Below are 57,671 nucleotides of genomic sequence, written 5' to 3'. Positions count from 1 at the left end.
AACGACCCCCGCAATGGCGCCCCATTCATCCACAACGCCGACAATATGTCCACGCTGTTTCAAAAAACGGAGCAGCAACTTATCCAGAGTCAAGGAATCAGGAATCAGCTGAAGGGGACGCATCAACTGACGCAACTTAATATCTCGATGACCGTCAGCCAACTTGTTGTAGGCATCGCGCCTCAAAATCGTTCCAATCCAATTGTCCTTATTCTTTTCGTAAAGGGGAATTCGGGAGAACGGCCAGTTTCCGCGTTCGTCCAGGGATTCACCCAAAGTCTTATTGGCATCCAGCGAGAACACCACCTGGCGCGGTGTCATCACCTTACGCACGGGAACCGATTTCAGCGCAAGAATATTCTTGATCACCAGGGACTGCTGACGGTCAATCACGTCTTCACGCAGGCCAAGGCTAACAAGGCTGTTTATATCCTCGATGCTCACATCCTTCTTTTCCTCGGATTCTCGAGTCCAATGTTTCGTCAAAGTCAGACAGAGCCAGATTAGTCCAGTCCAGGAAAGAATCTTCGTAATGTAGTAGAACGGAACTGCAACTAGGGGGGCTACAATTTTGGCCTGTTTCACGCCGAGAGTCTTAGGCGTAATTTCACCAAAAAGAAGAATCAGGATGGTCAGCACAATAGGTAAGGCCACCTGACCTGCAGGAGGCAAATTCCTTACAGCCAAGGCCGTCGCCAAGGAAGCACCAACAGTATTGGCAACCGTATTCACCACAAGAACCGACGCAATATAACGGTCAATATTATCCTTTACATGGGACATATAGCGGGCCGTAAACTTCTTCTGTTTTTGCAGAAGTTCTATGGTAGCAGGAGGAACGCTATAAAAAGACGCTTCCGTCACAGAACAGAACGCAGACGCCCCAAGACACAGAAGAACTGTTATGACAATACCTAACATTATTCCATCTCCCACAAATTGGGTTCAATGGCCCACAACTGAGTCTGATTCATTTCAGTAATGAAATTCACAAAAGCCTTAGAACTAGGCATCGGCAAAGTATAAGCCTTGTCAGAATCAAGAATCATCAAATCCACATCCGTAGACTTACTTACTCCAGCAAGATCCTTTGCCGCAGCGATGGCATCATCGATACCGCCCAGCTTATGAACAAGCCCCGCAGCAACAGCCTTCAAGCCCAACATAACACGTCCGCCACCATAACTGGAATCTACCGTAGCCTGGGGAATACCAGTCGCCCTCGAAACCACGCCAGTAAAGCGGTCATAGAAATCATCCATGTATTCCTGGAGAGCCGACCTTTCCACATCGGTCCACGGACGGACAAAAGTCTCGGCATCCGCATAATCGTGAGTTTTCACCGATTCTGCACGAAGTCCCAACTTACTCATGAGTCCCGAGGCGTCAACCTTGCCGCCATAAATACCGATGCTACCCACGATGGCCATGGGTTCTGCCACAATAAGGTCTGCACCACAGGCAATATAATAACCGCCAGAAGCACCCATATGACCAATGCTAGCCACCACAGGAATTCCCCTTTCGCTTACATGGCGAAGTGCCGCCCAAATCTTATCAGAGGCAATAGCGCTTCCGCCAGGAGACGAAATGCGGACAATCAACGCTTCTGCACCAGATCCAGGCAACTTGCGAAGAGATTCCGAAACAGATCGTTCCATGCGATTATCAATGGACCCATCAATATTCAGAACAGCAAACTTTGTGCGGGGAGTCCAACTTTCATTGAAAATCTTCTTGTCTGTAGGACGCCATGTGCGGTATCCAGCCCATGGAGCGTCAACCCCAAAGAAGCTCTTGATTGCATAGGCGGGAACCTGGTCAATATACAGCATGGTATCCACAAGCCCAGCCTTCTGTGCAGCCTTCGCCGTAACCATAGGCTTTGTAGCAAGCGTATCTAGATAGGCCACTGCAGAATCGATCGACATGGTCTTGGCGATTTTACGATTAGCAATAATCAACTCAAGAGTTTTCCACAAATCCCTATACAGGGAATCCATATTGGAACGGGCCTCCACAGACATGGAATCGGCAATATAAGGTTCTACGGCAGACTTGAATTTACCATGACGCAGGAATTCAACTTTTACACCAAGCTTGTCAAACAGACCTTTATAGAATAAGATATTTCCGCCCAGGCCACGCCAATTCAGATGAGCCGAAGGCTCCACCACAATACGATCTGCATTGGAAGCTGCCAAAAGGACAGATGGACGAATATCATCAAGATAGGCAACCACCTTGCCCCCGCGAGCACGATGCTTCATCACACAACGGTTGATTTCATCGGACACTCCGATGTTTCCCTTATAGCCCGAAAAGTCAAGAATGACAAGACCACTAGAAGGATCGCGGAACATATGTTCAAAAAGATTGCGGACCTTCCAGATACTAATGGAACTCTTGCGGAAAAATGCAAATTCATCCTCCCGTTCAGACACTTCCATATCCAGGGGTACACGAATAATTTGGGCACTCAAACTTGAACGAGGATTGCGGGCAGAATGAAATCCCCAGGTGCCGCCCTTGGGCAACAAATCGTCATACACATGCAAGGCGAAATTGTTGTAACCCCCGATAGGCATCGAAAAACTCAGTCGATACCCGTCATCCCCATAAATGGGTAGCTTAAGTCCCCAGCGGAAACCATAAGATTCCAGTTCTAACAAGAGACGATGATTCTCGAAATTTTCAACGTCATAGCTAAGGCTGAAAAAATACCCCAGACGAAGGGTCGCTCCAAGATTATGAATTCTCTTCTGGGATTCCGGACCGATAAAAAGCAGATTATCACAGGAATAGCCAAGAGAGAGACTGCGGAAAGGGCGAATCAGGACACCAGGCGCATAACTCCACTCCGTCCCACGGAATTCAGAACTGCGGAAGGCCGTAATGCGTGTTCCCAAAAACAGGTAGCGGTTCAACCAGTCAGAACCGTGAGTTAGACTCCAACGTGATTCATCAAGCCCATCGGGCCCCTGCACATAATCAAAACCAGCAGCCCAATGATCCAAATTACCGCCGGCACGAATATTGGTAATTCCATTGTCAAAATCGTAGGAAACCAAGCCGCCCTTGGAATCAAAAGCAGGCACCCCCGCAGGGTTCCCCCAGATTCCATGTTCATTTTCCAGGGATACAAAACCCGACTCGCCAGGAATATAGGCGAAGGCCATCGAAACAAAAAAAACAATAAACACCGCAATCAATCGGGTGCTTTTCAAATAGTCAAATCCATTCTTCATAAACGCCATCACTATATAACATAAAAAATTCACGAATATGTTTTTTTCTAAATTTGCCGTGGAAAGCATAAATACAATTCCCTAACAAGGGGAGTCTAGGTATAATGGCAGACAATTTAAAGAAAAAAACCGCGCACGGAGTCATTTGGAGTGCCATAGAGAGATTTTCTACGCAGGGTGTTCAGTTCTTATTCGGCATCATCCTTGCTCGAATGCTTACGCCTGCAGACTATGGTGTAATCGCCATGCTAACCGTCTTTCTGGCCATCAGCCAGACATTCATTGACAGCGGCTTTTCAAATGCAATTATCCGAAAAATTGACCGTACAGAAAAGGATATGGCCACCATGTTCTTCTTCAATATCGGTATGTCTCTGTTTTGCTATGCAGTCATATTCCTGTTGGCACCATTCATCGCGCAATTCTACGCTATGCCAGAACTCACTCTCGTTTTACGAGTTCTTGCTTTAAAGATTATCGTACAATCCTTTAACGCGGTCCAGACAACAACACTTGTCATAAGAATTGACTTCAAGAAACAGGCTAAAATTTCGCTTGTGTGCGCAGTCATTTCCGGCGCCGTAGGCATCTTCTTTGCATACAATGGTTATGGAGTCTGGGCACTAGTCATCCAGGCGCTCTTCAGCACCGTACTCATGTCTACCCTATATTGGCTTGTCGTACGTTGGCGTCCCACCTGTTTTTTCTCCAGAGAATCCTTTAAGTATCTGTTCTCCTATGGTTCAAAGCTGCTCATTTCCGGAATCATTGACACCGTCTACAACAACATTTATCCGCTTATAATCGGAAAGTACTACACCCCCGCCCAGCTGGGAGGATACTCCAAGGCCGAACATTTTGCCCAATTCCCTTCGCTCAACATCACCCGCATTCTGCAGCGAGTATCATTCCCGGTCCTCAGCAAAATGCAGAACGAACCTGAGCGTATGCGCAACGGTTATTTGAAATTTTTAAACATGTCCACCTTTATCGTATTCCCGTTAATGATGGGCCTGTTCGCACTGGCAAAACCATGTACATTACTTTTCCTGACAGATCGTTGGGAAGGTATGATCATCCTGCTTCAAATTCTTTGCCTTGCCATGATGTGGTACCCTGTACATGCAATCAACCTAAATATGCTCCAGGTTCTCGGCAGATCCGACCTTTTCCTAAAGTTGGAAATCATCAAGAAAACGGTTGGATTTACCATCCTCATCATCACCCTTCAAATGGGTGTTTTGGAAATGTGCATCGGCCAGGTCATCTCCACATGGATAAATCTTTTCATAAACACATTCTATTCCGGTAGGTTTTTGAAAGCCGGTTTTTTCACTCAGATGAAGTTCCTGTTCCCCGCATTCCTGAATGTATCCATTATGGCAGCACTAGTCATAGGGATAAACAGCCTGCTACCTGAGAAACAGTATGCTTTGCAGATTGCAACAGGAATAGCAGTAGGTTGCATTTACTATTTTATCACCAGTTATCTCTTTAATAAGAAGACCATTGACGAACTACTAAGCATGATCAAGAGGAAATAAAATGGACAACAAGCTGATTACAGTTACCTCCCCGCTCCTCCCGTCTCTGGACGAGTTCATTCCCATGCTTCAAGACATCTGGGACCGCAAATGGTTAACAAACAATGGTCACTATCATGAAGAACTGGAAAAAGCCCTGGCAGATTACCTCGGCGTAAAATACATCAGCCTGTTCACCAACGGCACACTGCCCCTGATTACCGCTCTGCAGGCGATGAAAATTACTGGAGAAGTGATTACCACACCCTATAGTTTTGTGGCAACCACCCACTCAATCTGGTGGAACGGACTGAAACCGGTATTTGTAGATGTTGATGAAGAAACTGGCAACATCGACCCCGAAAAAATTGAAGCAGCCATTACCCCGCACACCACGGCCATTATGCCCGTCCATGTGTACGGAACCCCCTGCAACATGAAGCGCATCCAGGAAATCGCAGACATCTATGGTCTGAAGATTATCTATGATGCCGCCCACGCCTTTGGCGTCAAAAAAGATGGTGAATCCGTATTGAAGGCAGGCGACATGAGCACCCTCAGTTTCCATGCCACCAAGGTTTACAACACCATCGAAGGTGGTGCCTTAGTTTGCCATGACGAAGCCACCAAAAGGCGCATTGACTTCCTGAAGAACTTCGGTTTCAACGGCGAAACCACGGTCGTCGCACCGGGCATTAACAGCAAGATGGATGAGATTCGTTCGGCATACGGCTTGCTGAACTTGAAGCAGGTGGACCGCGCCATCGAAAAACGTCAGGCCGTAGCAAACAGATATCGCGAAGCATTCAAGAACATCCCGGGAATCCGATTCCTCCAGGATATTGAAGGTGTTCGACACAACTATGCCTACTTCCCCATCTTCATTAGCGAAGAATACGGCATCAGTAGAGACGACCTGTACGCCAAACTGCAAGAACACAACATCTTCGGACGTCGTTACTTCTACCCGTTGATCAGCACATTCAGCGCATACAAAGGCCTGGATTCAGCAAATCCAGCAAACTTGCCCATAGCACACAAGCTGGCAAACCAGGTGCTCTGTCTGCCCATGTTCGCCGGCCTTGACGAAGAAAGCGTTAGCCGAGTCATCGACGTAGTCGTTCACAAGCGCTAGTAAAGCGGTAATTCCATGACGCAAAAAAAATTGATGCTGCTCGGCGGCCTTCGGTATCTCATCCCCGTTATCGAGGAAGCCCACAAGATGGGCATTTACGTCATTACCGCAGACTACCTGCCAAACAATATTGCACACAAGTATTCCGACGAATACTGCAATGTAAGCATCATTGACAAGGATGCCGTTTTGAAGGCTGCTCAAGAACTAAAGATAGACGGCATCCTATCTCATGCTGTTGACCCTGGGGTGACAACGGCAGCGTATGTTGCCGAACGGATGGGACTTCCCTTCCAGTGTTCCTATGAAGCCGCTTGCATTCTACAAGACAAGTCTAAATTCCGAAAGTTCCTTTCCGACACCGGATTTAACACCCCCAACGCCAAAGGATACAACAATGCAGAAGACGCACTCCGCGACGTCGATTTTTTCAACTGGCCTGTTATTGTAAAGCCAGTGGACTCTGCAGGCAGCAAGGGGGTCACGAAGGTTGAAAGGAAAGAAGACCTAGCGTCCGCCATCGCCACAGCACTATCCGCCTCAATCAGCAAGAACTTCGTCATTGAAGACTTCCTAGATAAGGTGGGCGCACAATCCAGTGCAGACGTATTTACCGTAGACGGAAAGCTGGTTTACCCTGCTTACTCGGACCAGTTGTTTGACGCTAACGCAGCAAACCCATATACACCGGCAATTGAAATTTGGCCCGCCTCCATGGAACAAAAATTCCAGGACGACCTCACCTGCCAACTTCAAAGGCTATTTACCCTGCTGAAGGTCAAGTCCGGCATCTACAACGTAGAAAGCAGAGTCTGTTCCAACGGCAAAGCCTACATTATGGAAGTCAGTCCCCGTGGTGGCGGCAATCGCATCGCAGAACTTCAGGACATGGCCACAGGTCAATCACTTATCCGCGCAGAAATTTGCAAAGCCCTAGGCATGCCCGTAGAAAACATCAGCACTCCCCAATACGATGGAGTCTGGTGCAACTACATTTTGCATTCATCCCAAAAAGGAACTTTGGTATCCGTTGAAATCGATGAAGATTTCAAGTCAAAATACGTCCGCGATATAGGTTTAATTGTAAAGCCGGGTGATCACATAGAGCCCTTTACAGGAGCGAATACTTCTCTGGGCACTCTGTTCCTTCAGTTTGAAAACCGAGACCAATTGTTGAATGCATTGAACAATGAAGCCCAATGGCTAAAAATCTCATTGGAATAACAGTATGAAAAAACGGATTATCTTTTTTGACGCAAACCTGTCAACTTTGCCTGCTATCAGATACGCAAAGTCCCGTGGACTTCATGTAGTTACATGCGATAACAAAGCCGAAAACCCGGGACACAAGGAAGCAGACGAATCACTGCTGATTAGCACATTCGACATTGATCTTATTGATGCATACATCGAAAAGAACCCTGTTGATGCAGTAGTTTATTTCGCCTCTTCAGCAGGATCATTTGCAGGTTGTCATCTCATCGAAAAATACAATCTTCCTGGCATTTCCTGCACAGTCAAGGACACTCTTTCCTACAAGAATAATTTTAGGAAGTTCCTCCAAAACAACGGTTTTACATCTTTCCCGAAATTCACTCTTTTCAACGGGAATGTAATTCCTGAAGAAGCGAAGGCCTTCCCCTACCCCGTTATTGTAAAGCCCACGGATTGCGGCGGGAACAACGGAATCACCAAAGTTTGCAGCGAAGCTGAATTACAGCCGGCCGTAGATTACGCACACAGCGTTTCCAAAAGCGGAAACATTATTATTGAAGAATTCATTGAGACTGATCTTCAGATAAACGGCGACTGCGTCATTGAAAACGGCGAAGTAAAAATATCATTTCTCGGCAAACATTTGTACGCTCCCAACAGCGATATTCTTCCTTACTCCACTATCTTTGGAGAAAACGTCATTCCCCAAAATATTCGAAACGATATTGAGGAAGAAATCAAAAAGCTGGCGTCTGCCATCGGCATCACTTCGGGCGTACTGAATACAGAATTTCGAATTTCAAAGTCAGGGAAAATCAACTTCATTGAAGTAAACTCAAGACACAGCGGAAACTTCATTTATCAACTGATGAACAAGGCTTACGGAGTTAGTCTTGAAGAAATTGGAGTCAAGTTGGCACTAGGGGAACCGTTAAACATTGACGGATGCAAGCCCACTGGATTCTTCGCCTACGCATTGATCTACTCTAACGAAGGCGGAACATTCAACGGCATTGAAATTTCAGATTCATTAAGTCCGTACACGCTCAAGCAATTGATATTCAAGAAAAACGGAGACCCCGTCAACCGCTTTACAAAACTGACAGATCGAGTCGGCATCATGCTTTTGCAATTTCCCACTTACGAAGAAATGCGCAAAATCATCGACAACTTCCAGAGTTACTACAAGATCAACCTTTTGAAATAGCGAACACCTATGTATTCTAGACTTAACGAAATTGCCAGTGAAGTTGGTTCTCCATTTTATATAGTCCATCCAGAACTATTCCGTGAGAATCTCAGGAATTTTTCAAAAGCTTTTAAGGAACTTTACCCCAAGTTCATCTTGTCTTATTCCTTTAAAACCAACTACACTCCGTTTCTGTTGGAAATCGTTAAAGAAGAAGGCCTCTACGCAGAGGTTGTATCTGAAATAGAATACAATCTAGCAGAATTGATAGGTTTTCGTGGAGAACACATTGTTCTTAACGGGCCCATTAAGGACGAGCCTCTACTGCAGCATGTTGCAAACAACGGAAGCATCGTCAATTTGGATTCCAGCTATGAAGTCGCCAACATCCTTAAGTTGAAGCAACAGTTCCCCGAAAAGGATTTTAGCGTCGGTCTTCGAATCAACATGGAGTTGAACACTCGTAATGGAGCCTCGGCAATTCAGGGTGGACTTACCGAAAGCCGTTTTGGATTCACCGAAGAAGTTCTTCAGGAAATCGTTCCCGAACTAAAAGCCGCCAACATAAAAATAAACGCCGTACATGGCCATGTATCAACAACAAATCATTCTGTGGACAATTACAAGATTATCGCAGAAAGATTAGTTCAAATTTGCGAAAAATTCCAATTGAACGATGTTCAGTATGTAGATCTTGGAGGAAGTTTCTTTGGCGCTGCCCCCAAAGAAGTTGATGTATCAAAACGGCCTACTTATCATGATTATGCTCAAGCCGTTTGCGACATTTTCCTGAACAACGCCTGGTTCGACCAGCACAAGCCATACATCGTCATAGAGCCGGGTGCAGCCGTTGTAACCAACGTTTTTGAACTGGCCACTAAAGTCTACCAGCACAAAAATGTAAATGGGAAACACTTCGTTTCTGTGGACGCCAGCATTTATCAAGTCCGTCCTAGCGGAAAAACAAATTATCCTTACGTCGAGTATAGCGAAAACGAACCTCAGGAACAAATCGTTGCAGACGTCGTTGGATCAACCTGCATGGAAGTAGACAAAGTGGCCGAACAAATCAAATTGACCCACTACCAGAAAGGTGATTTCCTTGTTTTTAAGGCTTCCGGAGCTTATCGAATCAATTTGACCCCCTTCTTCATCAATCCTCGATGCGCTATGGTATCCTTGACTAAAGACGGCTACAAAGTCATCCGCAAGCGCCAAGACGCCAAGCACCTATTGGACATGCTAAGGTAATTTGCATTTCATAGAAACATTTAAATTTCTTGAAAACCGCAGACGTTAAAAAACATTTGAAAAAAAACTATGCGGATCGTGGGAATCGCAAAAGCAGAAAAAGGAATATAATAACAATGTGTAACAAGCCATTAGTATCCATTCTTTGCACAACGTATAACCACGAAAAATATATCGCCCAGACCATCGAAGGATTCCTCCTTCAGAAGGTTAATTTCCCTATCGAAATCATCATCCATGATGACGCCTCCACAGACGGCACCGCAAAAATCGTACGGGAATACGCAGAAAAATACCCTGACTTAATCAAGCCTATTCTTCAGACCGAAAATCAATATTCCAAAAAAGTCAGCGTCTGGAACACCTTCGTCTATCCCAAAGCTCAAGGAAAATATTACGCGGAGTGCGAAGGCGATGATTATTGGATAGACCCGAATAAATTGCAAAGACAAGTTGATTTTCTAGAAAGTCATCCTGATTACATCTTTTCTCACACGGCTTTCAAATATTACGATCAGACCAACGACAAATTTCTAGAAGATAAATCAATTCAACAGAATTTGGATATTCAGAAAAATAAGCAAAGCGATTTAAGCCTCTATATCCTAGACGCCAATCAGTACCGAGTCCAAACGGTCACCACCGTCTACAGAAGTTCTCTCTGGTCCAAGATTAACGACGACTTCGCAATAAGCAAATATTTCCTCATGGGAGATACACAGCTATTCTTCTTCGCATCGACTCTTGGTAAAATCCACTACGATCCCACAGTCACATCAGTCTATCGTCTGACGCCCAACTCCGCTTGCCACAGAGGCGAAAAGAACAAGGCTCAATACCGATTCAATCTATCCTGCGAAGAAATGCGCGTGTACCTTTCCAAGTACATCAAAGACGAAGCCATCATCCAGAAATTCAAAAAGGATTTTGGAAAGGCCCTTATTCGCTATGCTGTATTCGATCCGACATTTCGCTCTAAAATCAACGAGGGCGTCATTTCGGCAAAGCAGAAGATAGCCTTATTCTGCGCAAGACACAGCAGAATCGCCAGAAGAATCATAAAGAAGAAATGGAGACTCTAGGGAGTATTTTCATTAATCCATCTTCGTCTTCCGACGACCCACTTCCTTAAATTATTTACGGCTTCTCCATAGTTCCGAACACTATTGGAAATCCACTTGCCATGTTCATGAAGGATATCCCAGCGCTTAAAGTTGTTTTGCGCAGGTAATTCTAGGGCTTCCCCAAGAGAATCAATAATTCCCTCAGCTCCTTCAAAAATTGGGCTTAACTTTTTCCAATACCGGTCAACTGTATCTGCAAAAGCCTTATTTGAAAATAATCTTGCATTCCAATAAGCATCTCTAGTTCGCCAATTTTCGCTTAACGCAAGAGCCTCGTTATAAATTCGCATTCCCCCAAAAGCTACATCAAAATCCCAGACAGGTCCCATTTTTATCGGGCAACCATCCGACCAGGTAAAATAGACGCTGGTAAAATAATTCGCATCTGGATTTTTCGCAAATTCCTGGACCCAAAAATGTTTTGAAAAAGCGTCAATGTCAATCCATTCAGAGATTTCCTCTATAGACGCCCCTTCAACCGTCAGCAAGAATCTTTCAAACGATTCAACATGATTTAACAATTTTTCCAAAGAACTGTCCGAAGCATTTTTAGGGTAATGAATTCGGAATGGCTTATTCGTATCTAACACATTGGCAAATACAACTTGTTCTCCTTCGTTATATTTGGCATCAAACTCCACCAGATAGGAATCCACATCTTCAGGGAGATTTACCTTATTTTTTCGGACTTCGATACTCTCTGTCAACAGGTAAACGCCCAGATATTCGCTATTTAAATAAAATTCAAAAAATTCACTTCGCGGAGAAAATTCCATTCCAATGTCAGATGCCAACCTATAAGCCAAATGATTTTTCATCAAACTTTTATCTGCATAGTTGGCGACAAGAACCCACTCCTTATTTCGAGGCATCCCCAGCATTGATTTTTTTTCTTCAAAAACGATTTTATAGCCCCGTTTCGGCATATCATTCCAGCTGGAGTTCCCACGTCCCTTGATGCGCATCTTTAACGATTCTCCCTGTGCAGAATCTTCCCCATACACACGCATGCTAGCCCATGTATAAACGCCCTTCTCAATATCACGCTCGCAAGAATCCGTCTCTATGACAATACGCTGAAGCCCAACAAAGGGATACTCAGAATTTTCAAATGGAAATTCATCTTCAAGAGCTATACTTTCTACGCAGGAAGCCAACGAAGATTCCGATGCGCCTTGACCAAAGGAATCATCATCCTGTGACGTTTCCGTACAGGACAATAGCATAAACGCTAGAAAAAAAAGGCAGACCGTTCTTAAAAGCAAACAATACCTCAAATAGATTTATGTTTCTACCCCGAACAAGCCAAAACAATAAAACTTATAATTATCTATATTAGTAATAAATACAAAAAAAAATTATGACTTTCAAACAAAAATACCAGCTATTCAAGACAGAAGTCATCCGACCGTGGATACTTTCATTTCCGAGCCGCAGAATTCGTACACGCTACCTAAAAAAGATTCTGGGAAAGATGGGCGAAGGCGTCTCCTTTCTGCGCCATGTCAAGCTGTTATACCCTAAGGGCATTTCCGTCGGGGATCGAGTCATCATCAATCAAGATGTACTTTTGGACGGCCGTGGAACGCTAGAAATTGAAAACGACACAGACATTGCAACAAATGTAATGATCTGGACCATGGACCACGACCCCAATAGTGAAACTCACGAATCCAGGGCAGGCAAGGTTCATATCGGTCACCATGTATGGATCGCTTCAAGGGCAACCATACTTCCCGGAGTAACAATCGGGAACGGAGCAGTCGTTGCATCAAATGCCGTCGTCACCAAAGATGTTCCCGCCAATGCAATCGTCGCAGGCGTACCCGCCAAAGTAATCGGCGAACGAAAGAATTCGCTCCAGTACAAGCACGACTTCCACCCCCTTTTCCGCTAGCCCATGAAGATTTATTTTGGCATTGACGAAAACGATTGTTTCAATCCGTATGTTTCGATTCTTATAAAGCGTCTAAAAGAAATAGACGACACCCTGGAAGTTGTTTCGGGAATTCAAACCTTCTGGAATGAAGAAACATTATCCTGCAACATCATACACATCCACTGGCCAGATATTCTTCTAAAGAACACAAATAGGACCCCAGAGGATCTGAAGTTACGTCTGCAAGCTATCAAGGAAAAGGGCGGCAAGATTGTAGCAACATGTCACAACATCAAGCCACACTTTGCAAAGTTTCCCTGGCAAACAGAAGCCTACACAGTGGTCTACGAATTATGCGACATGATCTTGCACATGGGGAACTACAGTCAAAACCTGTTCAAGGAATTGTATCCTCGCAGCAGACACGAAATTCTCCCCCATCATATCTATGATGACAGATACAAGGATCCCGTCACAAAAGAAGAGGCCGCAAAAAAACTTGGACTAAGCACCAAGTACACTTACATTCTATGCCTTGGAGCCTTTAGAGACCAGCAGGAACGAGATTTACTACTCGGGCTAACCGACTTCCTAAAGAAGAATTCCATCAAGATTCTTGCCCCATCATTCTTCATCGAGCGAAAGACAAAGGGCATCCGAATTTACCTGCGCCACGCAAAGACAAAGCTAAAATGTCTATTGCTGAATTTACTGCACAACATCAAGACAAGTGCAAAAATCATTCCCGAAGAGGAGATTCCCTTATTCGGAGCGATGGCAGACCTGATGCTATTGCAGCGCGTTGTCATTCTAAATTCAGGGAACGCCTCTATGGGATTCTATCTCGGCAAAGTTGTCGTAGGCCCCGATACAGGAAATGTAGGTCCGTTCCTGAAGGAATCCGGGAACCCCGTATTTGAAGTAGGCAGCAAGGAATCTCTGATATCCAGCATAAAGGAAGGCTTGGCGCAGGCTGCCGCCGGGTACGGCCAGAAGAACAAGACTTACGCACAACGGCATCTATCCAGCAAGACCATTTCTAGACAGCTTCTTGATTTTTACAAGAGCCTCCTGTAACTAATTCATTTTTCAAAAACAAGGTCTTTCTTCAAGAGGTCTTTTAGAAATCCTCCGTCTTCGCGGAAAATAAAGACGCAGGGAACATCAAAGAAGAACGCCTGCTGATTAAACTTGAATGAAGCAGCTCGGAACATTGTTCCACACACAATGTGGTTTGCGGCATCATAAATAATCTGACCCACAGGATCATTTTGAAGAACTAGAATACGTTCTTTATGTCCGGAAGTCAAATGACCTGTTTTTGTCCCAACCTCCATGAGATAGGCATATTTTGCCTTTTGAGGAAGAATTCCATGATCTATCCATAGCGAGAAAATTTTTCCATGTTCAACAAATTTCGTTGTACCGATTTCACTCCAGTTTCCTTCACGATTTTCAACCTTTACCTTGAAGGTCTGACCGTCTAGACTGCGATAACCAATTCCATTATGCAGAACCATTAACGATTCAAGAGAGTCGCCAACGGCAGGAACAGACTCAAGCGAAAAATCCGTCGACAACAAGCGCTGATCCAGTGTTGTTCGGATCGGAGAATCAATTCTGCTAGAAATATCAGCCCCCAGGGCAACGACAGTGCCATTGATGAACACCCAGGTTTTCCTGGCATAGATTCCCGAACGATCAACAATCATTGTTGCGACGCCAATGTTTTCTTCACTCAAGCCACCAACAAATCGAGACTCATTAGTCACACGTTTTTCCTTCTGTTCGGACTTGTCGTAACAAGTAATCCCAGGAAGCATAGACCAATCCCATAGAGGGTAAATATCCTTAAAATCATCCGGGTGACGGTATACAGATAGGACTCCCGCCCCTAACCAAAACCCCTTCCGATTTTCACGATTGATGCTTTCGCTACCTACCGTTTTCCTTGAAGACATCTTGAGAGAGATGTAATAATCATCGGAACGGCAAACCATCAATTCTCCTCGCTCAAAGTAATGGCAACCCGAAAGAAAATTTTCTCCTTTTATTTCCTTTTTCCACAAGGAATAATCTTCCGCACGGGAGGAATCTACACTTTCCAAATTCCTGATAATATAAACGTATCCCCCTGCATTCTTGTTATCGTCCTTACGAGAAATTTCACGGCCTAGAACCATGGGATCCACCATCCCTTTCCACATCATCCAGCGATTTCCATGCAAGGCAAGAGCGCTCATTGCATCAAGTGTTTCCTGATTAAAGGCATATACCGTCCCACGACAAAAGGACGCCCACTTCGCTCCAATAGACAAAGCCATTTTCCCGTACCCGCCATTATACAACAGATTGCCATGCATAAAAAAGGAATGGTCCTTCTGGTGCCCTTCCCTACTTGTAACAAGCATGGTGGACTCAATATTTTTCAGGCCATCATAAATCAGAGAATCTCTTCGCTCCAGAATTCCACGGATAACGACCAGTTCAGAAATCCATGTTCTGTTAACACCATTCCGACTCGGCAATTCAGGGAAACATCGAATAATTTTGGTCCTCAATGAATCAGGCAATTCATCCCACAGCAACAGTGCAATGGGAGCCAGTTCCCTCGGCACACCGACTTCATTCATCCACCAATTATCGTTTACAAAATACTCTTCGCGATTAAACCAAAAAAGCAGAGACCTTATTGCGGACTCCTTTATTTTTAGGCACTCACTATTGGCAGTCGGTCCAGCACAGGCATATGCATAGCTTTCCGCCAACGTTCTCGTCTTTTTCAAATGTTCAATGGGAGTATGCCCCTTCTCATGATATTTGGGGCCAGACCATGTTCCGTCAGAATGTAGGTCCTCAACAATTTTCAGGGATTCTTCCGGAGGAACATTCGAGGAATAGTCCTCTCTCAAACGATCTAAAAGGGAATCCAGGTCACTAGCCATGGCCGTAGATACCGCTAGTAAAATAGCGAAAATCAGTCCACAACCATTCATACGATCCCCTATCGGGAATTTCTAAACTGACGAACTAAACTGGAGAAGCTGTGGGAACGCAACAGGGAAATCAAACCACTGAAAGATTTCTTCCAGTTCGCCTGCTTTTTCTTGGCTCGATATTCCTGCATAAAACTTTCAAAGGCGGTCTTGAAAGATACTTCGTCCCATTCCTTATCCAAATACTTATCGTACATGCAATAAAGGAAACTGTCATATATCTGACAGCCTTTCATTCCGCTTAAACCGAAATCATTCTGCTTCAGCATGGTGTAATACTTGAAGGCCACATCTACAGAGAACGTGGAAATTTCATTTACCACATTTTTCACCACAAAATTCTTCCAGGATTTTTCAACAGCCTTCAGCTCATCAGCCCTCATGGTCTTCTGTAAAAGACCAAAGGTGTTCAAGGTGCAGGGATAGGCTATATCCGGAGAAATGGACGTAATGGAAGTCCCTGTATTGATGCGATAATGAATAAACATCTTATCGCATACGACCATCCGTTTGGCACGAACATTCGCCATGGTCGAAAAGAAGCAGTCGTTCATGCGAGCCTGTTCCTGAAACCGCAAGCCTTCCGCTTTAATGAAAGAAGCCTTATACAGTTTATCCCAGGCAGCGGTTCTGCAAAACTGGAACAAATCCTCGGCAATATCCTTGCCAGAAAAAACCGTTCCCTTGGGCACAAGACGTTCCTTCAGGGAAAACGACTTTGTGGATTGAACACCTGTTTTCTGGTCAAATGTGGCAGCCTTGCAGAACACAATGTCAGCATCATCTTTTTTTGCCGCAGTCACCATCGTTTCCAGCATATTCAATTCAAACCAGTCATCTGCATCCAAAAATGAAAGGTATTCACCTGTAGTCACCGCAAGTCCTGTGTTACGGGCATGACCTGCATTAGACGCCTCCTGTGAAACAACCTTTATGCGAGAATCGCGGGAAGCGTAATCTTCGAGAATGGCAAGAGATCCATCTGTGCTACCATCATTAACGCAAATTATCTCTAAGTCTTTCAAGGTCTGATTGACAACAGTATCCAAGCACTCCTTTAGATACTTTTCACCATTATGAACAGGGATAACAACGGAAACAATTGCGTTCATATCACACCTTCTTAAAAAGGCTCTTTATCTTTTTGCAGATTTTCTTTCTAAAGATGTAGGACTTCAAAATCATACGTACAACAAAAATTTGAACGGAACTCACACCAGCATAATTCTTATAATAATAAGATTCCGATTCAAATCGGAGCATCAGCCTCTTAGAAAAATCATAATTTTTATTTATGATTTCAGAGTGATTATGAAGAAGGTGTACCGCCGGCACATAGTGGGTTACATACCCCCTGTCATGAAGTTTCCTTGAAAGAATTAATTCCTCGGCAAATAGAAATGTATTGGGATCAAAACAGCCAACTTCTTCAAAGATTCTACGGGGAATCAGGAAAAAAGCGCCCATGACTCGGAAAACCGGATTTTGAACAAAATTTTCTTGCAAGTCACCCGAAGTCAACTTTTTAGGCAAAAAGCGAGCCAAGGGATAGCAAAGATTGTCCAACCCCCAACGTAAAAAGAAATTCTTTTCAAAATAAGGGTTCTGCGGACGTCCATCCTTACCGACAATGGACGGGCCGACGATAGCCACATTCGGCTTTTCGGTCTCGGTAATCAGGGTGTCAACCGAAAGAGTATCATCAAGGACAAGCAAGTCATTATTTGTAAAAATCAGATAATCGCTTCCCAGGAACTCGCCTGCAATTTTCGCGCCGGCATTATTTCCCTTTCCATATCCCGCATTGCTAGTATTCTTCCACAAAAGCAGACGGTAGCCATCCACATTCTTTTCTTCCAGAACAGATCCATCATATTCTGTTATCGAAATAGTGGAATAGGCGCTAGACAGTTTCACGAAATTGCCATCGTCAACGCTATTATCAACGACAACAAAAGAAATTTCCGCAGGAGACTTCTTACACTTTTTTATATAGTGAGCAATGCAATTGAGCGTCGCCTCACCAGACTTGTAATCTACAAAGATAAAAGTCAGCATGAAGTTTCTCCGTAAAGTTCAAGCCATTCCTTCTTATGGGATTCCCAGGAATTTCTGGCCATGTACTGCACAGCAAGCGATTCCTTTTCGCCAATCTTACCGCTAACAAAATCAGAATACGCCTCGGCCATCTTTTCAGCAAGAATTTCCACATGTTCGCTTTCGGATTCGTAGTGATAGCCATACAGACAATCAGACTGTTTCAAAATATCCTTGACACATGCAATATCAGGGCAGATCAAAGTTTTCCCAAGAGAGAAAGCCAGCGGAATCGTTCCTGAATTCAGAGAAGAACGATAGCTGTAGGGCACAGTCATAACGCACGCCGACTTTACATAGGCAGACAATTCATCATCCGGAATAAAACCAGGATTAAAGACAATGCGTTTACAGTTTCCAATCAAATTACGTATATCGGCTTCATAGGAAGCAGGTTCCACCTTTCCGCAAATCAAAAGAACAGGCAATTCCACATTCTCGTTTTCACCGAATGCTTTCATAAAAGCCTTCACCAGCACCTCTATATTCTTGTAAGGCTGGATAGCCCCCGAGAACAGCATAATCGGAGAACGTTCATCAATCCCAAACTTCTTGCGAACATCAAGATCGCTTTCAGGGTAAGACCCGTAATAATCTCCATGAGGAACAAGCTTAACCTTCCCTGCATATTTTTCAAGATGGGCAATAGTCAGAGTGTCTTCGCACATCACATGAATAACACTTGAAAAACGGGCCAGCAGCTTAAAGAGAATCTTGTTGTAAAAAGGAGTCTTTACATGAGAAACGATATTGTGAATCGTCCAGACAATACGTTTATTCTTCTGTTTCAGAGCAAGTAAAAAATAGAGTCTCTTTAAAAAGGAGAAAAAAGTCTTACTCTGATCAAACCAGTTGATGTGATAAACATCCGATTCAAACAAATTCCCAGAGCCTTCTTTCTTCATTTCTTTGTAGCTCACACATTGAAAATTGCCCGAAGACTCCAGCAACTTCGCCAGATTAAACAGGAAATGATTTGTTCTTTTTTGACATGACGGATAGAAACAAACTTTTTTCATATCGTACCTCAAAAAAGATGAAGAACTTTCGTGGGAATATATTCAACAAAGAAACGGATAACACCGTAATAGAAAGCCTTAGCCTTCATTCCTGCACGCTGGTGACGTCGGAATGCGTCTTTTACCAAAGTTGCATGATAGGCCCAATTTTCCTTGAAGCTCAGTTCATCGTAGAGGGACTGATGCTTATTCCGGATGTATGAAGTATTTTCTGACCAGTTCAGCACGTTATTAGAAACGCGAGCCTTGACATTCACCTCATCTAGACAAACCACAAGGGCTTCCGGCACAAAATGAAATTCAGCCACCTGTGCCAAACGGATGCACAGTTCATACTCCTGCCAAAAAGTCAAACGTTCATCAAAATTTCCAACTTTTTCAAGCAAATTTCTAGGGAAGAAAAGGCATGAAGTGGAAGTCACGTAAGTGGTACGGATTAGGCGAGACAAGTTCCCAGAAAATTTCTGTGGAGGAATGACGGTATGAAGAGTTTCACCTTCACTTGAAACTTTTTTGAAAGTTCTTCCACAAAAAATGACGGAGCCCGGATGTTGATCGTGGAGAGCTAACTGTTTTTCAAGCTTATTAGGAAGCCACTCATCATCATCATCAAGAAATGCAATAAACTTACCTGTGGCCCGAGCAATACCCTGATTACGGGCATAATTTCCACCTCGTGAATCCTTGGCATCAATGCGAACGTAAACAATGCGAGGATCTACGGCATAAATTTTCTGGGTATCATCAGTAGAGGCGTCATCCACAACGATACATTCCAAATCCCCCGTAGTCTGCGACAGGGCGCTCTGAATTGCCTTTTCTAAAAGTTGACAACGATTTTTTGTCGTAATGACAACAGAAAACTTATTCACTTACAGCCTCCTCTTCAGTAATCTTCTGAGATTCACCGCTTAAACTTTCTTCCCGCATTTCGTCATCTTCTTCAACACGGCATGCGCCCATACAATACCCCATCAGCATGTAGGCAAATACGTTATTGCCGCCAATCTCACCAGACATACAGGCAGACACAAAAAAGACTACCGTAACCAGCATACCTCCCTGTCCATAGTCAAAACGTCGTCGTCTAAAGAAATAGAAGAACGCGAACAGGAACAGCAGAAAATAGGATGAGATTCCACAAAGGCCGTAGTCAATGAGTTGGAAGAAAATCACCGATTCCAGGCCACCAATTTCCTTATCGGTAACGCGGTCATTATAGGCGTCGCGCTCCATCACCGTCTTACTTGTATAACGAACCCCATTTCCATAAATGGGACTGTTCATGAAATGAACATAAGAAAACAGAAGTTGTTCCTGTCTCATCGATATGGAACTACCTTGTCCCTCGACAGAAAATTCTTCAACAAATTTATGTGCAAAATTTGCCACTGCAAACGCAAGCACAACAACGGCAAGGAACTTAATCTTAACATTGACCTTACCTAAGAAGAACAGCAGCAAACCAAGTAAAGAACAAGCAAGAGCCGTTCTTGATCCGGAAAGGCACACTAACAGGAACAGGGCACCCCATACAAACCACACCTTGTTGCGAGGCCACGGAATTCTTTTCATGCAACAGGTAAACATCATCAAGGCACAGCTCATCATACAGCCAAACGCAGAGGGATGAATCGTCGTCACGAATATTCTGTTTCGATAGCTTCTTGAAGCAGAAACGGCACTGTTCAAATCATAAAAGCCATCATAATTCGGGAACGCCTTACAAATCAGGGGGAAGATATAATTCGTACGCAGCACAAACTCGATTACACCCAGCACACATATGACAGCTACAGGATAGAACCACTTTTCCTCAATCTTTATTTCCTTAAAATACAAGCCACCCATATAGGCAACAATAAGGTAGGCATAGCTCTCCATGAAATAGCGGAATGCATTATAAAGGCCCTTCGAACCGTCCCCATTCAATACAGCAGTTCCTGCTAGAGACATCATCAACAAAAACAGAGGGATACGCAAGGGATGTTTGATGACACCATCAACCAGAGCAGAGCTATTCCTTAAAACAGCCAAGCCAAAGAAACCGTAGAGGAAAGCCTGTTGGGGAGAAATCTGAGGGCTTTGGGTAAAGCTGACGCATTGCGGAAAAAGGATAACGCTTGCAAGAATCCAAGGATAACTCTGATTCTTATTCCCAAGAATCATCATTGCAAACAAAGCAAAGAACGCCAGCAGAACCGCAACACTAATCATATTTTAACTCAACAAATCCTGGTAGCCTCTTTCCAAGCAACCCTTCACAACATCACCTGTAAAATGAGTGCTGGCACGTTCCCAACCCGCCTTTCCCATCTTCAGTCGCAAGGCCTTATCATTAACGATAGTCTCCAAAGCCTTCGTCAGGGCAAGAATGTCTCCGGGTTCACAAAGAATTCCGCAAACTCCATCTTCAACCACTTCTGCAGTTCCACCAACGAAGGTCGAAATCACAGGCAAACCAAAGCCGAGTGCTTCAACCAAACTCATACTAAAGCGTTCTGCATAGGAAGGAAGCACAAGCAAATCATACTTGGGCAACTGTCTGATATAATCCCCATGTTTCATCCAGGGCGACACGCTGATCAGACTTGATTTCGAGGACTTTTCAACACATTCACGAACCTTGTCCACTTCACCATCGCCAAAAAGGAACAACTCCACAGGCACAGAAAAAGAAGACTTATCAAAGGCTTCAATCAAATCATACACGCCCTTACGATTTCCGAATCTTCCTGAAAAAATCACCTTCACAGGATTTTCATGCAAAGAAAGATCCTCCGGAGCACCGGCAATACTTTCGCCAGGATTCGGGATTACCACGAAATTTTCGGAAGAAGGAGACACCGATCTAACAATATCCTTCATTTCCGAAGAGAGAATGAAAATCTTTTCGGAATGAACGAAATAATCCTTCAACATTAGCTTTACAATTGAAGGCGCTCCATTGCAGAATTTATCAAACAGGCTTCCGTGAATGTGACAAACGTACTTTCGACCGCGAAGACGGAGGCAGCGGCTAATCAAATACTTGCGAAAGAAACTTCCATAACTAGAAGTGTGAATCTGAAAGAAATCAAACTGGCTCGGCGGGCAAATAAGAAGACGCAAGCAAAGCAAAAAAAGAACCGGAAGAGACTTCACAAAGGAGCCATTGTAGCTAGCAATAAAATTGCCCTCAGGCAATTTAAAAAGCTTCTTATAACTCACAAGAACAGAACTGATTCCACCCTGAACATAAAGAGCCGGCCCAATATGACAAATTTTTTCAATCATGAAAGCACCTTAATCTTCGTTTCAAAACTTGAATTTCCAGAACACTTCTTTTGTGCGTACAGCACCTTGCAAGGGACCTTTTCCCCAAAGTGTTCAGAATACCACCCCATCACAGGAGATTCTTCGCCAGACACAATACGATATTCCAGCGACGGATCCGTAGTGATTTGCACCTGACGAGCCCCGGCAACAGAGATTACAAAGACGCCCTTGGAAGTTTCAACCACCTGCGCACAAGGACTTAAATGGAAGGGTATTTCCGCATCATGAGATCCGTCAGACTTTAAAGAGTCCGTGATTATAAATTCTTCCTGGTCCCGCAAGAATTCGACCTTTCGAGAATGACAGACGCCAAGCTTATCATAACCACTGTGGGTTGCAACAACAGAATCATTTTCAACCTGCAAGGCTCTGCACTTAAAATGATTCAACCACATGGTAGGTCCGGCCTGAGTGGCCTGATCCATAAAATCAACGCGGACTGTATTATGGGCAACAGTTCCCATAAAGTATTTACGCCAAACCTTGTGAGTATGATAAGTAAACGTACCCGAATCCACAACAACAGGGAAACCGTCCACATGCAAGATAATGCTCAATGCATCGGCATGACCATGTGCAGCGATACTCAAGAAGCCCAAAGGAGCCGCATCAAAATGGAGAAATGTTTCCCTTCCTCCAGCCATCTTTCTAAAAATGTAATGACCGCTTTCTGTCAGGAACACATTCTTGTCAGGATTATCGCCGTCGGCGTTCAAAGCGTCAAAAGCAGCCTTTCCCTGATTGTCAAAAATCAATTGGTTCTTATCATCCCAACTCAAGTCGGAACGTTTTAGGGAAGCATCAGCAAAATAGGTTGCAAAAGATGTCAGCAGCGATCTAAAGTTATTGAAATGACCACCAGCATCAGGACGCAACAGGAATCCATCATCCCCATCTCCATACATGGGATAATTGTAGTTCACATCCAGCATGGCATTCAAGTAACGAGCCATCTGATGAAGGCGGTCCTTATACGACGACGACAACGGACACCCCGCCTCATCTCCCATCACGGAGGCAAGCAAAAAGAAGTCATCAATAAATTGGATGTACTCGGCAGCCTCTTCTCGATTTACGCCATCGGACACATTCTGCAAGAGAATTTCTCTTTCAAGTCCTGCCTTGGCATAAGCACGATATTTTTCACGTTTTAGAAAATCCCAGCAACATGACGCAATAAAGAGGCCAGCATATTCTGCAACAAGGTGATTATTCGCAGACGAATACAGCGACGGATGCTTCCTTGAAAATTCAATATGCTGGTTCACGAGGGGAAGCCATACTTCACGGACAAATCGTCCGAAGTTTTCGTCAGACTTACAAAGATTTTCAGCATCCAACAACTTCCAGCAATACGCCCAGTTAATTAGACGGATGTTTACCTCGATATTGCTGTACCAGTTTACCCCCCGCAAATAGGGATTCGAATCCATCCACGATGAAACATGATAGACAAATAGATCTAGTAAATCACGATTTCCCGATTCCTTAAAAAGTTTTGCAATACGCGTCAGGAACAGCATGCGGTTAACTTCCCACACATGCTTGGCGCTGCCAAATTCATCGGAACGAATATTAATCTTATGGGCAAACGTTTCAGGGAACGATCTTCCCGACGAAAGATCACGATGCCAGTCTATCGGCTTATAAATATCAACAGCCGATTCAAAGATAGGATACATCAAGTGAGCATTTTCATCAGCAACCAAACGGGGCGGAACTTTCCCCTCTAAATTGCATTCTGCAACGTTTCGTTTAAACAGACGTTTATCAAGAACATGCGTGCGGAATCGCTGACCTACACGATAAAAAACCTCTTCGGGAGAAAAGGTCTTAATGCGTTGAATATACCATACTAATGACATTCTCTTTCAAAGATAGAAAAATAGAACAAGTCGACTAAAAATGGAATAAATAAAAAAACTTGAAAAAAGCCAATTTCCTTATTACATTATACAGATGATGATTGAATTAAAAAACACACTTTCCACAATATCGACAATGCTATTGACGGCATTTATTCTTTCATCGATATCCAACTGTGCAATATTTGCCTCAGACGAGGAAGACTCCTCCGAGGAACAGCGTTTACAGGATCGGGCTCACATTTCCATATCAGAAATTCAAATTCAAAATTTAGATTTTAAAGACGATGCAGGTCAATTACCTAGTTGGATCGAACTATACAACTCAAAAGATTCAACCGTCAGCCTCAAAAACGTCTACTTGACAGATAACATAGCGGAACCCGACAAATGGAAATTTTCCAGCGAGGAAATTCCAGCCAAATCATACAAAATCGTCTTCTGCGATCAAAAAGATTCAAATTTTCATACAAACTGGAATCTAGGCAAAAAGGGCGGCAGTATATATCTGCTAAATTCCAAATTTGACGTATTGGATTCAGTCACCTACCCTCAGTTGACAAACGGAATCAGTTACGGGAAAAACAATGACGGGATCTGGGGATACTTCTCAAAAGCCACCCCAGAAAACGCAAACGTAGATTCAAACTGGTATTCGGAAATAGCCAAAACCATAAATCTAAATACAAAATCCGGATTCTACAAAGATCCTTTTATCCTGCAGGCACCGACGCCATCCGACAAGGAAACCATCCGCTGCACACAGGACGGATCTGTACCCAGCAAAAATTCCCCCATTTTCAGTAAGAGTCTCCTCATCGAAAAAAACACCATCTTGCGTTGCGCCGGTTTTAAAAACGGAGCACTTACCATAAACACGACAACCAGATCCTACTTTGTCGGCGAAAAAATAAAGATGCCAGTAATCTCCGTTAGCGTAGACCCCATCTTTTTCAAGGAATCCTACTATTACGACAATCACTCATGTTCTGACCCCAACGCGGATGCCGGATATCTCAATGAAACGGAATACCCCGTCCACGTCGAATATTTCGCAAAAGGAAGTTCATCCAAGAAAGTCAGTTTTGAAATTGATGCAGGAATTTCCATTGCAGGAGGCTGCACCCGATACTACCCAAAGAAATCCGTCAACATCAAAATGAGAAAAGTCTATCAAGACGGCAAACTCACCTACACGCTTTTCGACACTCGCCCCAACAACAATAAATTCAAATCTTTCCGTCTTAGAAATCTCGGCAATCGATTCTACAAGGATTATGTAGGAGACGCCGCATTCACAAGCCTTCTGGAAGGGACAACCATAGATTACCAGCGTTCACACCCCGTAGTAGTTTTCTATAACGGCGAATACTACGGAATCCACAACATACGCGAAATATTAAACGCTGATTATATAGAGACCAACTACGGAATCAACTCAAAAACCGTAACCGTCGTAGAACATCACCGCGAAAATTTCAGCGGAAAATCAATTAAAAAATACGTTGATTTCATCAGGTACATCGCCAATTCCGATTTTTCAAGGCAAGACGAATACGACACCCTGCAAACAAAATTGGACATAATAAACTTTACGAACTACATGGCTTTTGAAATTTACAGCCTCAACGACGATTGGCCAACAAATAACGTTCGTGCCTGGAAATCAGATTCCACACGTTGGAAATACATGGCATTCGACATAGATCATGGTTTTAACCTTGATTCCTATGAATGGCAAAAAAGCAACCAGAACATATTCGACTGGATCCGAGACCGTTCAACCCCATGGTCATTTGCCAAGGTTTACACTCAACTCATTCAAAATGATGACTTCAAGAGAGCCTTCATCAATCATTCCGCCATTCTGTTTAGTCACTATCTAACCGCCGAAAAAGTTTCCAATGCTGTTAAGACGATTCTAGCCCAAATTGACTCCGACGAAATGGACCGTGACATGGAACGATTCCCTCGCTCCGTTTCTAAAGACGGCGAGGACATCATAAAATGGGCCGTAGAACGCGACAAATCCGTCATAGAAGATTACAGAAAAGAATTCAACCTAGGCAAGACCACACCTATTTCTTTCGAAGCCAAGGGAGCTGGCTACATAACCATCGACGGAATGCGGCTTCCAGAAAATCATTCAAAAACATTTAGTGGAACATTCTTTAGAGGAAACAAACTCCTAATAGAGGCCATCCCCGAAAGCGGGCACAACTTTACCCAATGGGACGACGGCGTTACAGAAAATCCGCGCCTAGTTTCCCCAGAAAAGAAGTCTTCCTATACAGCAAACTTTAAATAAAAAAAGCCCTCAAAGTGAGGGCTAATTTTACTGTTAAACCTTCAGCAGCTTCTTATAGGCCCCGATCAGCTTCGGGCGTTCATATTCCCAGCTTAACTCGCTTTCGACACGCTTGCGGCCAAAGCGGCCCATTTCTGCAGCCTTTTCGGGATTTTCAAGCAACCAGAGAATCTTTTCTGCAAAATCTTCCGTGCTAGTATTCTCTGCATAAAGAGAAGCTTCCTGAGCGCTGAACTTACCTTCCTTCAAGGTGAACTGCACAATCGGCTTTCCAAACGCCATGTACTCCATAATTTTATTCATGGTAGACTTGTCGTTCATTTCAGAGGGCAGGTCCGGATTCACACACACATCCGCAGTATTCAACACATCGGCCAGATGCTCGTCCGACACGCGACCCGGGAATTCCACATAATCAGAAAGACCCATGGACTGATTCATCTGACGGAGTTCTTCAAGAGAAGGACCGCCGCCCATAATGCAGAAACGGATATCCTTGCGACCTTTCTTATTTACGATATAGTCGACAGACTGGAGCAGCAGATCAATACCTTCCTGCTTTCCCATAACGCCAATATAACCAACGAGATGCTTAAACCCCTGCTTCACTTCAGGCTTGGCCGGGCCCACTTTCAGCTTCTGGATATTGGGACCGCTACGGACAACCGTCACATCTTCTTCCCGCTTTTTACCACGACGGATGGCAATTTCCTTGTAGGATTCATTAGTGACGATAGCGTGTTTAGCAAAATGGTACGTCAAACGTTCTACCAGGAGCATAGCCTGGTAACCCAAGCCCTTCTTACCGAACTTGGCAATCCACAGTTCCGGATTGATGTCATGATGATCAAAGAGGAACTTGCAGCGGGTCAATGCATAAAACGGGAATGCCGCAATGAAAATCAAGTCAGGAGGATTGCAGGCATGGATTACATCCTGCACGCCCTGCTTCCGGAACACCTTCAAGAGCAGTCTAAATTCATGAAAGAGAGCACAGAAATATTCCTTGAAATAATCCAAGGTTCTGTTTGCTTCAGGAAGCGGATGACGATAAATCTTGATACCGTCGAGTTCTTCGTACGCCAAGGGATACTTCTTTGTCTGGGGACAAATCACAGTAACTTCGGCACCAGCATCATGAAGCGACGTTGCTTCCTGCCAGACGCGCCTATCAAAAGGAACCGGCAAGTTTTCAACAACGATACAGACTTTCTTTCCGCACAACTCAGACATAAAATACTACCAGCAGAAGCCCTCATAATTGGGCAAGCATTCTACAGAAGAATCCTTCACACGATCCAGATCGAAGAAACGTACGTTCGTGTACTTACGGATCATCGCAGGAATATCGGGATTACGCACGGTCACAATCACCAGGGAACTGCACTTCACCACATCCTCGGTGCAGCCCTTCAAAAGGGGCAGCAAATGAGGAATTCGAGAATTCAAATCCTTAAGGTTCGTTTCTTTTTCCAGAGCCAGGTTCAGGAATCTGTCAAAGATACGGACATTGTAACCGGACTTCATCAGAGCCTCGACCATACGAGTCGAAGCAGAATTTCTCAAATCGTCAGTGCCGGCCTTAAAGGTCAATCCAATAACGCCCACATCCTTGCATCCAGAATTCTTGACCAGTTCAACAACTCTATCGATGTGAGCATCGTTACTCTTTTCAATGGAGTCAAGGACAGGTACACTGACATCATTATTTTCAGCAAGGAACTTCAAACCCTTAAGATCCTTAGGCAAGCAAGAGCCACCATAGGCAAAACCGGGCTTGAAATAGTACGGAGAGATATTCAGCTGAGTATCCTTGCAGAACAAGTTCATCACCTGATGGCTATCGATTCCCAGAGACTTACAAATTGCGCCAACCTCGTTACCGAATGTCACCTTGAGGGCATGGTAAGAGTTATTGACAAACTTGATAATCTCAGCAACCTTTTCGGGAACTTCGGCAATTTCACTGCCAAGAGGTTCATACAAGGTACGCAAGGTCTTAACCGCAATCTCGTTCTGAGATCCAATAACGGTAATGGGAGGATTCAGGAAGTCCTTTACTGCAGTCCCTTCACGCAGAAATTCCGGATTGGAAACAACAGCAAAATCCATATTGACCTGCTTGCCGGAAATTTCAGCGATACGTTCTGAAATCATAGCGTTAGTTCCAGGAGGAACCGTACTACGGATAATGACAATATGGAACGAGTCCTTCTTCTTGAGTGCAGAGCCAATACTTTCTGCAGCGGTTATCAAATAAGAAACATCCAGATGTCCATCAGGTGCATTGGGAGTTCCAACGCACAGGAAAGACAAATCCGTATTCAAGACAGCCTCTTCGACAGACTCGGTTGCAGAAATCAACCCAGCCTTGAAGCCTTCTTCCATCAATTCATCAATGTCTCTTTCGACAATGGTCGGAAGACCCTTGGAAACACGGGAAACCTTGTTTGCATCAACATCGCAGCCCACCATCTTGTTGCCCAGTTTCGCCAAGCATGCAATGCCGACGCAACCCACATACCCAAGCCCAAAGACACTAATTGCTGCCATAAAAAATAATCCTTTTTACTCCGCCTTACCCTTACCGATACTCGTCACTTCGAAACCAATCTTGCGAAGAGCATCTGCATCCAAAATATTACGGCCATCAAACACGAAGGCAGGCTTAGCCATGGAACTGTAAATACGGTTCCAATCCAGTTCAGCAAAGCACTTCCATTCAGTGCAGACCACCACCGCATGTGCGCCCTCGGCGGCCTTATACGGATCTTCGTTAAATTCAACCTGATCCAGTACATCCTTCAGGTCACGCTTTGCATCGGGAATAGCCTTCGGATCAGTTACAACCGGCAGTGCATGTTCAGAAAGGAGGTCGCGAACAACCAGGTTTGCGGGACTTTCACGAGTATCACCCGTATTTGCCTTAAAGGCGAAACCGAAGACAGCAATCTTCTTTCCGGCGATGGTGTTGAACATGGTTTCCAGCATACGGTCCACCACGCGATGGGTCTGCCATTCGTTAATCTTTACCACGCTTTCCCAATAGGCAGCCACTTCAGGCAGTCCATAGTAACCGCAAAGGTAAACCAGGTTCAAGATGTCTTTCTTGAAGCAGGAGCCACCGAAACCGATAGAAGCCTTCAGGAACTTAGGACCGATACGCTTGTCCTTGCCCATGACAAAGGCAACTTCATCCACGTCGGCACCGGTACGTTCGCACAGGGCGCTAATGGAGTTGATGGAGCTAATACGCTGAGCCAGGAAGGCGTTTGCAGTAAGTTTTGTCAGTTCAGAGCTCCACAGGTTCGTGGTCAGGATGCGATCACGGGGAACCCAGTGGGCATAGACATCGACCAGCTTCTGGCAAGCGGCCAAGCCGGATTCAGTCTGGTGACTACCGATAAGAACACGGTCCGGTTCAAACAGATCCTGGATGGCGGTACCTTCAGCCAAGAATTCCGGATTAGACAGAACTTCGAAGTGGAGTCCCTTATCATTGGAATTCAGGATGCGTTCCATTGCGGCGGCAGTACGAACCGGCAAAGTGGACTTTTCCACGATAATTTTGCCTTCATCGGCAATTTCAAGAATATTTCGAGCGGTTTTTTCCCAGTACTGGAGGTCAGAAGCCTTTCCGGCGCCATGACCGAACGTCTTGGTCGGAGTATTCACAGACACAAAGATGATGTCCGCTTCCTTAATTGCAGCCGGAATATCGGTACTAAAGAAAAGATTACGGCCACGGGCACGCTTAACGACGTCATCCAGTCCCGGTTCAAAAATCGGGAGGTTTTCGCTATTCCAGGCATCAATGCGGGCCTGGTTAATATCAACGACAGTAACTTTTACATCAGGACACTTGTCGGCAATAACGGTCATGGTGGGACCACCGACGTAGCCCGCACCAATGCAAAGAATCTTTGTAGTAAAACTCATAATACCCTAAATTTAGAAAAAAAACGTTTTGGACACCCAAAGTGCTACCTAAAAGTGGCTGTTAGGGAGGTTATTTCCTCGGGGAGAATTGTTCGGGTAGCGTCCATGACACCATCAGCCCAGCCAGCCCACACACCACCTGACACCGGAGCAGCGGTAAGAGTCACGGGAGTGCCGGCAAAGAACTTGACAGTCATAGAGTTACGATCCAAGGACAACCCATGGACAAGGATGGTTCCATGCCCCTCCACAGATAGGGAAACCTCCGCCACCTCGCCCAGACCGAAGAATTCCTGCAGTTCCGTCACGATTACGGCCTGACGGGTTTTGGCAAAACTCTTAATCTTATCAAATTGACTACTCATGTAAGAGGATTTATGGTTCCAACGATCCTGATCCCTGGAAATTTCCGACTCAATTTCACCCATCATGGACTCGATTCGAGCAAGAATCCTACTGGACTCAAAATTCATGGAAAGGAGAGTTGTCATACGATTTATGAACGCAATTTTAAACGTCTGATTTTTAAGGAGCGTCCTTAAAAGGAACGTAGATTCCGGTCCGTTGGGCCAAGATTTGCCCTCCTCCGTAGTAGTAAAGTCAAAAATATTGCTTTGATCCGTGGAACTGCCACCAAAACCAAAGTCAGTATCGTAAATGAACCATTTCCATTTTGTTGCGGGATTTTCACAGCGCCACTTCTTAAGATTGTTGGCAGGCCAGTCCCTATTATTTGCAAAAATTTCCGTCTGCATGTAATTCATCAAGTTGTCTACATCAATCTGTTCCGAAACATAGGCATAATTTTCATCCAAAGACAAATCATGATCTTCCATCCAGGACATCAAATCGGTGTAGCCAATAGCGGACCCAGCCGATGCGGCATTATCCGCCTTCAGCAAGTCAATTTCATCGGGGTCGTATCCATAATGGGTTTCGAAATAATATTCCGTAGAGCGTTCACGGATGTTGTGAATACCGTAGTACTCGCCATTGTAATAGACGATTGCGCCACGCCCTCTCTGATAGTCAACGCCAAGCCCTTCTGAAATAGAACTGGCCAAACGATCTCGAATATAGTCGTTGTTAAAATTGCTACCATTATTCCTTAACAGGAAAACTTTAAACTTAGTTAAATCCGGGAAATCAGGGAACAAGGGATAGTTCAATCTTTTGTCGCCATACTTTTCTCGGAATGTAATTGCCACGGATTTTTTTTCATTCTGACGACTGTAGTTTCCGAAAATTTTCAGCCCGGCGTTCTTGGCAAAAGCAGGAGCGCCCTGCCCCACTTCAAGTAGTTCAACAAAAACAGGAACTTCCTTGTCTTCCCAATAGTTGGCACCGTAGTGAGGTTCCGCATGTTCGGCATTGGGACCTTCCATGTAGATTCCCGTATCAGGGTCAAACAGGGAATTGGGATCGCTAGTTATAAAGACCGTCGGAACACCGGGCGTCGTTTCAAAAAGGTAAGTTCGGTTCAAGACTTCTCCAGGGAGGGCGCCCGGAATAAAGCTGGCGCAGCGAACTACAGCGGAGTTGTCCACCTTCAACGCCAAAACCAGTTGGCTATTCTCCGTAGGAACGGCTCCACCAAATTCACAGCGCACCATACTTTCCTTCGGGAACGACACTACAAACTCATCCTGGTAAAAACCTGACGGAGGCAAATCAGTCAAAGTATCCAAAGCAGGCGACCTTTCCGAAACCACATCGGAAACTGTCACACCATAAGGCGTCGCATCGGCAAAGCCCCAGCGGCCATCACCCAAAGACCAGGTCTTTTCAACAGGCAGTTTGGGGTACGCCACAGAGTCCATAATTTCCAACGCATTTTTCATCAAGTATAGCGAACCACCTTCGTTCTTGATTTTGAAGGACGTATGAGGTTCATGCCCTCTGTTTCGCGCGATGTAAGAGAAGGCCTTCACGGTCACTTCCTGCTTTTCCTGACTTTCCGGGCTCATCCTAGTTCCATAAATGATGGACAAGTCAGGGTACGTCTTCCCCGTAGGAAGCAAGGCGCGATACACCGTAGAAGAATCCCCCGTTCCCGTAAAGACCAATTCGTAACCTTTCCAGTCATCAAGTCCCGTTTGACCCAAACGGAAGGACACCTTTCGATCCCTGGTGATAAAGGCATGAAGCAAAATCTCATTGGTAGCCGAAATGTCCAGCACATCATTTTCGCCGCTACTCCTCGTCCCCACAAAGGACGAAATGGAAGACCAGCCCAGTTTCTCATTTTCGCCTAGACGCATCCGGGCGCCAAACATCCGTCCATTATTTTCCGTAAAGCACAATTTTTTCTGTCCGTCTAACGGTTCAGAATAGCTTTCTCCCGGGGGATCATTCTGGGCATCTGTCCAACTCCAGCAACCCGTTCCAATCAAGCTGATTGAATCATGAGGAGCAACAAAATCAGGCAAATTTTTCCCGGATAGATAAACCAGCATGAAGGAATCCGGCTGTAGAACCACATCTCCAAAAATCCATTTTTCAGGCTTGTCCAGTGAATTGGTCAAAGCCATTCCCTTTAGATTCACCGGTTCGCTGGAAGAATTATACAGTTCAACCCAACCGGCATCACCACCCTCATGATCATCATAGACCGTATTGATGGGATCCACTTCTGTAAAAATAATCGGGCCGCCCACATAGGAAAACTTCGGGGGTTCCGTAACCGTAGAATCTTCCGATGACGAGCTCATTTCAGATTCAACAACCTGAACACTTTTGGTTTCACCACTCTCGCTGGAACACGCTACAAACACCAAGGTCAGCATTAACACCCAGAATTCAATTACCAAAGAATTTAGGCAAATTTTTTTATAGTCTAACATAAGCATACCCGATTCAAATATATACAGAAATGCCCGCCTAAGGGCGGGACTTGCAATCTATATCACACAAGGGCAAACAGATCTTTCACGAATCATTAGGCCTTTTCGCCTTTCTTTAAACGAGGGCGACGAACCACGAACAGGGCCGCTCCCGTAAGAACAAGCGCAACAGAAATCATCTTTCCAAGAGGGAATGCCTCGCTAAAGACCAAGGCTCCCGCAATCGTAGGAACAGCAGCACCGACAGCAGCGCTGAACGGGATAATAAACAGGGCTCTGCCCCGAGAAAAAGAAACTTGGGAATACAAGAAGGCAATGCCGTAAGTGACAATATAACCCAAAGTTCTAAAGTCTAGAAGAAGGGCTCCCACGGAAGAAAGAGTCACATTGTCAAGGTCAAAATCCATGGCGAGGCTCTTATAGAATGCAGCCGAAATTCCAAAACCCACACCCATAATCAGGGAATCCACCATTTCGCGATCCTTAACCCAAAGGTGAGCAACAAGGGTAGCACCGCAAACGACCCCGGCATAAGCCCACAACATAGAAACATCCTGTACGCTGGTCGCTTCGCCAAGGGATTCTACAGAATAAAGAAGGCCTACCACCACAAAGCAGATCGCTACAACAATACGGCGAGTCAGAACTTCTTTCAGAATAACAAAACCCATCAATGCCGTCAAAACCGGATTCAGCACCATCATAGGCTGCACCTGACTCAAGTCATAGCGTGCCATGGCTATGTAATAACCAATAGTCGCAAGGCCGGAACAGCTGATGCCCAACCACCAAAAGCCATTACTCAGGACGCCTTTCAGAAACTGCCAAGGATTAGACACACCACCAGTACGTTTGCCCACGGTGGAAACACCCGATTTTTCAAGGATATTTCCGCAGGCAAAAAGAAACGCGGGGCCAATGGTCAAAAGAAGAAAAAGCATGGGGAGTTAATAGTGAAGAGTGATGAGTGATGAGATTCCTTGAGTGTCATTCCGAGCGAAACGAAGTGGAGTCGAGGAATCTAGCGGTTTAGATATCAATTACGAATTATGAGTTAATAAGCTAGGAGCCTTCGGCGCGATTATTTACCTCAAAGGAGCCCCAGGCTCCGCCCTCATACCTCGTACCTGTCGCCTCGCGTCTTACAGTTCGTCGTAAATTTCCTGATAGATCCAGTAATTGCCCATGACGCGCTTTACGTAGTCGCGGGTTTCCCAATAGCTCACATCTTCAGCACGGACATCCCAAGGGAGGCCCTGGCCTGCAGCCTGCCAACGTTTGGTGGGCTTGGGACCTGCATTGTAATTGCCCAGGACATACATATAGTCATCGTTATACTCAGCCTTCAGATCCACAAGGTAACGGATGCCCAGACGGATGTTCATATAGGCATTGTACAACTGCTTCGGATCGAAGTTCTCGATATTTTCCAACTTTGCCAGGGTCTTTCCTGTAGCGGGCATAATCTGCAGCAAGCCGCAGGCGCCAACAGGAGAAGCAATTTCAAAGTTGAAAATGGATTCCTGACGCATAACGCTATACACGAAGAAGGGGTCGATGCGATCACCGGAATGGAACTTCACCTGATCGCGATAAGGAATGGGGAACAGGTAATGCAGGACGGCAATGGGCGGAGCCATAAGACGGCGACGGTCCATATTGTTCTGGAACTGACGAGCCAGACGGTAACCGGCAGCAGTTTCGCCCACTTCATAGAACAGCTGACCATATTCATAAAGGAAGTCCAGACGCTTAGCATTCTTCTTGCGAGCTTCATCGTAAAGAGCGAATGCCTGATCCGTAAAGCCATAATGGAACAAGGTCTTTATGCGGTTATAACGTTCCGGGCTATAAGTAGCGTCAGGCTTGCCCAGCTTTTGAGAGTCACGAATCCAGGCCAAAGTCTGTTCGGGCGACATGGGAATACCATGGGCATAGGGAACGTCCTTCGCATCCATCAGCTTGTATTCCACCAGCTTCATGCGACTACGATGAGCGTAGTAGGCCAGCGGGAAATCGCGGATACAATCTAGGTAGGCTTCGCGGGCCAGGGAATCCTTGCCCAATTTCATGTAGGCATCCCCCAGGAACATGCGGGCGCCACTTCCACTCCAGAGGAACTGATCCTTGGTCGCATCGGTGAAAGCATCGATAGCTTCCTGCCACTTTTCCTGCTTGAAGTAGACAAAGCCAATGCGGAACTTGGCCCACTGACGCTTAACATTATTTTTGAAACGCTTGTGAGAAAGCTCGCGGTAGCAAACTACGGCGCTATCATACTTCTGATTCTGCTCGTATTCAAAGCCACGAACCCACAAATTGTTGGCGTTTTCCTTGCTGTACTTGCTTACGTCGGCCAGCAGGGAATCGAACATCTTAATTTCGCGGGCATACTTGCTAGAGTTGTTGCGAAGCAGACGCAGGGTAGACTGAATCCACAGAGGACGCATTTCCACAGAATCCAGCAAGAATCGGAACTGCTTAATGGACTCATCTTCCCGCTTCAAGCCGCGAAGAGCGACAGCGCGTTTTTCCCAAAGGTTAATTCGAGTATCCATGTCCAGGCTGCTCACAGGCAACTTGCTCTGGATAGAATCTTCAGGAAGAGCCACCGCAGATTCCGGAGACTTAGCAAGCAAGGCCGCATCAAGAATCTGAATGGAATCCAGCAAGGTCAGGCAGCTAGCAGCCTCATCCTTGGCGCAGGCCATCTTGGCATAGGCCACCTTCTCCGACAAGCTTTCCGGAGCGCCCTGAACCTTACGCAGGCGACGAATGGCCGAGAAAGCAGAATCCTTATAAGAAGTAGAACTTGTCAACAACTGCATGTAGACGCGTTTCGCATTCTTCAGCTGCTTGAACTGTTCCAGATACTTGGCATAACGATACTTAAGGGCAGAAGCATCGTCAGACTTAGGATACTTATCAATAAAGGCCTTGATGGAATCTGCATGGGCACGATCACTCAAAGTAGAATCGGCCATGGCGGCCTCGATACGGAGGCGGCTTGCCTGACGGTCCCAGGAGGCATCCTTTTCCATGGCCTTGTTCTTCTGGAGGGTTTCGCGCATCTGCTTGAAGTCACCCTGCTGGAACTTAGCCTTGGCCATACGGAGAACGACGGCACCATCCAAGGCCGTATCACGGCCCATCAATTTGCTGTAAGCGTCAAAAGCACTATCCCACTGTTCCTTATAGAAGAACTGGGCCGCATTGGCAAAGTCACGAACATCCCTAGGCTGGGATTCGTCCAGGCTCAAGGCGCGGGCACGATCATATCGAACCACCATGTCCTGGAATCGATTTGGGGGAATCTGTTCAAGTTCTGCATACGGATTTACAGGTTCCACAGGCATAGAAGCCACAAGGCTGTCAGTTGCCTGAAAGGGCTGCGGAACGGCATTATCTATAATAGGTTTATTCTGAACAGAATCCGTCTGGACGGAGTCAACCTGAGCATATGCGCCCACTGCACACATGCTTATTATTGCAACAAAAACACCAAATTTCACTTTTCTCTTACTTCTTGCTGTTATCGGCCTGGCCCACCACACTAAGCACGCCCAGGTCTCTAATAGCCTGCGCATACTTCTTGTGAAGATAGGCGTTTACGCTTTCGGCATCGTCCATCTGAAGCACGGTCAGAGCCGTTTCCCTGACATCTTCAAAGTTGATGGATCGAATAATCTTCTTCGTAGACATGACGTTCCATGGAGTCATGGAAAGTTCATCAATTCCAAGGCCAACCAGCAGCAAGACGCTCATGGGGTCAGCACTCATTTCACCGCAAACCGCCACAGGAAAACCTTCACGATGGGCGGCCTTGACAGTTTCATAAATCATGCTAAGCACCGCCGGATGGTGCGGCTGGAACATGTCTGTAATAAGTTCGTTGGTACGGTCCACAGCGAGGGTGAACTGAATCAAGTCGTTTGTACCAATGCTGAAGAAATCCACTTCCTTGGCAAGCTTGTCAACAATCATGACAGCGGCAGGCACTTCAATCATCACGCCCACCTTCACCTTGGCACACTTCTTACCTTCGGCTTCAAGTTCATCACGGCAGCGTTTGATGCATGCCTTTGCACGGCGAAGTTCCGTCATGCCAGAAATCATGGGCAGTAAAAGTCTCAGGTTGCCCTTGGTATTTGCCAGGAGCAAGGCCTTCAGCTGGGTACAGAAAATATCTTCGCGATCGAGGCACACACGAATGGAGCGCCAGCCCATAAAGGGGTTAGACTCACTCACTGCATTAATGCCACTAACCAGTTTATCACCACCAGCATCCAGAGTACGGATCGTCACTGGGCACGGAGACATTGTCTCGAGAATATAGCGATAGGCATCGCGTTGTTCATCCTGCGTGGGAGCATCCTTGCGCAGGAACAAAAATTCAGAACGATAAAGGCCAATACCCGTCGCACCGAAATCCGTTACTTTATCTGCTTCACCCGGAATTTCGATATTGGCGTGGAGGGTAATATACTTACCATCACGGGTCATAGGTTCCAGCTGTCGCATGGTAAACAGTTCGCGACGCTGGCGTTCAAAGACTTCCTGCCTTTCGCGGAAATCCTTAATGTCTTCTTCGTTGGGGTTTACGACAACCTTGCCGCTAGAGCCATCAACAATGACGACGTCCCCAGCCTTGATAATGGCGGCTGCGTTACGCAAACCAGAGACTAGGGGAATCTGGAGAGAGCGTGCAAGAATGGCCACATGGCTAGTACGGCCACCGGTATCCATGGCGAGACCGCTCACCTGCCCCGGCTTAATGGACATCAACAGGCTAGGCAGAAGTTCATGGCCAACCAGGACAACGCCTTCTTCATGAGCCACATCCTCCAGCACAGGTCCGGAGTCTTCCATGGCGGCCATCAGACGATTATACAAATCCCTAAGGTCAGCCGCCTTGTCTCTCATGGCCGCAGAATCAATAGATTCAAAGCGGTCAATGTAAGCCCCAAGAACCACATGCACAGCCCAGCGTGCATTCTTACGGTCCTTGCGAATCTTATCGATAATACCATTTACCAACCCGGGGTCCTGAAGAATCATCAGGTGGGTTGCAAAAATCAGGCTATCCTTCATGCCTGCGCGGCTTTCGGATATTTCCTTGATCTGGGCGATTTCCTTGGCAGTCTTGCTAACAGCCTTCAAGAAAAGCTGTTCTTCGTCTGCCAGTCGACTTTCAGGAAGAGTTTCCTCTACTACAGAAATTTCTCGGTTCGAAACCGGGAAAACCCGGCCCATAGCGAAGCCGGGAGAAGCGGGAACGCCGGTCAGTACAGTGCGTCGCAACGAACCGTGAACCGGATTCAAGCCATCATTCTTAGCAGGGTTCTTCGTTGAAGTGGTCATTGAACAAACCTTCCAGCAAGGAAGCTACATTCTCTTCATCTTCACCATCGATTTCGAACTTTACTTCGGAACCAGCGGGAATAGCAAGCATCATCACGTTCAGGATGCTCTTGGCGTTTGCCTTGGCCCCTTCAAAAACGATGGAGATGTCGCTCTTAGCCTGGCCGGTAATATCAACAATCATACCGGCGGGACGCGCGTGAATACCCAACTTGTTTGTGACCACTAATGTCTTAACTATCATTTTTTCCTCAGAAAATATCCACGTTGACGTCCAGACCGTCCTGCAGAATAATACGGAACAGGCTATCAGCCGAATGAACCGTCTTCACGATGTCGTCATGCAGGGCTCTGTCGTTCAACAAAATACCGGCGGTGTTGTCCTTGGATTCCAATTTAGTCTGGACTCTTCCAACCAAATCATCTAGGTGCTTGGTCACACCTTCCAGTTCGCCAATCAAATTATTTGCGTTACCCATCACCTTATCGGTACTTGCAAACATATTGTCAATGGGAGACTTTACACCATCAATAAGGCCATTCACCTTTTCCGTCACCTGGTTCAAGCCTTCCAGACTCTTCTTCAGCTGGGGATCGGTGGTATTCAGCATAAGCATCAGACGGTCTTCCAGCTTTTCAGCCTTAACAAGCAGGGTCTTGAAACGATCCTGGAATTCCGGATTGACGATAGTCTGGTTCAGAGCCTTCTTTACAGATTCCAGAAGGACCTTGGTACTATCGCAAACTTCACCGGCAAGGCCGATGGCTTCTGCAATACCGGCGTCGAACTGACCCGAAATGGTATCACCCGGGACGAAGTAGCTTGTGGAATCGCCGAGAATCATACCGATCTGACGTTCACCCATGATACCGATATTCTGCACTCTGATTTCGGAATCCTTGGGAATCTTCACGTCGGTACGAAGTCGGATCGTCACCACCACGCGGTGTCCAGAAAGTTCGATATTCTCGACCTTACCTAGACGAACACCGTTCACCTTCACAGGGTCATCCAGCACAAGGGTACTGACCTGGGTAAAACGCAGGTAGTAAGTGTTGAATGTTTCGCGAGGATCCTTTTCGTTCAGGAAAAATACGCCAAATACAAGAATAATGAGCGCCAGTATTACAACCAGGCCCACAGAAAAATACAGTGCAGAATACTTTTTCATTTGGCTTTTAATCTAGTTATTATTCTTCGATACGTTTGATAGGACTATTATTTTCAATGCCATTTACATGGCGATCCAGCCAATCATACAGCAAAGCGTCGCGTTCTGCCTTGGGGAGCAGGAACTTTTCGCGGCCTTCCTTCTGCATGTATACATCCAGATAGGTCATCAGCACGCCACCAGCCACAGAAACATTCATGGATTCGGTAATGCCATACTGAGGCAGCTTGAATTCATAGTCGGCATGGGCCAGGGTGTCCGGGTGGTTACCATGGAACTCGCTGCCCAGGTAAAAAGCGGTAGGCTGGCTCAAGTCCAGATCCAGAACGGAGTTGGTAGTATTGGTGCTGGCCACGGCAATCTTATAGCCCTTGGCACGAAGCTTTTCCATGCAGAGCATGCGCTTCTTGTAAAGGTAAAGGCTCATCCACTTGTAGGAACCCTTCAAGATGGACTTGTTCACGCTATAGGCGTTATCTTCTTCGATCACGTGCACATCCTGCAGGCCAAAGACTTCAGCCGTACGGATCACTGCAGAAATGTTATGGGGATCGAACAGATCTTCCAGCACCATGCAGAAATGCCTTGTACGACGGTCAACGACAGAAGTCAACAGTTCCTTTCGACGGTCCGTCACACGGGCCAGCAGGGATTCCAAGCTTTCCTTTTCGATCAAATCACTCATTTTTTTCCTCTAAAACTTGATTGTCCTTCACTATAATTGGAACTGCGTCCAAATCCTGTTTACGCTGCGCGACGCGTTCCTTCTGAACCTTTTCGAAGTCGCCTAGTTTCCAGGGCGCCCCATTCACCACGCTTTCAAAATCCAGAACATACTGAATATTATCCACTGACTTCAGGGATGCATTTTTCAGCATGGGCTCCTTGTCCCCAGAGAAATACTTGCCGGCAGCCTTCTTCACATCTCCCACAATATGGTCGATCTTTTCATTTACCACTTTCTTGAACACACCCATCTGCATAATGGAATTCAAGACGGAGTTGGCCGGGAACACAATAGCCGTTAATTTGTACTTAAGTTTCGTCCTCGAAACGGGATCCATGTCCAAATAGGCAATTGCAGTACCATGCAGGGACCATTTCAAGACCTTGGCATGTCCGTATCCGAAGAACAAGTTGCGCAAGCCCAGCTTAGTACCGGCACTATCCTGCAAGGCCCAGTAGAATTCTCCAGAAAGGCTGCGGCCATTGCTGCCATTAAAGAACCGACGATTCCGATGAGTATACTCGAGGGTGTAGTTTTCATCCAGGTAAGCGTTAATCAGCTGTGCTGTAAAAGGCATATTGTCAAAGAGGTAGCTGATCACATCTTCATTTAGCGGAAGGGTCCCCTCGTTCACGTAAATCGCACGATACTTGCGTCCTAGGCGAGCGAAAACCTCATACACCATAGGCTGCTTGGGATCAGGGTTGAAACCACGACTTACAATTTCCTTGTAGGGAGCGCAGAATTCATCGTTGTACTTCACCTTAGGCCATGGTTTCAAGTCTTCTTCGAAACAACCTTCAAAATCCACATTCAGGCAGGCCTTGAGCCCCGAGCAAAGAGAACGAAGGTCATCTTCATTCCCGAGTTTTTTCTTCAGGAATTCATGTTTACCGATTTTCTTCAGGGAATCTGCCGAGATCGCGGTAACAAAAGAAGCCGCAGAATTCGTCGTTCCAGAATCCTGGGCAAACGCCGGCAACGCAAGTCCAAGGACAAGCAGCACAAAACCAGCAATTTTAAAGAAACCGGCTATCACTAGTTACGAAATTCCAGGCTATCCAGGGGGACAACGGTAAAAGGTTTAATCGATTCAAGTTTTGCCACAGGAGCCACAATGGAAACAGTCATCTTGGACCTGTCAAAGTACTTTGCCACCATGGCCTTTACCTGTTCCGGAGTCACAGCGTTGATTTCCTTGACATAATCCAGATAATGGTCAAAGGACTTTCCAAGCAGTTCGCCCTTGGCAAAAATGATTGCCGTAGAAGAAGGGCTGTCAAACAGGCTGGGCAGGCTTTCGATCAGGGACTTCTTGGCCTGGGCTAATTCTTCTTCGGTAGGACCTTCCTTGGCCAGCTTTTCCACTTCTTCAAAAATCAATTTCATGGCAAAGTCCACCGATTCCACCTTGGTCTGCAAGGCGATGGTGGTCATGGCCGTATCGCGATAATCATTACCGACGGAACTATAGACACTGTAGGCAAGACCTTCATCACTGCGGACTCGATTCATAAGACGGCTAGTAAAGCTTCCGCCGCCCAAGATGAAACTGGCCACTGCAGCCGGATAGTAATCCGCATGGGGACGCTTTACAAAAGGCTGGTTCATGGAAATATTGGCCTGGGTAATATCCTTGTCCACCACGTAAATTCCAGGCTTGTTCAGGAAGGTCAGCGGTTCAGGCTTCGGGCGAGCTACCTTGGCAGAATCCACCTTCCAGTTCGCAAAGAATTCCTTTAGGGCAACAATTGCAGAATCCTTATCCACATCGCCAGACAAGGCGAAAATGATTTTCTTCGAAGAGTAGACACCTTCTGCCAGACGCTTCACATCGGCAGGAGTGACAGCCTTGTATTCCTCGGCGTTGGCATCCCAAAGTCTTGCGTTGGGGGCATAATTAACCTTGCTCTTCAAGGCAGACAGAACCTTAGCCGGGGTATCGTATCGACGGTCGTAGGCCGTCACATAGTTAGCCTTTATAATTTCAAGCTGTTCCCCATCAAAGGCGGGAGCCGTAAGAACCTGACGGGCCATATTCATCATGCCCGGAAAATCCTTGGACAGGCAGTTGATATCGAACATGGAGCTGAAAGTTCCAACAGAGGAACTGAGACCAGCACTAATGAATTCCAGGGAATCATCCAGGGCATGGGGAGTTATTCCACCACCGCCACCACGGCGAAGCATGGAACCCACCATGGAACTGGCCGCCTCATCCTTCAAGGAGCTAGGCACATCCGATTCATCGAAGTAGACCGTAAAGTCAACCAAAGGCAGACTTCTATCGCTAACGATATAGCCCACGATTCCCGAGGCGATTTCTACGCGGTAATCCTTGGGATGGGGAGCCACATACTGGAACTCGGGGAACTGAACATCCTTATAGCTCCCGGGAAGTTTTTCTTTTGCAGAAACTTCAACCGTTTCTACCGTTTCAGCCTTTGCAACGTCGGTCGCAACAGCGGATTCCACAGGAACCGTTTCGTCAGCCTTTTGAGTTGCCGGAGCAGAAGCGCAGGCACCAAGGGCAATCGCCAGGGAAGACACGCAAACACCGGCGGCACCATAAAAAAATCTGGAATGTCTATTAGCCATTTGCCCCTCAAGATAGCAAAAGAAACGACCGCCCATTTTTCAGGATTCAGTATTTTATAACTTTGGGCCATGTCAGGAAAAATCCGTTTCGCACCAAGCCCCACCGGCTACCTCCACGAAGGCCATTTGCTTTCGGCACTTTACGTCTGGGCCGCCGCCAAGAAATGGGACCTGCACATCCACCTGCGAATTGAAGATCACGACCAGGGAAGAGCCCGCCAAGCCTACATCGACGGTATCCGCGAAGACCTGGAATGGCTCGGTTTTGAGCACCACAGCGAAAGCATCCAGAGCGAACGTCATCACATCTACCAGGCAGTCCTGGAAGAACTTTCCCAGAAGGACCTAGTGTACCCCTGCACCTGCAGCCGTAAGCAGCTGGAGGCCGAAAATCCCAGAAGCGAAACTGGAGAAATTATCTACCAGGGGAAATGCCGAATTTTAGATGAGAGACGAGAGGCGTTTGGCCACCTTCAGGTGGGAGACAAGGAACCGGAAAATAATGGGATGGGGCTTGCGCCCCATAGCCTCAGGGTTAGAATTTCTAACAAAATAATAAACTGGAAAGACTATCGTCTCGGAGACTTCAGCGAGAATCCGTCAGAACAATGCGGAGACTTTCCCATCCGGGATCGCGACGGTTTCTGGACTTACCAATTCGCCGTCTGCGTCGATGATTTGCATCAAGGAATAACCCATATCGTTCGAGGCGAAGACATCCGCAATTCCACGGCACGTCAGATTTACCTCTCAGAATTAATCGCCAACGTCTGTGCCGATTCCACCCGCATACAGATGCCCGCCTACAAGCGCCCCTTCTACCTGCACCATGCCCTAATCGTGGATCCCAACGGCAAGAAGCTTTCCAAACGTGAGCTAGCTCACAGTATTCGGCAAGATAAGGAAGATGGCATAACCCCCGAAGCCCTCATTGGCCGAGTACTTTACAAGGCAGGCTTCCAAAATACCCCCACCCCACAGCCCCTAAATGCGGCAGTTGAACAAATAATCCATACTTTATAAAGTTTACGTAATTTTTACGCGGGGGAAAAAATTTATATTCATAGTATGGCTCAAGTGTCTCCTTCTGCAATCATATCGAAAATTCGTCAAGAAGCAGCTCTTTTTGATTCAAAAGATCGTTTACTGAACTTTTCTACCAAGGGTGACTTCCAATCTCCTCTTATTATGGAGGCTGGCGACCTTTTCTTCGAAAAGTGGAAAAATTCCAATGGCCCGCTGCCGCTGGATTCCTTCTTCCCTGTGAGCGACAAATTTAGCGCACAGCAGAAAGCTGAAACCATTGAATCCGTCTGCACCGTCCTTAAAGAAAAAGACGAAGATTTCGGCAGATCGGACCTGTACCTTCTTCTGGGCTTCCTGAAGTGGGACGGAAACGCACTTGCACCAAGCCTTTTAATCCCCCTCGATGTCGACACGACAAAGAAGACTCTCTACATTTCCAACAGGACTCCTATTGAGAACGTAGTCCTTAGGGAACGCCTCAAGGATTCCGTCCCCCTGCCCAAGGCAGGCGATGCAATCATCAATGGGCAGTTCAGCCTCTTGCTGTACTTCTCCATGTTCGAAAAGTCCATCGCATCCATGAAGAGCTGGAAGTTCACTCGTCATGGTCTTTGCCTGGGATTTTTCAACACCGGTCGACTCCTCCTGAAAAACCGTTTTGAACAGGGATGGAACGACAAGAAAATTGACACAGCCCCGGTACTTTCATCCCTTCTTCGAGAAGACGGCTTTAAGGTAAAGGAATCCATCTTCGAGGAAAAAGATTTCAATCAGGTATTCAATCCCTGTGAACATCACTTCCTCTATACCATCGATTCCCATACTAGCAAGGCTGCCATAGACGCCCTGGATCCAGAAGTAGAAGCCTACGCAATCCAGGCGCTGCCGGGCACCGCAAAGATGAAGGTTGCCGCCAACATCGTAGCCGATTCTGTCGCCCAGGGGAAGAACGTCCTTGTGGTCAGCCGCAGAGCAACCACAGCCAGGGAATTTCTGAACACATGGAAACCGCCTTTCCGCACGTTCGCCAACGTTGACCGCAATGCTGTCGCCCAGGAACTCCATAAGGCCCGCAAGGATTTTTCAGACTACTATGACGCAGTCAACAAGCCCCTGCAGCCATCCGGCATCATGCTTTCGGGCCTTCTCAAGGAATTCATCAAGGCCAGAGCCCCCAAGCAGAAATTCCCGGAGACCATTTTCCAGGGAGTACCCGAACTTAGCTTCGAAAGGTACGAAGCCCTTAAAAAAGATCTTGCAGAGCTGACTGAGCTATACTTCGAGAAAAACGGCATCGAAGCCCGTACAGCCTTCCAAGGCGTCAAGGTTCCTAGCCTCACACCAGAGCAGAAAAACTCTCTGGCCGATGAACTGAACCGCGCCGCCGAACGGGCCAGTGAACTGGATACCATCCTCAAACGACTTCAGGAAGCAGGCCTGTTCCCCACAGGAATCTTCCTGGCCGGTCTCTCCGATATCCTTGAACTATTCAAAGACAACTTTAGCGAAAGCACACCCACCTACGACCAATGGCAGCTCCGTTCCAGCAACTGGGACGCCTACAGAGAAACATTGTCCATGCTGCCCGAAGCGGGCGACAAGTGGGTCCGCTACCGCCGCCAGACGTCCGACATTTACACCGACAATGCCGTAGACGAAAACATCCTTACCGCACGCGAAGACTTCGTTGAAAGTCAGAAGGCCACCCTAAAGGGTCTGTCAGACCGTTACCGTTCTTCTAGGCGCCAGCTCCTCCAGGTTCTCCGCAACCCCAAGGAAGTCCAGTCCGACGCCCAGCTTATCGACCTGATAGACACCCTTCTGGAACTGCAGGACAACAAGAAGGCATACAAGGAATCAGCCGTTCTGGGCAATCACCTCCTCGGAAAAGATTGGCTCTACGAACGTTCCAACTGGATTGAACTGAATACCAAGATTCAGTACTTGTACGACTTCCGCGACAAGCACAAGGACAATCCTCGTTTTGAACTGCTCCTGCAAATTCTTGAACAGTGGAGTCTCTTCAAAGACCTACAGCCCAAGTTGGGCGATCTTTGCGAAGCCGTACGCAGTCTCCAGCAAGCCATCCGCAAGATTACCAAGGAAATGAACCTAGAGGAACCTCTAGAAAGCCAAAGCATTGAAAAGTGGTTGGGCACAATCAAATCCTGGAACAAGAACTGGGATAGCTTGGACACCCATCTACAACTGTCTGCCCTTACAAAGAAAATCGCAGACTACAACTGTCCCAACCTTTCAGCATTCCTAAAGGATCCCAGCAAGGCCAATCGGGAAATCCCGCAGGCCGTAGCTCATCATTGGGCAGGCTCCCAGGTGCAGACCGCAACCAAGGTTTTCCCGGAACTGTTCTCCTTGAATCCCAAGGCACACGCCCAGAAAGGCAAGGAATACAGAGACATCCAGGACCGTTTCTGCAACGCGAACTTCAGGGAATTACACGACACTCTTCAAGCCTCGCCCGAAAGGTTGACATCCATCAGTCTCAGCGATTCTTTCTGCCTGCCTGAAGACAGACACTTTGACATCGCCATCATTCTTGATGCAGAATGCGTCTCTGTCGTAGAATCCATTCCTACCCTGCTCAGCGCAAACAAGATTATTCTTGTGGGTGACCCCCACTATCCCGCTCTGGAACCGCTCACTTACGACGCCTTCCAGGAACCGCCGATTTCTCATACGACACTGTTCCACGATAGCATTCTGTCAGCCTCTCTTCGCCAGGGCATTTCTACTCGCGAACTGTGGTTCTCGACCCAGTATTCCGACGCGACCCTGGTAAGTTTCGCTAACCAGAAAATCTATAGCCGCGGCATCAGACAATTGCCTGTTCCCAGTCGCGAAAAATTCACCGGTATCAAGCTCAAGGTCGTCCAGAACAAGGTGAATGCAATCGCACAGGCAGCCATCCGCCATGCAGAAAAGAACCCCAGCAAGACCCTAGGTATCGTGGCATTCCATCAGACGACCTGCCACGAAATCGAGGAATGCATCAAGAATATGGTGGCGGCAGGTTCCGCAACGGCACGATTCTTCACACAGCAGAATCCGGATATCCGCTATTACGTCAAGACCCCGGAACGAGCCGCGGGACGTTTCCGCGACGTGATCCTTGTTTGCGCCGAATCCGAAGGCGTTACTGGAGTCAACGGCGACAACAAGATAGCCGTCTGTTCCACTCTGGCAAAGCACGAAACCCACGTCTACATTTCCGAAACGGACCTCGCCAAGCAGGGCAATGCCAAGCACAATCTCTTCTGGGACTGGATCACCTACCTGCAGGCCAAGGACTTCACCGAAAAGAACGACCTTCATACAGCAGGGTCCGACATTCACGATTCCATCGTCGACGCCCTTAAGAAAGAAAACTTCCAGGTCGAAGACTCCTTTACCAAGGGAGGCATTCCTGTGGGACCGGTCGTGGCAGACGCCAATAATCCTAGCCGCTTCCTAGCACTCATCGAAGACGACTGCACTACGGAACGTTTCCGTGAATCCGTGGAAGACCGCGACTATATCCGTCCTACCATCCTGAAACAGACTGGCTGGAAGGTCCTGGCGCTCTGGCTCCCCTTCTGGTACATGGCAAATCAGGATGAAGTCAGCCACCTGGTAACAACGCTCGCCATCGAACAAAGTATCGCTCCGCCTCCCGCCAGCGACGAAGAACCGGAAGATGAAGACGAACTGGAAATGCCCGTCAGCGAAGGACCGCAGGTGGTGGCCTACCAGGTGCAACACCCCAAGATCGAGGGCACGCCCCACGACAAGCCTATTGCTGAACTGCCGGCTGCAGCCATTATCACCCAGCTGAAATTCTACGTAGATCACGAGGCACCGATTCACGAAGAGATCCTGATCCAGCGAATTCTGGAGCTGCATCACGTGGATCGCGCAGGTCCTGTACTCCAAAAGGCACTGACCGAAGCCCTGAACCAAGGTCTTCAGAAAAAGCGCTTCGTCAAGACCGGCCCCTTCTACTATTCCCTCAAGCCCCAGGAATTGGTTCCCCGCAACAGGAGCGGCCGCCCGGACTTCGAGAGGAACCTGGTTTTTGTTGGTCCTGAAGAACGAGCCCTGCTCCCCTCCAGCATGGACGAACACGCTATCAAACAGGCACTCGGCCTGCTAGTGTAAAAAGTCTAACGGTTATACAAGAAAAAGGTACTGCGGACAACCGCAGTACCTTTTTTAATCTTTGCAGCAAGGAATCTCACAGCCCCAAAGGTCCGACAATTCCCTTCTACTTAACCTTTACTACAAACGCATTGATATTATAGGCAGAAAGTTCGCGAGCCTTATCTTCAGCGGCTTTCTTAGTAGTCCATCCACCGCCACGAAGCTTGTAGAACGGAGTATCGAATACAACCTGGATTGCATAACCCGTGCTAGCGGAAAGCTGGGCACGACGACGCTGAGCCGCATCAAAGTCAGCAACAGCTTCGAACTGCAGCATATAGTAACCGTCAGACTTGCCGGACTTGGTATTTGCCTTAACCACGGCGGCATTCTGCTGGGAATCAGCAGAATCTCTGAGGGACGCATTCAATACAGGCTTATATTCATGGCCCCTGAAAAGGGAATCCAGATCTGTGGGTTCGGCAGCAAACGCAGCAGAAACACCCAGAGCAAAAAGCGATACAACAGCTAAAATTTTTCGCATGGAGAAAATATAATAAAAAAGGAGCGGATAAATCCGCCCCTTTTTAAAGCACTTGTTATCAAGACTTAGTTGTTCTTCTTGAAGTCTTCCCATGTGCGATCAATGGGATATGCATTCTTAGACTTCTTGATACCGAACATGGAAGTCTTGTCCTTGCGGTTTTCCTTAGAACCGTTGATTCTGACGTAGGTATCGATCTTGGTGATGTATGCACCAGTACCAACCAAGCGACCTTTATCAGAAGTCATGTTCCAACCGATGTAGTAGTTGGTGCCATGAGTAGTACAGTTCTTGCCAGCACCACCGAAGAAGTACTTCTTGTTGTGCTGGAAGTTCAGATCGTCATCGCAGTAGATCTTTGCAGAGGAACTTGCCACATAAGCACCCAGGTTGGTGAAGTATTCAACCTTGTAGTAGAAGTAGAAGTCACTCATATCAACGTCTTCGTTAGCAACCTTCTTCTTGTCGTACAGAGCCTTCATGTCAGACTTGACCAAGTGACCCGGGATACCCCACTTGCTCTTGATGACCTGTTCGTTTCCGTCCAGAGAAGAGACAGGGATCGCGGTAATCGGGCTTGCGCAAGAATCAAGGAGACATTCAGCAGCATTGCCAGTGTAGGCGAAGTTCACATCGTAAACACCCACTTCGGCGTCACCGGTAACCAGCACCCAACGAGAGGGCAGACGCTTGGTTTCGTTGTAACCAGTGGGAGAGTTCCAGTGGTAATCTACGTCAAAGGAAGTACGCATTTCATTTGCACCGTAAGCGGTGGAATCCATGTTATCGCGCCAGATAAGCTTAGTCAGGTCGCCGCCCAGACGCAGGTAGTCACCAGCATGGGGAGACAGAGCGTTACTAGACGTCTTGTAAATCACGTCAATCTTGCCGTAGCCATCTTCACGAGAACTAGGAACAGGAACGATAGAAGAGGTCACCACAGTACCAGTCGGACCAGTTGCAGAAGCGAACTTGGCAACAGAGTCAAGGCTAGTTGCAGAATTCAGGTAGAAGTCGAAGGAAGTAGTGTTGGTCGGATCCAGCAAGGTCACCGGTTCAGAGAGAATCACGGTCAAGTTGTCGTAACCACTCAGTTCACCATCCTTATTCTTCTGGGAAATCACGATTGCTTCGATAGGTACAGGAGCGATACGATCCACGATGTTGCCTTCAAAGCCCTGCTTGATGTGCTTACCATTATCATCGAAGGATGCATAAGAGTAAACCTTACCGGTACCAGCAGTCTTAATGCGGCTAGAAAGGGTCAGGCCGCCAACTTCGAGGCGATTGTCGCAATAGCCAGTAGCTGCATCGAGATTCAAGCAGGAATACTGAGTCTTATTGACGATAACATTGCAGTACTTAACGGAGTCAGCCTTAAGGGTAGACATACCGTCCTTGAAGGGATAAATCGTATCCGCAGCAACAGAATCCCACAAGATGCAGATCTGTTCCGGCAGAGAGTCCTTATGAATATTGCGGTTGAAGTAGATGGCGATAGAGTCACCCACACCGTCCAGATATTCGCTAGCAACATAGTCGCTATAAATCTTCATAGCTTCAACAGGAGCTCCCTTTACGTCGAAGATATCAGCAAACTGCGGCACAGGTACCGGCGGTTCACGGAAGTAAATCGGGTGGTAGTGAGCCATGATAGCATCGCTACCGTTACCAGAAATGGAGATTCTGGCCGGGTTGCTGTTAGCAGGATTTTCAGCATCATAACGATAGGTCTTACATTCATTACCGCTGCAACGGATCTGCACTCTTGCAAAGCCATTTTCGAAGGGTTCAGATGCAGAAAGTACAAGACCTTCAGATGCCACGCCGGCAGCCATAGTCAAGCCAACGTTACAATCGTCGCACTTGTAGTAGGCAAAGGAACCATCGGCCTGCTTGGAGGGCTTCAGAATAACCATGTTGAAGTCCTGATCGGTATCAGTCCAACGTTCTTCGAAACCAGGAGCGGCGGGATCATCACCAGTAATTTCCTTCCAGTTGGAATCCCTGGAATCTACGAAGGCAAGCTGCGGCAGGTAGAAGGTCAGAGACAGAGCCTGCTTACCAGATGCGGTAGAAATCTTGTAGGTTTCCATGGAGTAATTCATATCACCAAGGTCAACAGTGACATAGACGGTATCAATACCACCATCGGGGCCAAAGCTGCGAGCAGCACCTGGATCAATGGGGGTAAAGGAGCCATCTGCTTCCTTAACGAAGTACTGCAGGTAGTTCTTTCCATCAGCGCGATCAGTAGTAGACTTCAAGGTGTAGCTAACGCTTCTTGCGTCATTGGGCTTGATCAGCACGGAATCAGAGGATACCTGGATTGCAGAAATATAAACCGGGACCAAATCGCTACCCATAGCGAAGTCAACCACTTCGTACTTGGACTTTTCAACACCCATGAAGCCACAGGTTGCCTTTGTACAGGGGTTTTCTGCTTCGGTAGTATCCAGGGCGGTAGCGTTATTGAAGACAACTTCCACTTCACCCTGAGACTTGTAAGTATAAACCTTGTTCTTGTCGCCATCGATATAGGCCCAGACAGTCCAGGTTCCCGGCGGCAGAGCAATCTGTTCGTAGGTGAACTTGGGCACAGCCGGGTTAGACAGGTCAATACCCGGAATAGAAGCGTCATTGGCCAGAAGCTGTGCAGAAGAGAGATCGGCAGGGAACTTGGTACCAGCGACCAGATAGTACTGGAACTTAAAGCTCGTACATTCAGACTTATTAACGAAGTCAGCACCGCAGCATTCGATGGCCTTATCGTCACCAGAAACTGCAGCAGCACAAGAACCTTCACCAGTCTGAGTATAGCACATCTGGTATTCAGGATTCTTGGGAGTGTAGTTTTCAGTCTTTTCCTTGGTAAGGGCAGTCTTCTGCTGGATGTACATATTGGTCTTGATACGAACGTTACTCATATCAGTACGACGGTCGCAGAAGAAGATGTCAATGTCATAGGTCTTGTTAGCAACGAGAGCACCCTGAGCACCGGTAAATTCATCCAGGTTCACGTAACCAGGAGCGGCAAGGTGGGTACCACCCAGGTCCACTGCCAACTTGTTATCGATATAGACCCAAATGTCATCGTCACCGCGGAAGGAGAACTGCATACCCGGACGGTAAACGAAGTGTGCGTGAGACTCGAAGCAGAACATCTGGTTGTTCATGCCAGAAATACGGGCATCCCAGGAAGTGTTGTCATAAACGTCGGGATTGGTACCGGAGTCGAATTCGCCGGCAGCCACAGGATAAAGGTCGATATAGGGGAGACCGCTCTTGGGTTCCAGGTCAGACCAGTCGGCCACGACACCCAGCTGAGCCTTAGCTGCAGCGGAAACCTTAGCCGGAGTACCGACACCGTATCTGACGTTGCCCAAACCCTTACGAGTAGCAGCAGCAGTAGCGCAAGTACCAACACAAGTACCGAGAGTAACGGAGTCCTTAAGGTCATTCAAAATGGTAAATGCACCGGTGGGTTCGTTATAGCTATCGTATTCCCACATACCGTCAGAAGACTGGGTAAAGAGCACGTCGCGGCAATGCATTGCATTGACATTGGGAGTTTCGCGGAACATCACGTCAAAAGCTTCCTGACTTACAAAGCAACCAGAAGCAGCATTGTAAGTCGGCTTCTTGGTCAGAGGATCCAGGAAGTCACCAACGATACCCTTGGTCACACCGATACAGGGAACAGTATTTGCAGCACCGCCACCCGGGAAACCATAGGGAGCAGAAGCCACATAGCAACCGTTAGAAGCCACAGCAGGATAAGCATCGCAAGTGAATGCGCCATGGAGGGCGGCATCGGTATCATAAAGGATTGCAGCCAAAGTATAGGAGCAGTTACCTTCGATTTCAGGGTCAACTACAGAGAAGAGCTTGCCATCCGGAGCTTCATCCGGGTCAGCAATAAAGTAAAGTCTATCTACACCGTATGCATCGAAGAATGCTTCAACGTCAATGGCTTCAAGAGTGTTGTTCCAACCGTTGACACCGATTGCGTCGGCCAACATTTCGTCGGAATCCTTAAAGAGAACAAAAGAAGTGGGAAGATCTTCGTCCATCCACACAGCGTAGTACCATCCGCACATGGTGGGGTCAACCTTGAAGGGCTTACCACCAGCGTAGGTTCCATTGTCAGAATACATGGGAACGGAGGCCTTCCATTCTTCATCGTCCGGAACCAAGATGTAGAAGTACTTGATGTTGGGCTTTTTACCGTAAGAGATAAGAGTCTTGCCGGCCTGCTTGGGGTTTTCAAGAATGTAGACATCACCCTTGCTGTTGGGGCAGGCGAAGTCACGGTTGTTCATGGGATAGTTGGGATCCTTGGCATTATCCTTCGGGATACCATTCCACTTGGCCGTCGTAATATAGCGGATCGTAGAATCCGACATCATCGTATACACGGTGAACGTGGAGTCGTAGGCTTCACCACCGATCTTGGAAAGGTCATATTCGTAATAACCAGTCGTTGCATTGTAGGTCATTACAGACGTAACCTTCTGCTTGTTATTCATAGCAGTGTAGAAAGTCACTGTCGGGGCATTATTAGCGCCCCATTCCAGAGGCGGCTGAAAATGCAGCGTACCGGAACAGCTAGACCAGGCGCTCTGCACTCCCATGAGCACCATACATGTACCCAGAATCCACTTAAAGGCTCCCGCGAGGAGAGTATTCTTCTTGTTCTTCATAGTATTATTATCCATCAATGGTTTTCCTTCCAACATTCTTTGGCATAACGGAAAGACCGGCCATTCCGAAATGCCACACCGGCTTGAAATTTATCCTTTTCTAGCGCAGAATGCCACTCATTTTTTGAAATTTAAGTAAAAAAAGCGGTACGTTCTGTATACAAATGGTGGATATGTCGCATATTCGTGCATACATCACGCAAAATCGCGATAACAAAATTTTACATTTCATTTTTAGTTGCTTTTTTGAGCAAACCCTCTCATAAATTGTTAGATTTTCATACGGAATTCCAGGAGAGATTTATGCAGGATATGGACCAGACAATCGCCACCGCTGGCAACACGATCAAGTTTCCCACAGCGGAAATGCGCCCCCACCTGATAGTCCTGTACCCGCCCACCCACTTTAAGCAGATCCCCCTGTCCAAGGGAATAACAGTCCTTGGCCGCGGAACCGACGCAAACGTTCGACTGGACGATGAACTGGTCAGCCGTAAGCACTGTCAACTTTACTTTGACGGCCGTTTCGTTACTGTTTCCGACATGGGCAGCACCAACGGAACCTATGTAGACGGCAATCCGGTCACCACCTGCAAGCTGGAATCCGACAATAGACTGCAAATCGGAAAAATGGTGCTGAAGGTCGATTATAAGGACCCCACCGAAGAAGCTTTTGACCAAAAACTGTATGAAGCCGCCACGAAGGACCCCCTGACACAGATCAACAACCGCAGAACCTTCATGGACCGCAGCCTGGGAGAACTGGCCCTGGCCCGCCGCAATAACTATTACGTCCACTGCATCATGCTGGACATCGACCACTTCAAGAAGGTCAACGACACCTGGGGACACCAGTGCGGAGACGCCATTCTCAAGGAAGTGGCCGCCATCATCAAGGATGAAAAGCGAGAATCCGACCTTCTTGCCCGCTACGGCGGTGAAGAATTCGTGCTGTTACTCTCTGGCGTAGGTGTCGAAGACGCAAAGAAAAGTGCCGAACGTTTCCGTTCTGCCATCGAGCGTCACCATTTTTCCTGGAAAGACACGATTGTTCCCGTGACAATCTCCCTAGGTTTGTCAAGCAGACAGGGAGAGCAAATCGGTAAAATGGAAGATCTGATAGCCTCAAGCGATAAACTTCTCTATATCGCCAAGGAAAACGGCAGAAATCAGGTGGTTTCCGAGTAAAACCCTCCAAATCTTGCCTTACAGGGAGCCTTTTTCTAAATTGCGCTCCCGAAATGACAAAAATACACTCAGAAAGACTGAATTCCTTCGGAACAGCCAGCATCCCCAAGCTGGTTTTGCAGTTTTCCGTTCCCGCCATCATCAGTATGGTGGTCAATGCACTATATAATATAGTGGACCGTTTTTTCGTAGGTCAGGGCGTGGGCAGCCTGGGCATCGCAGGCATCACCCTCTGCTTCCCCATCGCCCTATTCATTATGGCCATGTCCATGATCGTGGGCGTAGGCGGCAACACCCTTTTCTCGATCCGTCTGGGCGAAAAGAAGTACCAGCAGGCAGCCATCATCCTGAACAACTCCTTTGTGCTGCTTATTATAATGGCAGTGGGAGCCTTCGCCTTTGGCGAAATCTTCATGGAACCCCTCCTCAGGCTGTTCGGCGCCAGCGACCAGACCCTCCCCGTAGCCAGCAGCTACATGCGCATCATCTTGCTGGGTGCAGTTTTCCAGACCGTGGCCCCGGGCATGAACCACTTCATCCGTTCTATGGGTCACCCCAAGACAGCCATGTTCCGCGAAATTATCGGCGCCGTCACTAATGTGGCACTGGACTACATCTTTATCATGCGCCTCCACTGGGGAATCGAGGGCGCCGCCTGGGCAACCATCTGCTCCCAGCTGGTCAGCAGCATTCTCATCACCCAGTTCTTCCTGAAAAAGAGTACGCCGGTGAAGATCAATCGCCGCTACATGAAGTTGCGCGCCCCCTTCGTGCGCAAGATCTACATTCTGGGCCTGCCTCCTTCTGTAATGCAGATTTGCAACAGCCTCATGAACGCAATTCTCGCCTGGAGCCTGACTACCTACGGAAACAAGAGCATTGAAGCCTCCTCCACCATGTCCGGCGGCGACATGGCCATTTCCGCTTTCGGCATCCTGAACAGCATCGTCTCTATTATCGTGCTGCCCCTGCTTGGTTTTGTAAACGGAACCCAGCCCATCGTGGGGTACAATTACGGAGCCAAGCTCTACACCCGAGTCAAGAGCGTGGTCAAGTTTGCCTACCTTTACGCCATGATTTTCATGGTTCTGGCATGGGCTTTGGTCCAGTGGCAGGCCCCCGCCTTCGTAGCCCCCTTCGCCCCAGGCGACCTGAGAATGCAGGAAGTGGCTGCCAAGGCATTGCGCCTGTTCACCTGCACAATTTTCATGGTCCCGTGCGGTATGATTGCAGGTAGCTTTTTCCAGGGAACCGGAAAGGCAGGCAAGTCTATGTTCCTAAACGCTTGCCGTCAGCTGATCCTGTTCATCCCCTTCTTGATGATCCTCCCGCTGTTCTTCGGCCTAACCGGAGTTTTCTGCGCCCAGCCCGTAGCCGACGTGGGAACCGCATTTATCGGTTTGTATATGCTCCGTAAGGAATGGAAGCGAATGGTTTAACCAGCAATCCATTGAACTAATTAAACGTTTATCAATAGACATACAAAAAGCCAGCGCCTTTGCGCTGGCTTAATGTTTATCTAAACCGTTAGATTGTCTTTACTTGAACTTCACAATTTCATGGTGACGGCCGGAACGGACGACGAAGGTACCCTTGCTAGGAGCGACCACCTTAGTCTCGCTCGTTGAAACGGTCCCAGAAGCTACAACAGATCCAAGCATATCCATCACCTCGTAGGATTTGGGCTGAGATGCGATCTCTTCGTTAAAGACAATCACGAAAGTAAAGGGAGCAACCATCTTTACGCGGAATGTAGGTTCAGCATAATTGCGGTCTTCATCATCCTTTTCATCACTGCTGTCATTCTTTCCATTTTCCTTAGAACTGGAGCTGGAAGGATCGACATTGCCGTTACCGTTTTCTGCTCCTTCAGGATTCTTACCATCTTCGGTAGCAGAAGCAGATGAACCGGCAACAGGATTTTCTTCGGAACCGCCATTACTGTTAGAAGAGCCGTCCAATTCGCCTCCGTTGGAACCACTATCGGAGCTGCTGATTTCTTCTTCGAAGGTTCCATTTTCATCAATGGTAAAGGTCATGATCTTCTTTGTAGATTTATTGATTTCAATAAAGATGCTCCAACGGCCGGGAGCCAGCTTCATCTTGTCATAATAAATCATAGGTACCGAGGGATCAGTCAGATCAATGCCACCCACGTTCACTTCACCGGCAGTCAACATCTTTGCGGTAGACTTATCCAGGGTTCCTCCGCTTACTAGATAATAAGACGGAGTCAATCCCAGGGAAGCAAGTTCATTACCGCAAGTTTCTACGTTCTCACCACCATTCAGGGCAGCAGCGCAGGATCCGCCATTGCTTACGCTATAGCATACACCATAAGTGTAAGTTCCGCTGGCAGTTTTTTTCTTGCTCACCGTTAGGCTCTTCTTCTGCTGAAGATACATATTGGTACTGATACGGATGTTACTCATATCGGTTCGACGGTCACAGAAGAAGATGTCGATATCGTAAGTTTTTCCAGCAACGAGATTACCCTGAGCCCCCTTAAATTCATCCAGGTTTACATAACCAGGAGCAGCCATATGGGTTCCGCCCAAGTCAACAGCGAGTCTGTTGTCGATGAACACCCAGATATCATCATCGCCGCGGAAGGAGAACTGCATACCGGGGCGATAAACGAAGTGGGCATGAGACTCAAAGCAGAAGTGCTGATTTCCCTTGCTCTTTATGCGCAAATCCCAAGACAGATTGTCGTACACGTCAGGATTCGTTCCCGAATCAAACTCACCAGAAGCCGTGGGGTACAGGTCAATATACGGAAGCCCCGTCGTAGGTTCGATGTCGGCCCAGTTTTCCACTTTACCCAACAACGAAATTGCAGCGCTAGAAACATAGCTCAGCGAACCAGCACCATATCTCACATTTCCGAGTACGTTACGGAGTGTAGCGGCAGTGGCGCAGGTACCAGTACATACCCCAGCAGCAACAGAATCCTGAAGGTCATTCAAAATGGTAAATGCGCCAGTAGGTTCATTCTGACTGTCATATTCCCACTTGCCGTCTGCTGTCTGAGAAAAGGGCACATCGCGACAATGCACGGAATTAACGCCCGGAGTCTCGCGGAACATCACGTCAAAGGCTTCCTTACTGGGGAAACAGCCACTGGCAGGATTATAAGTCGGCTTCTTGGTAACAGGATCCAGATTTTCATTGACGATACCCTTGGTCACACCGATACAGGGAACAGTATTTGCAGCACCGCCACCCGGGAAACCATAGGGAGCAGAAGCCACATAGCAACCATG

39 protein-coding genes (1 of these 39 running past the window's edge) are annotated in these 57,671 nt (G+C 46.9%); 13 read left to right on the top strand and 26 right to left on the bottom strand.

What is annotated here, in order from left to right; genetic code table 11:
• On the bottom strand, window positions 1-921 hold the 5' portion of the coding sequence (locus MMG03_RS11305; RefSeq protein WP_088666216.1) for a hemolysin family protein. The gene continues 252 nt to the left of window position 1, outside the view; only the first 921 of its 1,173 coding nucleotides appear in the window; its start codon is at window positions 919-921; its stop codon lies beyond the left edge, outside the window.
• Window positions 921-3,248, bottom strand: coding sequence for a signal peptide peptidase SppA (gene sppA, locus MMG03_RS11300; protein ID WP_249506307.1), 2,328 nt, complete (start codon window positions 3,246-3,248; stop codon window positions 921-923). The genes MMG03_RS11305 and sppA overlap by 1 nt, the downstream gene beginning before the upstream one ends.
• Before the next feature lie 104 nt (window positions 3,249-3,352).
• On the opposite strand from sppA, the gene MMG03_RS11295 reads away from it, so the two are divergent.
• The 6 genes from MMG03_RS11295 (at window position 3,353) to MMG03_RS11270 (ending at window position 10,643) form a co-directional block, all read left to right on the top strand.
• Complete coding sequence (locus MMG03_RS11295; protein ID WP_088666215.1) at window positions 3,353-4,792, top strand: lipopolysaccharide biosynthesis protein; 1,440 nt, start codon at window positions 3,353-3,355, stop codon at window positions 4,790-4,792.
• Between the two features lies 1 nt (window position 4,793).
• Entirely contained in the window at window positions 4,794-5,906 is a 1,113-nt protein-coding gene (locus MMG03_RS11290) for a DegT/DnrJ/EryC1/StrS aminotransferase family protein (protein ID WP_249506306.1), read from the top strand.
• Between the two features lie 15 nt (window positions 5,907-5,921).
• Window positions 5,922-7,130: an ATP-grasp domain-containing protein gene (locus tag MMG03_RS11285; protein ID WP_088666213.1), complete on the top strand. Its 1,209-nt coding sequence runs from the start codon at window positions 5,922-5,924 to the stop codon at window positions 7,128-7,130.
• Between the two features lie 4 nt (window positions 7,131-7,134).
• Window positions 7,135-8,328 (top strand): acetyl-CoA carboxylase biotin carboxylase subunit family protein, encoded by a 1,194-nt coding sequence (locus tag MMG03_RS11280; RefSeq protein ID WP_088666212.1) that lies wholly within the window; start codon window positions 7,135-7,137, stop codon window positions 8,326-8,328.
• Window positions 8,329-8,337: 9 nt separating this feature from the next.
• A complete protein-coding gene (locus MMG03_RS11275; RefSeq protein ID WP_249506305.1) occupies window positions 8,338-9,561 on the top strand; it encodes a hypothetical protein in 1,224 nt (407 codons plus the stop codon).
• A 116-nt stretch (window positions 9,562-9,677) separates the two neighbouring features.
• Complete coding sequence (locus MMG03_RS11270; RefSeq protein WP_088666229.1) at window positions 9,678-10,643, top strand: glycosyltransferase; 966 nt, start codon at window positions 9,678-9,680, stop codon at window positions 10,641-10,643.
• On the opposite strand, the gene MMG03_RS11265 is transcribed toward MMG03_RS11270, so the two are convergent.
• Window positions 10,640-11,950, bottom strand: coding sequence for a CotH kinase family protein (locus MMG03_RS11265; protein WP_249506304.1), 1,311 nt, complete (start codon window positions 11,948-11,950; stop codon window positions 10,640-10,642). The genes MMG03_RS11270 and MMG03_RS11265 overlap by 4 nt on opposite strands.
• Window positions 11,951-12,045: 95 nt before the next feature.
• Here MMG03_RS11265 and MMG03_RS15975 point away from each other — a divergent pair, with 95 nt between their 5' ends.
• Both MMG03_RS15975 and MMG03_RS11255 read left to right on the top strand, forming a co-directional pair.
• On the top strand, window positions 12,046-12,582 hold the full coding sequence (locus MMG03_RS15975; protein WP_083537923.1) for a DapH/DapD/GlmU-related protein: 537 nt from the start codon (window positions 12,046-12,048) through the stop codon (window positions 12,580-12,582).
• Between the two features lie 3 nt (window positions 12,583-12,585).
• On the top strand, window positions 12,586-13,641 hold the full coding sequence (locus tag MMG03_RS11255; protein WP_249506303.1) for a hypothetical protein: 1,056 nt from the start codon (window positions 12,586-12,588) through the stop codon (window positions 13,639-13,641).
• A gap of 5 nt (window positions 13,642-13,646) precedes the next feature.
• Here MMG03_RS11255 and MMG03_RS11250 read toward each other — a convergent pair whose 3' ends face one another.
• The 8 genes from MMG03_RS11250 to MMG03_RS11215 all read right to left on the bottom strand — a co-directional run bounded on the left by MMG03_RS11250 (window position 13,647) and on the right by MMG03_RS11215 (window position 23,859).
• On the bottom strand, window positions 13,647-15,560 hold the full coding sequence (locus MMG03_RS11250; protein WP_249506302.1) for a polysaccharide lyase family 8 super-sandwich domain-containing protein: 1,914 nt from the start codon (window positions 15,558-15,560) through the stop codon (window positions 13,647-13,649).
• Window positions 15,561-15,568: 8 nt separating this feature from the next.
• A complete protein-coding gene (locus tag MMG03_RS11245; RefSeq protein WP_073157519.1) occupies window positions 15,569-16,672 on the bottom strand; it encodes a glycosyltransferase in 1,104 nt (367 codons plus the stop codon).
• A 1-nt stretch (window position 16,673) separates the two neighbouring features.
• Window positions 16,674-17,618, bottom strand: coding sequence for a hypothetical protein (locus MMG03_RS11240; RefSeq protein ID WP_073233280.1), 945 nt, complete (start codon window positions 17,616-17,618; stop codon window positions 16,674-16,676).
• The gene (locus MMG03_RS11235) at window positions 17,612-18,577 is read right to left on the bottom strand and encodes a glycosyltransferase (RefSeq protein ID WP_170932341.1); all 966 of its coding nucleotides are present in this window, start codon (window positions 18,575-18,577) and stop codon (window positions 17,612-17,614) included. Before MMG03_RS11235 ends, MMG03_RS11240 begins: the two co-directional genes overlap by 7 nt.
• A 107-nt stretch (window positions 18,578-18,684) precedes the next feature.
• The gene (locus MMG03_RS11230; RefSeq protein ID WP_073157527.1) at window positions 18,685-19,548 is read right to left on the bottom strand and encodes a glycosyltransferase family 2 protein; all 864 of its coding nucleotides are present in this window, start codon (window positions 19,546-19,548) and stop codon (window positions 18,685-18,687) included.
• Entirely contained in the window at window positions 19,541-20,893 is a 1,353-nt protein-coding gene (locus MMG03_RS11225) for an O-antigen ligase family protein (protein ID WP_073157529.1), read from the bottom strand. Before MMG03_RS11225 ends, MMG03_RS11230 begins: the two co-directional genes overlap by 8 nt.
• Before the next feature lie 3 nt (window positions 20,894-20,896).
• Window positions 20,897-21,952: a glycosyltransferase gene (locus MMG03_RS11220; RefSeq protein ID WP_073157532.1), complete on the bottom strand. Its 1,056-nt coding sequence runs from the start codon at window positions 21,950-21,952 to the stop codon at window positions 20,897-20,899.
• Window positions 21,949-23,859: an alginate lyase family protein gene (locus MMG03_RS11215; RefSeq protein WP_249506301.1), complete on the bottom strand. Its 1,911-nt coding sequence runs from the start codon at window positions 23,857-23,859 to the stop codon at window positions 21,949-21,951. The genes MMG03_RS11220 and MMG03_RS11215 overlap by 4 nt, the downstream gene beginning before the upstream one ends.
• Before the next feature lie 94 nt (window positions 23,860-23,953).
• Between MMG03_RS11215 and MMG03_RS11210 the strand changes: the two genes are divergently transcribed.
• Complete coding sequence (locus MMG03_RS11210; RefSeq protein WP_249506300.1) at window positions 23,954-26,167, top strand: CotH kinase family protein; 2,214 nt, start codon at window positions 23,954-23,956, stop codon at window positions 26,165-26,167.
• 33 nt (window positions 26,168-26,200) lie between these two features.
• Here MMG03_RS11210 and MMG03_RS11205 read toward each other — a convergent pair whose 3' ends face one another.
• From MMG03_RS11205 to MMG03_RS11150, 12 genes are all read right to left on the bottom strand, one after another.
• Complete coding sequence (locus MMG03_RS11205; protein ID WP_073157541.1) at window positions 26,201-27,400, bottom strand: glycosyltransferase family 4 protein; 1,200 nt, start codon at window positions 27,398-27,400, stop codon at window positions 26,201-26,203.
• 6 nt (window positions 27,401-27,406) lie between these two features.
• Window positions 27,407-28,720, bottom strand: coding sequence for a nucleotide sugar dehydrogenase (locus MMG03_RS11200; RefSeq protein WP_073157544.1), 1,314 nt, complete (start codon window positions 28,718-28,720; stop codon window positions 27,407-27,409).
• Between the two features lie 15 nt (window positions 28,721-28,735).
• The gene (locus MMG03_RS11195) at window positions 28,736-30,106 is read right to left on the bottom strand and encodes a nucleotide sugar dehydrogenase (RefSeq protein ID WP_073157546.1); all 1,371 of its coding nucleotides are present in this window, start codon (window positions 30,104-30,106) and stop codon (window positions 28,736-28,738) included.
• 44 nt (window positions 30,107-30,150) lie between these two features.
• A complete protein-coding gene (locus tag MMG03_RS11190; protein WP_249506299.1) occupies window positions 30,151-32,955 on the bottom strand; it encodes a CotH kinase family protein in 2,805 nt (934 codons plus the stop codon).
• A gap of 89 nt (window positions 32,956-33,044) precedes the next feature.
• On the bottom strand, window positions 33,045-33,890 hold the full coding sequence (locus tag MMG03_RS11185; RefSeq protein WP_073233266.1) for an EamA family transporter: 846 nt from the start codon (window positions 33,888-33,890) through the stop codon (window positions 33,045-33,047).
• 201 nt (window positions 33,891-34,091) lie between these two features.
• The gene (locus MMG03_RS16140) at window positions 34,092-36,419 is read right to left on the bottom strand and encodes a lytic transglycosylase domain-containing protein (protein WP_249506298.1); all 2,328 of its coding nucleotides are present in this window, start codon (window positions 36,417-36,419) and stop codon (window positions 34,092-34,094) included.
• A gap of 49 nt (window positions 36,420-36,468) precedes the next feature.
• Entirely contained in the window at window positions 36,469-38,310 is a 1,842-nt protein-coding gene (gene ptsP, locus MMG03_RS11175) for a phosphoenolpyruvate--protein phosphotransferase (RefSeq protein ID WP_249506297.1), read from the bottom strand.
• Entirely contained in the window at window positions 38,282-38,554 is a 273-nt protein-coding gene (locus tag MMG03_RS11170; protein WP_073157561.1) for an HPr family phosphocarrier protein, read from the bottom strand. Before MMG03_RS11170 ends, ptsP begins: the two co-directional genes overlap by 29 nt.
• A gap of 7 nt (window positions 38,555-38,561) precedes the next feature.
• Window positions 38,562-39,482, bottom strand: a complete 921-nt coding sequence (locus tag MMG03_RS11165) for an MlaD family protein (RefSeq protein WP_073157563.1) — start codon at window positions 39,480-39,482, stop codon at window positions 38,562-38,564.
• Between the two features lie 19 nt (window positions 39,483-39,501).
• On the bottom strand, window positions 39,502-40,167 hold the full coding sequence (locus tag MMG03_RS11160) for an RNA methyltransferase (RefSeq protein WP_249269426.1): 666 nt from the start codon (window positions 40,165-40,167) through the stop codon (window positions 39,502-39,504).
• Window positions 40,160-41,248, bottom strand: coding sequence for a hypothetical protein (locus tag MMG03_RS11155; RefSeq protein ID WP_249506296.1), 1,089 nt, complete (start codon window positions 41,246-41,248; stop codon window positions 40,160-40,162). The genes MMG03_RS11160 and MMG03_RS11155 overlap by 8 nt, the downstream gene beginning before the upstream one ends.
• Window positions 41,248-42,807, bottom strand: coding sequence for a pitrilysin family protein (locus MMG03_RS11150; protein ID WP_073233698.1), 1,560 nt, complete (start codon window positions 42,805-42,807; stop codon window positions 41,248-41,250). The genes MMG03_RS11155 and MMG03_RS11150 overlap by 1 nt, the downstream gene beginning before the upstream one ends.
• Window positions 42,808-42,876: 69 nt before the next feature.
• Here MMG03_RS11150 and MMG03_RS11145 point away from each other — a divergent pair, with 69 nt between their 5' ends.
• Both MMG03_RS11145 and MMG03_RS11140 read left to right on the top strand, forming a co-directional pair.
• A complete protein-coding gene (locus tag MMG03_RS11145) occupies window positions 42,877-43,830 on the top strand; it encodes a glutamate--tRNA ligase family protein (protein ID WP_073157579.1) in 954 nt (317 codons plus the stop codon).
• Between the two features lie 45 nt (window positions 43,831-43,875).
• A complete protein-coding gene (locus MMG03_RS11140; RefSeq protein WP_073283370.1) occupies window positions 43,876-47,988 on the top strand; it encodes a DUF3320 domain-containing protein in 4,113 nt (1,370 codons plus the stop codon).
• A gap of 106 nt (window positions 47,989-48,094) precedes the next feature.
• On the opposite strand, the gene MMG03_RS11135 is transcribed toward MMG03_RS11140, so the two are convergent.
• Together MMG03_RS11135 and MMG03_RS11130 are read right to left on the bottom strand one after the other, a co-directional pair.
• Window positions 48,095-48,514, bottom strand: a complete 420-nt coding sequence (locus MMG03_RS11135) for an SPOR domain-containing protein (RefSeq protein WP_073283614.1) — start codon at window positions 48,512-48,514, stop codon at window positions 48,095-48,097.
• Between the two features lie 65 nt (window positions 48,515-48,579).
• Entirely contained in the window at window positions 48,580-53,232 is a 4,653-nt protein-coding gene (locus MMG03_RS11130; protein ID WP_217897597.1) for a fibro-slime domain-containing protein, read from the bottom strand.
• Window positions 53,233-53,520: 288 nt separating this feature from the next.
• Here MMG03_RS11130 and MMG03_RS11125 point away from each other — a divergent pair, with 288 nt between their 5' ends.
• On the top strand, window positions 53,521-54,405 hold the full coding sequence (locus MMG03_RS11125; RefSeq protein ID WP_083537912.1) for a GGDEF domain-containing protein: 885 nt from the start codon (window positions 53,521-53,523) through the stop codon (window positions 54,403-54,405).
• Between the two features lie 53 nt (window positions 54,406-54,458).
• Window positions 54,459-55,844 carry an MATE family efflux transporter gene (locus tag MMG03_RS11120; protein WP_249506295.1) on the top strand — a complete coding sequence of 462 codons (1,386 nt, stop codon included), beginning with the start codon at window positions 54,459-54,461 and terminating at the stop codon, window positions 55,842-55,844.
• Window positions 55,845-55,943: 99 nt separating this feature from the next.
• Here the strand turns inward: MMG03_RS11120 and MMG03_RS11115 are convergent.
• A partial coding sequence (locus tag MMG03_RS11115; RefSeq protein WP_249506294.1) for a fibro-slime domain-containing protein occupies window positions 55,944-57,671 on the bottom strand: 1,728 nt, incomplete at its 5' end.

This window comes from Fibrobacter sp. HC4, from assembly GCF_023373925.1.
Taxonomy (GTDB): Bacteria; Fibrobacterota; Fibrobacteria; order Fibrobacterales; family Fibrobacteraceae; genus Fibrobacter.
The sequence above is the reverse complement of the archived record's forward strand: the minus strand, read 5'-3'. Positions and strand labels throughout refer to the sequence as shown.

What these genes read in the sequence shown, in the direction of transcription:
- MMG03_RS11160 (WP_249269426.1), bottom strand. Translation starts at nt 40,167, where the DNA reads ATGAGTGATTTGATCGAAAAGGAAAGCTTGGAATCCCTGCTGGCCCGT.
- MMG03_RS11185 (WP_073233266.1), bottom strand. Translation starts at nt 33,890, where the DNA reads ATGCTTTTTCTTCTTTTGACCATTGGCCCCGCGTTTCTTTTTGCCTGC.
- MMG03_RS11125 (WP_083537912.1), top strand. Translation starts at nt 53,521, where the DNA reads ATGCAGGATATGGACCAGACAATCGCCACCGCTGGCAACACGATCAAG.
- MMG03_RS11150 (WP_073233698.1), bottom strand. Translation starts at nt 42,807, where the DNA reads ATGGCTAATAGACATTCCAGATTTTTTTATGGTGCCGCCGGTGTTTGC.
- ptsP (WP_249506297.1), bottom strand. Translation starts at nt 38,310, where the DNA reads ATGACCACTTCAACGAAGAACCCTGCTAAGAATGATGGCTTGAATCCG.
- MMG03_RS11170 (WP_073157561.1), bottom strand. Translation starts at nt 38,554, where the DNA reads ATGATAGTTAAGACATTAGTGGTCACAAACAAGTTGGGTATTCACGCG.
- MMG03_RS11290 (WP_249506306.1), top strand. Translation starts at nt 4,794, where the DNA reads ATGGACAACAAGCTGATTACAGTTACCTCCCCGCTCCTCCCGTCTCTG.
- MMG03_RS15975 (WP_083537923.1), top strand. Translation starts at nt 12,046, where the DNA reads ATGACTTTCAAACAAAAATACCAGCTATTCAAGACAGAAGTCATCCGA.
- MMG03_RS11240 (WP_073233280.1), bottom strand. Translation starts at nt 17,618, where the DNA reads ATGCTGACTTTTATCTTTGTAGATTACAAGTCTGGTGAGGCGACGCTC.
- MMG03_RS11205 (WP_073157541.1), bottom strand. Translation starts at nt 27,400, where the DNA reads ATGTCTGAGTTGTGCGGAAAGAAAGTCTGTATCGTTGTTGAAAACTTG.
- MMG03_RS11130 (WP_217897597.1), bottom strand. Translation starts at nt 53,232, where the DNA reads ATGGATAATAATACTATGAAGAACAAGAAGAATACTCTCCTCGCGGGA.
- MMG03_RS11245 (WP_073157519.1), bottom strand. Translation starts at nt 16,672, where the DNA reads ATGAACGCAATTGTTTCCGTTGTTATCCCTGTTCATAATGGTGAAAAG.
- MMG03_RS11295 (WP_088666215.1), top strand. Translation starts at nt 3,353, where the DNA reads ATGGCAGACAATTTAAAGAAAAAAACCGCGCACGGAGTCATTTGGAGT.
- MMG03_RS11165 (WP_073157563.1), bottom strand. Translation starts at nt 39,482, where the DNA reads ATGAAAAAGTATTCTGCACTGTATTTTTCTGTGGGCCTGGTTGTAATA.
- MMG03_RS11250 (WP_249506302.1), bottom strand. Translation starts at nt 15,560, where the DNA reads ATGAATGGTTGTGGACTGATTTTCGCTATTTTACTAGCGGTATCTACG.
- MMG03_RS11275 (WP_249506305.1), top strand. Translation starts at nt 8,338, where the DNA reads ATGTATTCTAGACTTAACGAAATTGCCAGTGAAGTTGGTTCTCCATTT.
- MMG03_RS11215 (WP_249506301.1), bottom strand. Translation starts at nt 23,859, where the DNA reads ATGTCATTAGTATGGTATATTCAACGCATTAAGACCTTTTCTCCCGAA.
- MMG03_RS11280 (WP_088666212.1), top strand. Translation starts at nt 7,135, where the DNA reads ATGAAAAAACGGATTATCTTTTTTGACGCAAACCTGTCAACTTTGCCT.
- MMG03_RS11285 (WP_088666213.1), top strand. Translation starts at nt 5,922, where the DNA reads ATGACGCAAAAAAAATTGATGCTGCTCGGCGGCCTTCGGTATCTCATC.
- sppA (WP_249506307.1), bottom strand. Translation starts at nt 3,248, where the DNA reads ATGAAGAATGGATTTGACTATTTGAAAAGCACCCGATTGATTGCGGTG.
- MMG03_RS11200 (WP_073157544.1), bottom strand. Translation starts at nt 28,720, where the DNA reads ATGGCAGCAATTAGTGTCTTTGGGCTTGGGTATGTGGGTTGCGTCGGC.
- MMG03_RS11195 (WP_073157546.1), bottom strand. Translation starts at nt 30,106, where the DNA reads ATGAGTTTTACTACAAAGATTCTTTGCATTGGTGCGGGCTACGTCGGT.
- MMG03_RS11145 (WP_073157579.1), top strand. Translation starts at nt 42,877, where the DNA reads ATGTCAGGAAAAATCCGTTTCGCACCAAGCCCCACCGGCTACCTCCAC.
- MMG03_RS11270 (WP_088666229.1), top strand. Translation starts at nt 9,678, where the DNA reads ATGTGTAACAAGCCATTAGTATCCATTCTTTGCACAACGTATAACCAC.
- MMG03_RS11225 (WP_073157529.1), bottom strand. Translation starts at nt 20,893, where the DNA reads ATGATTAGTGTTGCGGTTCTGCTGGCGTTCTTTGCTTTGTTTGCAATG.
- MMG03_RS11140 (WP_073283370.1), top strand. Translation starts at nt 43,876, where the DNA reads ATGGCTCAAGTGTCTCCTTCTGCAATCATATCGAAAATTCGTCAAGAA.
- MMG03_RS11255 (WP_249506303.1), top strand. Translation starts at nt 12,586, where the DNA reads ATGAAGATTTATTTTGGCATTGACGAAAACGATTGTTTCAATCCGTAT.
- MMG03_RS11190 (WP_249506299.1), bottom strand. Translation starts at nt 32,955, where the DNA reads ATGCTTATGTTAGACTATAAAAAAATTTGCCTAAATTCTTTGGTAATT.
- MMG03_RS11210 (WP_249506300.1), top strand. Translation starts at nt 23,954, where the DNA reads ATGATGATTGAATTAAAAAACACACTTTCCACAATATCGACAATGCTA.
- MMG03_RS11135 (WP_073283614.1), bottom strand. Translation starts at nt 48,514, where the DNA reads ATGCGAAAAATTTTAGCTGTTGTATCGCTTTTTGCTCTGGGTGTTTCT.
- MMG03_RS11120 (WP_249506295.1), top strand. Translation starts at nt 54,459, where the DNA reads ATGACAAAAATACACTCAGAAAGACTGAATTCCTTCGGAACAGCCAGC.
- MMG03_RS11220 (WP_073157532.1), bottom strand. Translation starts at nt 21,952, where the DNA reads ATGATTGAAAAAATTTGTCATATTGGGCCGGCTCTTTATGTTCAGGGT.